The organism is Ruminococcus sp. zg-924, assembly GCF_024433635.1.
Lineage (GTDB): Bacteria > Bacillota > Clostridia > Oscillospirales > Acutalibacteraceae > UBA7067.
The window spans coordinates 1-57,671 of record NZ_WNJZ01000015.1; the positions used below are offsets into that span (position 1 = coordinate 1).

General features: G+C 44.4%; 49 protein-coding genes, 1 other RNA gene and 2 pseudogenes (1 of these 52 running past the window's edge). 36 read left to right on the top strand and 16 right to left on the bottom strand.

Going from position 1 to position 57,671, the window contains the following annotated elements; genetic code table 11:
• The first annotated feature begins 266 nt into the window (after positions 1-266).
• Both ilvD and GMA13_RS07990 read left to right on the top strand, forming a co-directional pair.
• Positions 267-1,925, top strand: coding sequence for a dihydroxy-acid dehydratase (gene ilvD, locus GMA13_RS07985; RefSeq protein ID WP_255883893.1), 1,659 nt, complete (start codon positions 267-269; stop codon positions 1,923-1,925).
• Between the two features lie 129 nt (positions 1,926-2,054).
• Positions 2,055-2,315 carry a pro-sigmaK processing inhibitor BofA family protein gene (locus tag GMA13_RS07990; RefSeq protein ID WP_255883890.1) on the top strand — a complete coding sequence of 87 codons (261 nt, stop codon included), beginning with the start codon at positions 2,055-2,057 and terminating at the stop codon, positions 2,313-2,315.
• Here GMA13_RS07990 and GMA13_RS07995 read toward each other — a convergent pair whose 3' ends face one another.
• The 7 genes from GMA13_RS07995 to GMA13_RS08025 all read right to left on the bottom strand — a co-directional run bounded on the left by GMA13_RS07995 (position 2,316) and on the right by GMA13_RS08025 (position 7,775).
• The gene (locus tag GMA13_RS07995) at positions 2,316-2,975 is read right to left on the bottom strand and encodes a sigma-70 family RNA polymerase sigma factor (protein WP_255883888.1); all 660 of its coding nucleotides are present in this window, start codon (positions 2,973-2,975) and stop codon (positions 2,316-2,318) included.
• Positions 2,968-3,399 (bottom strand): anti-sigma F factor, encoded by a 432-nt coding sequence (gene spoIIAB / locus GMA13_RS08000; RefSeq protein ID WP_255883885.1) that lies wholly within the window; start codon positions 3,397-3,399, stop codon positions 2,968-2,970. Before spoIIAB ends, GMA13_RS07995 begins: the two co-directional genes overlap by 8 nt.
• Positions 3,386-3,727, bottom strand: a complete 342-nt coding sequence (locus tag GMA13_RS08005; protein WP_255883884.1) for an anti-sigma factor antagonist — start codon at positions 3,725-3,727, stop codon at positions 3,386-3,388. Before GMA13_RS08005 ends, spoIIAB begins: the two co-directional genes overlap by 14 nt.
• Positions 3,728-3,847: 120 nt before the next feature.
• Complete coding sequence (locus tag GMA13_RS08010; RefSeq protein ID WP_255883883.1) at positions 3,848-5,128, bottom strand: folylpolyglutamate synthase/dihydrofolate synthase family protein; 1,281 nt, start codon at positions 5,126-5,128, stop codon at positions 3,848-3,850.
• A gap of 1 nt (position 5,129) precedes the next feature.
• Positions 5,130-5,969: a 16S rRNA (cytidine(1402)-2'-O)-methyltransferase gene (rsmI, locus tag GMA13_RS08015; RefSeq protein ID WP_255883895.1), complete on the bottom strand. Its 840-nt coding sequence runs from the start codon at positions 5,967-5,969 to the stop codon at positions 5,130-5,132.
• Positions 5,970-6,073: 104 nt separating this feature from the next.
• Positions 6,074-6,814, bottom strand: a complete 741-nt coding sequence (locus tag GMA13_RS08020) for a tRNA1(Val) (adenine(37)-N6)-methyltransferase (RefSeq protein WP_255883881.1) — start codon at positions 6,812-6,814, stop codon at positions 6,074-6,076.
• Between the two features lie 10 nt (positions 6,815-6,824).
• Positions 6,825-7,775, bottom strand: coding sequence for a metal ABC transporter substrate-binding protein (locus tag GMA13_RS08025; protein WP_255883880.1), 951 nt, complete (start codon positions 7,773-7,775; stop codon positions 6,825-6,827).
• Positions 7,776-8,079: 304 nt separating this feature from the next.
• On the opposite strand from GMA13_RS08025, the gene GMA13_RS08030 reads away from it, so the two are divergent.
• Entirely contained in the window at positions 8,080-9,834 is a 1,755-nt protein-coding gene (locus GMA13_RS08030; protein WP_255883878.1) for an ABC transporter ATP-binding protein, read from the top strand.
• Positions 9,827-11,731 (top strand): ABC transporter ATP-binding protein, encoded by a 1,905-nt coding sequence (locus GMA13_RS08035; RefSeq protein WP_255883875.1) that lies wholly within the window; start codon positions 9,827-9,829, stop codon positions 11,729-11,731. The genes GMA13_RS08030 and GMA13_RS08035 overlap by 8 nt, the downstream gene beginning before the upstream one ends.
• 80 nt (positions 11,732-11,811) lie before the next feature.
• Here the strand turns inward: GMA13_RS08035 and GMA13_RS08040 are convergent, their stop codons facing one another.
• Positions 11,812-12,387: an indolepyruvate oxidoreductase subunit beta gene (locus GMA13_RS08040; protein ID WP_255883872.1), complete on the bottom strand. Its 576-nt coding sequence runs from the start codon at positions 12,385-12,387 to the stop codon at positions 11,812-11,814.
• Positions 12,388-12,426: 39 nt separating this feature from the next.
• Positions 12,427-14,154 (bottom strand): indolepyruvate ferredoxin oxidoreductase subunit alpha, encoded by a 1,728-nt coding sequence (gene iorA / locus GMA13_RS08045; protein ID WP_255883870.1) that lies wholly within the window; start codon positions 14,152-14,154, stop codon positions 12,427-12,429.
• A gap of 224 nt (positions 14,155-14,378) precedes the next feature.
• Between iorA and uvrA the strand changes: the two genes are divergently transcribed.
• The 6 genes from uvrA (at position 14,379) to dnaX (ending at position 24,262) form a co-directional block, all read left to right on the top strand.
• Positions 14,379-17,204: an excinuclease ABC subunit UvrA gene (uvrA, locus tag GMA13_RS08050; protein ID WP_255883867.1), complete on the top strand. Its 2,826-nt coding sequence runs from the start codon at positions 14,379-14,381 to the stop codon at positions 17,202-17,204.
• A gap of 78 nt (positions 17,205-17,282) precedes the next feature.
• Positions 17,283-19,100, top strand: coding sequence for a translational GTPase TypA (gene typA, locus GMA13_RS08055; protein WP_255883865.1), 1,818 nt, complete (start codon positions 17,283-17,285; stop codon positions 19,098-19,100).
• Between the two features lie 8 nt (positions 19,101-19,108).
• On the top strand, positions 19,109-19,972 hold the full coding sequence (locus tag GMA13_RS08060; protein ID WP_255883863.1) for a 3'-5' exonuclease: 864 nt from the start codon (positions 19,109-19,111) through the stop codon (positions 19,970-19,972).
• 35 nt (positions 19,973-20,007) lie between these two features.
• On the top strand, positions 20,008-22,350 hold the full coding sequence (locus GMA13_RS08065; RefSeq protein ID WP_255883862.1) for a hypothetical protein: 2,343 nt from the start codon (positions 20,008-20,010) through the stop codon (positions 22,348-22,350).
• A 105-nt stretch (positions 22,351-22,455) separates the two neighbouring features.
• Positions 22,456-22,554: signal recognition particle sRNA small type (gene ffs, locus GMA13_RS08070), an RNA gene on the top strand.
• 55 nt (positions 22,555-22,609) lie between these two features.
• Entirely contained in the window at positions 22,610-24,262 is a 1,653-nt protein-coding gene (dnaX, locus tag GMA13_RS08075) for a DNA polymerase III subunit gamma/tau (RefSeq protein WP_255883861.1), read from the top strand.
• A gap of 57 nt (positions 24,263-24,319) precedes the next feature.
• On the opposite strand, the gene GMA13_RS08080 is transcribed toward dnaX, so the two are convergent.
• Positions 24,320-25,519 (bottom strand): DegT/DnrJ/EryC1/StrS aminotransferase family protein, encoded by a 1,200-nt coding sequence (locus GMA13_RS08080; RefSeq protein ID WP_255883858.1) that lies wholly within the window; start codon positions 25,517-25,519, stop codon positions 24,320-24,322.
• A gap of 134 nt (positions 25,520-25,653) precedes the next feature.
• Between GMA13_RS08080 and GMA13_RS08085 the strand changes: the two genes are divergently transcribed.
• Positions 25,654-26,556, top strand: a complete 903-nt coding sequence (locus tag GMA13_RS08085) for a TIGR01212 family radical SAM protein (RefSeq protein ID WP_255883857.1) — start codon at positions 25,654-25,656, stop codon at positions 26,554-26,556.
• On the opposite strand, the gene GMA13_RS08090 is transcribed toward GMA13_RS08085, so the two are convergent.
• The gene (locus GMA13_RS08090; RefSeq protein ID WP_255883855.1) at positions 26,553-27,827 is read right to left on the bottom strand and encodes an MATE family efflux transporter; all 1,275 of its coding nucleotides are present in this window, start codon (positions 27,825-27,827) and stop codon (positions 26,553-26,555) included. The genes GMA13_RS08085 and GMA13_RS08090 overlap by 4 nt on opposite strands.
• A gap of 145 nt (positions 27,828-27,972) precedes the next feature.
• On the opposite strand from GMA13_RS08090, the gene GMA13_RS08095 reads away from it, so the two are divergent.
• The 13 genes and pseudogenes from GMA13_RS08095 to GMA13_RS08155 all read left to right on the top strand — a co-directional run bounded on the left by GMA13_RS08095 (position 27,973) and on the right by GMA13_RS08155 (position 41,749).
• A complete protein-coding gene (locus GMA13_RS08095; RefSeq protein WP_255883853.1) occupies positions 27,973-28,278 on the top strand; it encodes a metal-sensing transcriptional repressor in 306 nt (101 codons plus the stop codon).
• A 10-nt stretch (positions 28,279-28,288) separates the two neighbouring features.
• Positions 28,289-30,799 (top strand): heavy metal translocating P-type ATPase, encoded by a 2,511-nt coding sequence (locus GMA13_RS08100; protein ID WP_255883851.1) that lies wholly within the window; start codon positions 28,289-28,291, stop codon positions 30,797-30,799.
• Positions 30,796-31,623, top strand: a complete 828-nt coding sequence (locus tag GMA13_RS08105; protein ID WP_255883850.1) for an ATP-binding protein — start codon at positions 30,796-30,798, stop codon at positions 31,621-31,623. Before GMA13_RS08100 ends, GMA13_RS08105 begins: the two co-directional genes overlap by 4 nt.
• Positions 31,624-31,639: 16 nt before the next feature.
• Positions 31,640-32,326 (top strand): annotated as a pseudogene (locus tag GMA13_RS08110) (iron-containing alcohol dehydrogenase); the annotation flags it as partial.
• A gap of 103 nt (positions 32,327-32,429) precedes the next feature.
• Positions 32,430-33,272 (top strand): sulfide/dihydroorotate dehydrogenase-like FAD/NAD-binding protein, encoded by an 843-nt coding sequence (locus GMA13_RS08115; RefSeq protein WP_255883849.1) that lies wholly within the window; start codon positions 32,430-32,432, stop codon positions 33,270-33,272.
• A 1-nt stretch (position 33,273) separates the two neighbouring features.
• On the top strand, positions 33,274-34,674 hold the full coding sequence (gene gltA, locus GMA13_RS08120; protein WP_255883847.1) for an NADPH-dependent glutamate synthase: 1,401 nt from the start codon (positions 33,274-33,276) through the stop codon (positions 34,672-34,674).
• Positions 34,675-34,742: 68 nt separating this feature from the next.
• The gene (locus GMA13_RS08125; protein WP_255883845.1) at positions 34,743-34,916 is read left to right on the top strand and encodes a hypothetical protein; all 174 of its coding nucleotides are present in this window, start codon (positions 34,743-34,745) and stop codon (positions 34,914-34,916) included.
• A gap of 227 nt (positions 34,917-35,143) precedes the next feature.
• Positions 35,144-36,469, top strand: a complete 1,326-nt coding sequence (locus GMA13_RS08130; RefSeq protein ID WP_255883842.1) for a Mur ligase family protein — start codon at positions 35,144-35,146, stop codon at positions 36,467-36,469.
• A 13-nt stretch (positions 36,470-36,482) separates the two neighbouring features.
• Complete coding sequence (locus tag GMA13_RS08135) at positions 36,483-37,220, top strand: glutamine amidotransferase (protein WP_255883839.1); 738 nt, start codon at positions 36,483-36,485, stop codon at positions 37,218-37,220.
• A gap of 10 nt (positions 37,221-37,230) precedes the next feature.
• Positions 37,231-39,438 carry an ATP-dependent RecD-like DNA helicase gene (locus GMA13_RS08140; protein WP_255883837.1) on the top strand — a complete coding sequence of 736 codons (2,208 nt, stop codon included), beginning with the start codon at positions 37,231-37,233 and terminating at the stop codon, positions 39,436-39,438.
• Complete coding sequence (locus GMA13_RS08145; protein WP_255883835.1) at positions 39,435-40,052, top strand: ComF family protein; 618 nt, start codon at positions 39,435-39,437, stop codon at positions 40,050-40,052. Before GMA13_RS08140 ends, GMA13_RS08145 begins: the two co-directional genes overlap by 4 nt.
• A 156-nt stretch (positions 40,053-40,208) precedes the next feature.
• The gene (locus GMA13_RS08150; protein ID WP_255883833.1) at positions 40,209-40,892 is read left to right on the top strand and encodes a response regulator transcription factor; all 684 of its coding nucleotides are present in this window, start codon (positions 40,209-40,211) and stop codon (positions 40,890-40,892) included.
• Positions 40,893-40,924: 32 nt separating this feature from the next.
• Positions 40,925-41,749 (top strand): hypothetical protein, encoded by an 825-nt coding sequence (locus GMA13_RS08155; protein WP_255883830.1) that lies wholly within the window; start codon positions 40,925-40,927, stop codon positions 41,747-41,749.
• 153 nt (positions 41,750-41,902) lie between these two features.
• Here GMA13_RS08155 and GMA13_RS08160 read toward each other — a convergent pair whose 3' ends face one another.
• The 3 genes from GMA13_RS08160 to gdhA form a co-directional block, all read right to left on the bottom strand.
• Positions 41,903-42,319: a PH domain-containing protein gene (locus GMA13_RS08160; protein WP_255883828.1), complete on the bottom strand. Its 417-nt coding sequence runs from the start codon at positions 42,317-42,319 to the stop codon at positions 41,903-41,905.
• Positions 42,320-42,462: 143 nt separating this feature from the next.
• Entirely contained in the window at positions 42,463-42,990 is a 528-nt protein-coding gene (locus tag GMA13_RS08165; protein ID WP_255883827.1) for a zinc-ribbon domain-containing protein, read from the bottom strand.
• Positions 42,991-43,010: 20 nt separating this feature from the next.
• Positions 43,011-44,342, bottom strand: coding sequence for an NADP-specific glutamate dehydrogenase (gdhA, locus tag GMA13_RS08170; RefSeq protein WP_255883826.1), 1,332 nt, complete (start codon positions 44,340-44,342; stop codon positions 43,011-43,013).
• 413 nt (positions 44,343-44,755) lie between these two features.
• On the opposite strand from gdhA, the gene purC reads away from it, so the two are divergent.
• From purC to guaA, 5 genes are all read left to right on the top strand, one after another.
• A complete protein-coding gene (gene purC, locus GMA13_RS08175; RefSeq protein ID WP_255883823.1) occupies positions 44,756-45,460 on the top strand; it encodes a phosphoribosylaminoimidazolesuccinocarboxamide synthase in 705 nt (234 codons plus the stop codon).
• 87 nt (positions 45,461-45,547) lie between these two features.
• Positions 45,548-47,020, top strand: coding sequence for an amidophosphoribosyltransferase (purF, locus tag GMA13_RS08180; protein ID WP_255883820.1), 1,473 nt, complete (start codon positions 45,548-45,550; stop codon positions 47,018-47,020).
• Positions 47,021-47,024: 4 nt separating this feature from the next.
• The gene (gene purB / locus GMA13_RS08185) at positions 47,025-48,455 is read left to right on the top strand and encodes an adenylosuccinate lyase (RefSeq protein ID WP_255883817.1); all 1,431 of its coding nucleotides are present in this window, start codon (positions 47,025-47,027) and stop codon (positions 48,453-48,455) included.
• Between the two features lie 17 nt (positions 48,456-48,472).
• A complete protein-coding gene (locus GMA13_RS08190) occupies positions 48,473-49,753 on the top strand; it encodes an adenylosuccinate synthase (protein ID WP_255883815.1) in 1,281 nt (426 codons plus the stop codon).
• Between the two features lie 18 nt (positions 49,754-49,771).
• Positions 49,772-51,331: a glutamine-hydrolyzing GMP synthase gene (gene guaA / locus GMA13_RS08195; RefSeq protein ID WP_255883813.1), complete on the top strand. Its 1,560-nt coding sequence runs from the start codon at positions 49,772-49,774 to the stop codon at positions 51,329-51,331.
• A 142-nt stretch (positions 51,332-51,473) separates the two neighbouring features.
• Here guaA and GMA13_RS08200 read toward each other — a convergent pair whose 3' ends face one another.
• Both GMA13_RS08200 and GMA13_RS08205 read right to left on the bottom strand, forming a co-directional pair.
• Entirely contained in the window at positions 51,474-52,562 is a 1,089-nt protein-coding gene (locus GMA13_RS08200; RefSeq protein WP_255883811.1) for a hypothetical protein, read from the bottom strand.
• A gap of 11 nt (positions 52,563-52,573) precedes the next feature.
• The gene (locus GMA13_RS08205; protein ID WP_255883808.1) at positions 52,574-53,068 is read right to left on the bottom strand and encodes a helix-turn-helix domain-containing protein; all 495 of its coding nucleotides are present in this window, start codon (positions 53,066-53,068) and stop codon (positions 52,574-52,576) included.
• Between the two features lie 321 nt (positions 53,069-53,389).
• On the opposite strand from GMA13_RS08205, the gene GMA13_RS08210 reads away from it, so the two are divergent.
• From GMA13_RS08210 to GMA13_RS08240, 7 genes and pseudogenes are all read left to right on the top strand, one after another.
• On the top strand, positions 53,390-53,590 hold the full coding sequence (locus tag GMA13_RS08210; RefSeq protein WP_255883806.1) for a helix-turn-helix domain-containing protein: 201 nt from the start codon (positions 53,390-53,392) through the stop codon (positions 53,588-53,590).
• A 5-nt stretch (positions 53,591-53,595) separates the two neighbouring features.
• The gene (locus GMA13_RS08215) at positions 53,596-54,687 is read left to right on the top strand and encodes a site-specific integrase (protein WP_255883804.1); all 1,092 of its coding nucleotides are present in this window, start codon (positions 53,596-53,598) and stop codon (positions 54,685-54,687) included.
• Positions 54,677-55,003, top strand: a complete 327-nt coding sequence (locus tag GMA13_RS08220) for a hypothetical protein (protein ID WP_255883802.1) — start codon at positions 54,677-54,679, stop codon at positions 55,001-55,003. Before GMA13_RS08215 ends, GMA13_RS08220 begins: the two co-directional genes overlap by 11 nt.
• A 12-nt stretch (positions 55,004-55,015) precedes the next feature.
• Entirely contained in the window at positions 55,016-56,131 is a 1,116-nt protein-coding gene (locus GMA13_RS08225; protein WP_255883801.1) for a helicase RepA family protein, read from the top strand.
• 27 nt (positions 56,132-56,158) lie between these two features.
• On the top strand, positions 56,159-56,323 hold the full coding sequence (locus GMA13_RS08230) for a hypothetical protein (RefSeq protein ID WP_255883799.1): 165 nt from the start codon (positions 56,159-56,161) through the stop codon (positions 56,321-56,323).
• Positions 56,324-56,396: 73 nt separating this feature from the next.
• Positions 56,397-57,577, top strand: a pseudogene (locus GMA13_RS08235) (plasmid recombination protein).
• A gap of 9 nt (positions 57,578-57,586) precedes the next feature.
• Positions 57,587-57,671, top strand: partial view of a TnpV protein gene (locus GMA13_RS08240; RefSeq protein ID WP_255883798.1) — the beginning only. It continues 296 nt past the right edge of the window; 85 of the gene's 381 nt are visible here — the first part of the coding sequence; its start codon is at positions 57,587-57,589; the stop codon falls past the right edge of the window.

Genomic DNA, 57,671 nt, shown 5'->3' on the forward strand with positions numbered 1-57,671 from the left:
AACCGCTGTGTTTTTGCTTGCCTTTTCCGTTACGCTACGCTCCACTCCAAAGGCAAGCAAAAACACTATACCATATCGTTAGTTTATTTTTTTACCAAATTGGGTCACATCTATTTACAACGCAGAAAATTAAGAGCAAATTGTCGAATGAAATCCTTGCCAGAGTCTTGTAAGTGTGATATAATTATAAGTCAAAAAGCAGGCTTTTAATTTCAACTGAAAGGTTCTGCCGATAAACAAAAATTATTTTCGGGAGTGAATATAAAATGAAAAGTGATATGATAACAAAATCAGTAAACGCTGCTCCGCAGAGAACGCTTCTGCATGCTTTGGGTCTTACAGACGCAGAGATTGGCAAGCCGCTTGTAGGTATCGTAAGCTCAAAAAACGATATTGTACCGGGTCATATGAATATTGACAAGGTTGTTGAGGCTGTTAAGCAGGGTGTTGCAATGGCAGGCGGTGTGCCGCTTGTATTTCCGGCTATTGCTGTTTGCGACGGTATTGCAATGGGTCACGAGGGTATGAAGTACTCTCTTGTAACCCGTGAGCTTATTGCAGACTCAACCGAGGCTATGGCTAAGGCTCATGCGCTTGATGCGCTTGTAATGGTTCCAAACTGCGACAAAAATGTTCCGGGCCTTTTGATGGCGGCGGCAAGGGTAAATGTTCCAACCGTATTTGTCAGCGGCGGTCCGATGCTTGCAGGTATTGTTGATGGCAAGAAGGTAAGCTACTCAACCGTTTCCGAGGCTGTAAGCCGCTTTAAGGTTGGCGAGATTGATGAGGAAAAGCTTTGTGAATACGAAAACAAGGCTTGCCCGACATGCGGCTCCTGCTCAGGTATGTTTACCGCTAACAGTATGAACTGCCTTACTGAGGTTCTCGGTATGGGACTTAAGGGCAATGGCACAATTCCTGCTGTTTATTCCGAAAGAATCCGCCTTGGCAAGCTTGCCGGTATGGCTGTAATGGATTTGTACAAAAAGAATATCCGTCCGAGAGATATTATGACACAGGAGGCGTTTGAGAACGCCCTGACAGTTGATATGGCTCTCGGATGCAGTACAAACAGTATGCTTCACCTTCCGGCTATCGCTCATGAATGTGGCATAGATTTGCACCTTGACATAGCAAACAACATTTCCGCAAAAACTCCTAACCTTTGCCATCTTGCTCCTGCGGGCGAGCATTTTATGGAGGAGCTTAACGAGGCAGGCGGCGTTTATGCCGTAATGCATGAGCTTACTAAGCTCAATCTTCTGCACACAGACCTTATGACCTGCACAGGTAAAACAGTAGGCGAGAACATTGCAAACTGCGAGATTAAGGATACCGAGATTATAAGAACAGTAGACAACCCGTACAGTAAAACAGGCGGTATCGCAGTGCTCAAGGGAAACCTTGCGCCGGACGGCTGTGTTGTAAAGCGCTCAGCCGTTGCACCTGAGATGATGCACCACAGCGGTAAGGCAAGAGTGTTTGACTGTGAGGAGGACGCTCTTAACGCTATTTATGACGGCAAGATAAACGCAGGCGAGGTTGTTATTATTCGCTATGAAGGCCCGAAGGGTGGACCCGGAATGAGAGAAATGCTCAACCCGACCTCTGCTATTATGGGCAGCGGTCTTGGCAACTGCGTTGCGCTAATTACAGACGGACGCTTCTCAGGCGCAACAAGAGGAGCCGCAATCGGTCACGTTTCTCCAGAGGCAGCTGTCGGCGGCAACATTGCCCTTATCGAAGAGGGTGATATTGTTGAAATAGATATCCCGGCAAACACAATAAATGTGCACGTGTCCGACGAGGAGCTTGAACAGAGAAGAAAGAACTGGAAACCGAGAGAGCCGAGAATAACAACAGGCTATCTTTCAAGGTATGCAAAGCTTGTTTCCTCCGGCTGCACAGGCGCAGTGCTTGATTAAGCCCTGAATTTAATATAATACCGAGCCGATGAGCTGTGAAAAGTCACAATTCATCGGCTCTGCTGTTTAAAAACATAAAAACAAAGCCTCCTGCATAGAATTAATAAGCATCAGCAGGAGGTTTTATATATGGAGCATTGGCTTGTGTGGATAATACTCGGCGGAGGATTTTTAGTTTTTTTGATAATACAAGCGTTTTCGGGGGAGAAGAAGCCGTTTCGTAAGGCGTTCTTGACAATGTGCAGCGGGCTTATTGCACTTGCCGTTGTCAACATAACAGGCGCATACACAGGCGTTACCCTGCCTGTGAGTATACTCAGTCTGTGCGGTGCGGCTGTCGGCGGAATACCGGGCGTTACGCTGCTGCTTGTTATGAATATGATTTTGTGATTACACCGTCAGCTTTTCACGCATAACCGCCATTATCTTTTTCTCTCGTCGACTTACCTGTACCTGAGTCATATTCAGCTCCTTTGCAGTCTGGCTTTGAGTTTTGTTCTTGAAATATCTGAGCTTTATTAGCTCACGGTCATTCTCAGGAAGCTCGCTTATTGCCTGCCGAAGCGAGAGTATCTCAGTAAGTGATGTATCATGTGATTCAACGGGCAGGTCGATTTCACGCCCGTTTTCGTCATTGTCGCATGATGAAAGCGATAGAACCTGAACGTTTGATGACACTGCCTGAGTTATAAGCTCCTCACTCTCACCGAGCAACTGCGCAAGTATAGTTACACTTGGACTTTCACCGTGCAGGGCGATATATTTCTGCTGTTCCTTTATAACCTTAATTGACAGCTCCTTTATTCTGCGGCTTACCTTAACCGCTCCGCCGCTTCTGAAAAGACCTTTAATTTCACCGAGTATAAGCGGCACAGCGTAGGTTGAGAACTTGTACCCCAGGCTTGGGTCGAATCGGTCATATGCCTTAATAAGTCCGATACAGCCTGCACTGTATAAGTCCTCGTATTCAATACCCCTGTTTTTAAAGCGTGCGGCGCAGCTGTGGACAAGCCCTGTGTTTTTGCTTATAAAGCGTTCACGCTCATTCATTGTCATCAAGCTGCTTTGTCATTGTTACGGTAGTTCCCTTGCCCGGAGTGGAGCTTACCCTTATCTTGTCAGTAAAGCTCTGCATAACTGCAAAGCCAAGGCCTGCCCGTTCTTCGCCTCCTGTGGTGAACAGCGGTTCCATAGCCTGCTTTATGTCGCTTATGCCACAGCCCTTGTCACGCACGCTGACAACAAATTTGTTGTCCTCAAGAACCTTGGCGGTTATGTATATCATACCCGTGCTTTCGGGGTATGCGTGAACAATACAGTTTGTTACAGCCTCGGAAACCGCTGTTTTTATGTCGGCAAGCTGTGATACTGTGGGGTCAAGCTGCATTAAAAATGCGCTGACAGCACCTCTTGCAAAGCTTTCATTTACGCTCTTGCTCAGAAAGGACAGCTTCATTTCGTTAAGCACTTTCATTTTTACTCTTCTCCTTTCCTTTGAATTCAAGCACACCGAGTGCGCCTATGCCGGACAGCTCGACTATTCGCCTTAAATGCGGCGGCACATTTGACACTCTTATGTATCCGCCGATAAGCTGCATTAAGCGATATCTGCCCATAATAAGTCCGATTGCGCTGCTATCCATAAAAACCACCTGCGAAAAATCAAGAATAAGCAGAGTTGGGTGAGTGCGCTCGGCTTCACCGTCAATTCTCTGGCGCATACTACGGGCGGTATGGTGGTCGATTTCGCCGTAAAGATATGCCGTTAGCTCCCCTTGGCGGAGGCTGAAAGAAACATTCATATTTTTCATCCCTTTGCAGATTTTTGAGTATAAATTTGTATATAAAAAAGATGACCTACCGTTATAATGATAAGTCATCTTTTTAAATTATTTTATCGAATTGCGTTGAGAAAATAAATTTTACAGCTTTTCCAGAATAATCTTTCTTATTTCAGACGCAAGATACAGCGAGCCGCAAACAAGAGCCGCACCGCCGCTTTGCTTAGCGTCATTTATTGCACGGCTTATTGCCTCCTGCTTATCAAGGCAGATTTCAACACAGTCAAAATAGCTGTCTGCTATTGCCTTGAGCTGCTGTGCGGGCATTTTACGTGGGTTTTCAATCTCAACTATATACACCTTGTCAAAAAGTCCCTTAAGATGTACCAGTGAACATTCAACCGCCTTGTCACGCAGCATACTCATTACGCAGGAAATGTGCTTGTCAGGAAGATATTCTTTAACCGCTGATGACAGTGCTGCAAGACCGGATGGATTGTGACCACCGTCAAGAATAGTCAATGGGTCGTTTTTGACAACCTCGAACCGTGCCGGAATAAACGCCTTTTTTATGCCGTATTTTACGGCTTCATCGTTTACATCAAAGCCTGCGTTTCTAAGCGGCGTTACAGCCTCAACAACAGTGCAGGCGTTTTTAATCTGATGTCTACCGGCGAGAGTGATTGCGTATTTTTCGCCTTTGTACTCGAACTTGCTGTTGCCGAGCTGTTCCGATAAAACGGTACAGCGGCTCATATCAACCCCGTACAGCTTGTTGTCAAGGCTCTGTGCCGTTTTTGTAATTACCTTGTTTACAATGTCCTCCTGAGGACAGAATACGGTTGAGCCGCCCTGCTTGATTATACCTGCTTTTTCTGCCGCTATCATATCAAGCGTATCTCCGAGAACGGCAGTGTGGTCAAGGCTTATTGAGGTTATTACCGATGTGACAGGGGTGGATATGACGTTTGTAGAGTCAAACCTTCCGCCGAGTCCCGTTTCAAGCACTACAATGTCACAGCTTTGGCGGTAGAAATATTCAAAGGCAATAGCCGTTATACATTCAAACTCGGTTATCGGCTCGCCGTTTGCATTCATTTGCTCAATTATCGGGAATATCTTTTCGACAATATCGGCAACATCATTTTTCGGTATTATCTCGCCGTCAATGCTTATTCTGTCGCAGAATTCGATTATATAAGGGGAGGTGAAAAGACCGGTTTTGTATCCGCTTTTGCGCAAAATTTCTGACAGCATTGTGCATATCGAGCCTTTTCCGTTTGTGCCTGCAACGTGAATAAAGCGGCACTTGCGTTCGGGATTGCCTATGTTATCAAGAAGCTTTTGTATTCGTGCAAGCCCCGGCATTGAGCCGAAGCGCAGAAGTGAGCTGATTTTTTCCATAGCTGTATTAAAGTCCATTTTATCCGTCCTTTCGGGAGAGTAAAGTCTTGTATATCTCGCCCTTTTTAAACCCTGTTTCTTTGGCGGCTCTTTTGCAAGCGTCAGACAGGGAACAGCCGTCATTATTGCATAAATCCGCTGCAAGGGCAACAGCCTGTTCAAGAGTAAGGTTTTCCTCCTGTTTTTTCTCAGCTCCCTTGATTACAAGCACAATCTCACCCCTTATGCCGCCGTCACCGTATTTTTCGACAGCAGCCTTAAGGGTGGTGTGTATAACCTCCTCGTGCAGTTTTGTAAGCTCACGCACAATTGATATTTCACGGTCGCCCAAAGCATTGTATAAATCGTTAAGTGTTGACGGCAGCTTGTGAGGAGCTTCATAAAACACCATAGTACGCCGCTCGTCCTTAATTTCCTCTAAATGCTCACGGCGGCTTTTCTTGTTCATACTCAAAAAACCTTCAAAGGTGAACCTTCCTGTTGGCAGCGAGGACAGTGCAAGTGCGCTGACGACTGCGCTGGGTCCGGGAACCGCAACGGTTTTTATGCCCTTTTCACGGCACTGACGCACAAGCTCCTCGCCAGGGTCTGATATAGCCGGCATACCTGCGTCTGTTACAAGCGCACAGCTTTGACCGCTTAGTATTTTTTGGCAGATAATTTCGCCTCTCTCTGCTTTATTATGCTCAAAATAGCTGATAAGCGGCTTTTTGATATTGAAGTGGTTGAGTAGCTTCAGCGTTACCCTTGTATCCTCAGCCGCAATAAAATCAACGCTTGATAGTGTTTCAACTGCTCTCGGCGACATATCGCCAAGATTGCCTATCGGCGTTCCTACAACATATAATACGCTCATTATTTCCTCCAAAAACTTGCCCCAAAAATAAACATTATATTTGCAAGGCAAATACTTCGCCTGATGTAAGGCAGACTTAACCGTAAAGCTGTTAACACAAAGCTTTACTATATGTGACCTGTCTTATAGTCGCCGTAAATTTCAATCATCTCACTTGATAACCCGCCGTTTTCATCCTCAATAAGCAGAGTGTCATTAACAACAAGACCGCCGCTTTTTCCGCCCTTTTTGCCCTCTATAAGAAACAGCTTGGGTGCTTTTGTTTTTCTCTGCTGGATAAGTCTTAGTCTTTTCGGTTCAATGCCCGACTCTCTCATAGCGCAGATAACGTCGCTGAGTCTTTCGGGACGCTGACAAAGGCAAAGCCTGCCGCCGAAACGCAGAAGCCTTGCGGCACTCCGACATACATCCTCAATTGTGCAGGTGTATTCGTGCCTTGCAAGCAGCTTTCCTTCGTTTGTATTTATTATGCCGCCGCCTTGCTGCTTGTAAGGGGGATTGCAGGCGATAAGGTCAAAGCTTCCGGGTGAGAGCGAGGTTAGGCTGCGCAGGTCGTCGTTTAGTACGTCAATCCTTCTTTCAAGTCCGTTATGAGCAGTACTGCGCCTTATCATATCCGCACCGTCAGATTGCAGCTCAACTGCCGTAATGTGCTTTGGCGGCTTTTCCCTGCACCAGATAAGCGCAATTGCTCCGCAGCCACTGCCAAACTCACAGACATTTTCCCATTCTTTAGGTTTGGAAAAATTGGCTAGCAGTACGGTGTCGGTGCCAAAACGGTGTATTTTTGATACTATAACCTCAATACCGTTTCCGAGAGGCTCGAAATGTTCATCATCATTCAGCATTGCGCTCACCTCAATTCAGTGCGATTTTAAGATTCTTGAGATTTTTATTCATAAGCGAAAGGTATGTTTCGCCGGCATTAGTTTCGTCCCTTGTTAAGTTGTGGCAGGAGTGAAACAGCAGAGCTTTTGCCCCTGTTTCCTTACAGATAGCGTCGGCAACAGCGTGGTTTGACATCTCAATATAAAATACTGCGGGAATTTTATCTTCCTTGGTTTCTGTTATCAACCTTGCCATTGTTGCGGCGCTTGGCTCGGTCTGCGAGCTGCAGCCCGGAAAAGCAGCGTGGTATGTCAGACCGTAGTGCTGTGCAAAGTATTTGAACGGAAAGCGGTCGCCGAAGATTATTTCCTGCCTTGCGCTGTTATCAACAACATCTTTAAAGCTTTTGTCAAGCTGTGAAAGCTTTGCAGTGTAGGATTTAAGGTTTTTTCGGTACTGTGCGGCGTTGCCGCTGTCAGCAGAGGAAATTGCAGACTCAATCGCATTACACAGCTCAATGCATATTGCAGGAGAGGTCCATATATGTTCGTCATAGCCGACCTCGTCGCCATCATGCTCATGACCGTGTTCTTGCTCATCATTATCGTAGGACTCGTCCTCCTCAAGCAGAGCGTCGGTGCAGTCGATCAATTTTACAGTTTTAAACTTAGTGCTGTCAAGGGAGTCCAGTATGCCGTCTATCCAGCTTTCTGACTCACCGCCGTTATAGATGAAAATATCGCAGTTTTGTATTTCAACCATATCCTTCGGGGTCGGCTCATAGGAATGAGTTTCAACGCCCGGCGGAAGCAGCAGGGTGACCTGTGCGTTGTCAAGAGCAATGTTGCGTGCAAAGTCATAAGCAGGGAAAAGAGAGGCAACTATTTTCAGCTTGTCCGATTGCTCGGTGTTTATCGCACAGCCAAAAAGAGATAGAGTTAAAATTACGGCTGCGGTTAATACAGAGATGAATTTTTTCATAGTTTTCCCTTTCATTGGCTTAGTTTGCTCGTAGAATGAGTAAAAGTGTATTCGCAATTTTACAACCTTGTTGCAGCATATTGCAATGCAATGTGGTTGCTTATGCTTTAAAATCTAATCATACCTTTAATAATAACACAAACTCAAACAAAATAACAGACCAAAAATTAATCATAATTTATTAACAATTAGTTCATAACGGACTTGTAGATTGGAGCGAGGATATATAATATAATTTAAAGTAACTATCCGGTTGTGAAGGAAGAATTTGGTATGTTAAAGTGAATGTGAAAGGGTGAATTAAATGATTAAAAAGCTTATGCACAGTATCAGAGAATACAAGCTTCCTACTATTCTCACCCCTGTGCTTGTCTCCTTAGAGGTGGCAATGGAGGTTATAATACCTCTGCTTATGTCAATGCTGATTGATTACGGTATTGAAAGAAATAATATGGACTATATTATCAATATGGGCTTACTGCTTGTTGCTTGTGCAATATTGTCACTGTTTTTCGGCGCAATGGCAGGTGCAACGGCGGCTAAAGCGTCAGCCGGATTTGCAAAAAATCTGCGCCACGATATGTTCTATACTCTACAGGATTTTTCGTTCCGCAATATCGACAACTTCTCAAACTCAAGCATTATAACACGTCTTACAACAGACGTTACAAATGTTCAGAACGCCTATCAGATGATTACACGTATGGCGGTGAGAAGCCCTATTATGCTTGCTTTCTCGCTTGTAATGTCGTTTAGTATCAATCCCGGTATGGCGCTTATTTTTGTAGGTGTAATTCCGATTTTGCTTGTCGGTATGATTATAATTGTAAAGATTGCAAGACCTGCCTTTGAGCGAGTGTTCAAGACCTATGATAAGATGAACAACGTTGTCGGCGAGAACTTAAGAGGAATAAGGGTTGTAAAGGCGTATGTGCGTGAAGACCTGGAAACACAGAAATTCCGTAAGGTGTCGGGCGATATATACAAGAACTTCACACTTGCACAAAAAGCGCTTATCACCTGTATGCCGCTTATGATGCTATGCATTTACGCATGTATGCTTCTTATATCTTGGTTCGGCGCAGGAAAAATTGTTGATTCGGGCAACGACCCGGCCGTTGGCTTCACAACGGGTCAGCTTATGAGCCTTGTATCATACGCCATGCAGATTCTTATGAGCCTTATGATGCTCGCTATGGTGTTTGTTATGATAATAATGTCAAGAGCCTCGGCAGAGAGAGTTGTTGAGCTGCTTGACGAAAAGAGCGACATTAAAGACTGCGATAATCCGATTTTTATTATTAAAGACGGCTCAATAAGGTTTGACAATGTGAGCTTTTCTTACGGCAAGGAAAGCAACGCAAAGCCTTGCCTGAGTGATATTAACCTTGATATTAAGTCGGGCGAAACAGTCGGTATCATTGGCGGTACCGGCTCGTCAAAATCAAGCCTTGTTCAGCTTATTCCGAGGCTTTATGACGTAAACGGCGGCGCCGTTTATGTAGGCGGAGTGAACGTAAAAAAATACGACATAGAGTCGCTGAGAAGCGAGGTAGCAATGGTGCTGCAAAAGAACGTACTGTTCTCAGGCACTGTAAGCGATAATATTCGTTGGGGCGACGAACACGCAACTCAGCAGGAGGTTGAGCGTGTTTGTAAGCTTGCGCAAGCTGACGAGTTTATCCGTCAAATGCCTGACGGATATGACACTATGATAGAGCAGGGTGGCTCTAATGTTTCGGGCGGTCAAAGACAAAGACTTTGTATTGCAAGGGCTTTGCTGAAAAAGCCGAAGATAATTATTCTTGATGATTCAACAAGTGCGGTAGACACAAGGACAGACGCACTTATCAGAGAGGCTTTCGCAAACGAAATTCCCGACACCACAAAGCTCATTATCGCTCAGAGAATTTCATCAGTCCAGCATGCTGATAAGATTGTTGTAATGGACAACGGAAAAATAATTGCTGTCGGCACTCATGAGGAGCTGATGAAAAACAACGAGATTTACCGTGAAATTTATATCTCACAGCAGAAGGGCGGTGACGAGGATGAATAAACAGCAAAGAGCCGCTAGGGCAGCGGCGGCAAGCCGAGGCAAAAAAGTAAGCGGCAAAACGATTAAAAGGCTTATGGAGTATGTCAGAAAATACAAGGCTTCGTTCGTTGTCGTTGTCGTATGTATTATACTTAGCGCTGTAACAGGCGTTATCGGCTCTATGTTTTTGCAGGTTGTTATTGATGACTATATAACGCCTCTGCTCAAGCAGGCTGTACCCGATTTTTCAGAGCTTTTCAGAGCAATTTTAATTATGGCGGGAATTTACCTTATCGGCGTAGTCGCAACCTTATTATACAACAGGATAATGATTATAATTTCCGAGGGTACTATAAAAAGATTGCGTGACGAGATGTTCGAGCATATGCAGTCCTTGCCTATTAAATACTTCGATACTCACGCATTTGGCGACACTATGAGCCGTTTTTCAAACGATACCGATACGCTGCGCCAGATGATTTCGCAGAGTATTCCTCAGGTTATGTCATCTCTTATAACAATAGTTGCCGTTTTGGCAGCTATGATTATGACAAGCTGGGCGCTTACACTGCTGACCCTTGCGTTTGTTGTATTAATGATTTTTGTTACGGGCAGAATCGGCGGCAAAAGCGGAAGCTACTTTGCAAAACAGCAAGAGGATCTCGGCATTGTAAACGGCTATATTGACGAAATGGTAAACGGTCAGAAGGTAGTCAAGGTTTTCTGCCACGAAGAAAAGTCAAAGCAGGAGTTTGACGCACTCAATGAAAAGCTTTGCAAAAGCGCAACAGCGGCTCATACATTTGCAAATATTCTTATGCCGATAATGGGCAACCTCGGTAACCTGCTGTATGTTGTTATCGCAATAGCAGGCGGTGCGTTTGCACTTTCCGGTTTTGGAGGATTGACTCTTGGCGGCATAGCAGCGTTTTTGCAGCTAAGCCGTAGCTTTACAAACCCGATAACTCAGGTTTCTCAGCAGATAAATATGGTTGTAATGGCTTTAGCAGGTGCAGACAGAATTTTTGAGCTGATGGATGAGCAGCCTGAAGAGGATCACGGCTATGTAACGCTTGTAAATGCACAATACAATAAGAGCGGCGAGCTTTGCGAGGCTGAGATGAATACAGGTATCTGGGCTTGGAAGCATCCGCATGAGGACGGCAGCGTTACCTATACAAGACTTCAGGGTAAGGTCGAGTTTTTTGACGTTGACTTTGGTTATGACGAGAAAAAGACGGTGCTTCACAATGTAACCCTTGAGGCAAAGCCGGGTCAGAAGCTTGCCTTTGTCGGCTCGACAGGCGCAGGCAAAACAACAATAACAAACCTTATCAACCGCTTTTATGACATTGCAGACGGTAAGATAAGATATGATGACATAAACATCAACAAGATTAAAAAGAGCGATTTAAGACGGTCACTCGGTATGGTTTTGCAGGATACAAACCTGTTCACGGGAACAATAAGAGAGAATATCCGTTACGGCAATCTGAATGCTACTGATGAAGAGGTGTATGCGGCGGCAAGGCTTGCAAACGCCGACACGTTTATCAATCAGCTTCCGCACGGTTATGATACGGTTATATCGGGTGACGGCGGAAGCCTGTCACAGGGTCAGTGCCAGCTTATTGCGATAGCAAGAGCGGCTGTTGCAGACCCGCCTGTTATGATTCTTGACGAGGCAACCTCCTCAATCGACACAAGAACCGAGTCTATTGTTCAAAGCGGTATGGATGCGCTTATGTCAGGCAGAACGGTGTTTGTTATAGCGCACAGGCTGAGCACTGTCAGAAATTCTGATGTTATAATGGTGCTTGAGCAAGGCAGAATTATAGAGCGTGGCAATCACGAACAGCTCATAGCGGAAAGGGGCAAGTATTACAGCCTTTACACAGGCGCATTTGAGCTGGATTGATATATTTTAATCTAAAGAACAAAAAGGCTATGAATTCATTTGCGGATTCATAGCCTTTTATCTTGTGTTATAGTTAATTTTTACTGATTATAGCCCAACTCAAATGCCTTAATATTAAGCTCCAAGAACTTCGACGGAACTGTCTGCTTTACGGTGTCAATCCAAACCTGCTTTTCAATGTCGGTTTGCTTTGCAAGCATTCCCATAAGCACTACGTTTACAGCCTTAACGCTGCCTGCTTGTTCGGCAAGGCTCAAAGCGTCGGCTGAGATAACCTCAACGCCGAGTGACTTAATCTGTCCGAGTACATCATCCGGATAAACAGCGTTACCCGTTACAACAGGCATCGGGTCAATCTGCTGTGTGTTTACAATGATTTTTCCGCTCTTTTTAAGATATGGCAAAAATCTTGCAGCTTCCAGAGCTTCAAACGAGAGAATAAGGTCAGCCTCGCCCAGCTCTATGATAGGGGAAGAAACGCTTTCTCCGTAGCGTACATATGTAACAACCGAGCCGCCTCTTTGGCTCATTCCGTGAACCTCTGAAACCTTAACGTCATAGTCACGGCTTAAAAGAGCATTGCCCAAAAGTCGGCTTGCAAGCAATGTTCCCTGACCGCCTACGCCGACGATTAAAACTGATTTTACATCGTTCATATATGATCAATCCTTTCGGTATTGTTCTGATTAATTTGTTTATTCAACGATAGCAGACTTCTTGCAAAGGCTCTCGCAAACTCCGCAGCCAACGCACTGCATCTGGTCAATCTGTGCCTTGCCGTCCTTAATGCTGATTGCCGGACAGCCGATTGACAGGCACATTTTGCAGCCAACGCACTTATCCGATTCAATACGAAGCGGCGGATTATGCTTAACGTATTTCAAAAGCGCACACGGTCTTCTTGAAATAACTACGGACGGGCCGTCCTTTTCAAGCTGCTCTTTGATAACTGCGATTGTTTCTTCAAGATTATACGGGTCGCACACAGCAACATTGTCAATGCCGACAGCGTGGCAAAGGCTTTCAAGATTTACGGCTGACGCAGGGTCTCCCTTAATTGTGTAACCTGTGGTCGGGTTCTGCTGATGACCCGTCATACCTGTAATTGAGTTGTCAAGCACTATTACAACCGAGTTTGTTGCGTTGTAGGCTATGTCGATAAGACCTGTAACGCCCGAATGCATAAAGGTTGAATCACCGATAACGGCAACCGACTTTTTCTCGCTCTGCGCACCTCTTGCAAGATTGAAGCCGTGCAGAGCAGAAACAGATGCGCCCATACATACGCAGGTGTCCATCATAGCAAGCGGAGCTGATGCACCGAGAGTGTAACAGCCGATGTCACCGCTTACATAAACCTTTAGCTTTTTAAGTGCATAGAATAAGCCTCTGTGAGGACAGCCACAGCACATAACAGGTGGGCGAACGGGAATATTTGTATCAAGGGATAAACAGTCGGGCTTTTTACCCAAGATAAGCTCTTTGACTGTGTTCTGTGAGAACTCGCCGCAAAGCGAGAACAGCTCCTTGCCAATAGGGTTAAGACCTATCTTGCGGCAGTGCGATTCAATGAAATCGTCAAGCTCCTCTATAACATAAAGCTTATCTACCTTAGCTGCAAAGTCCTTGATAAGCTTTTCAGGCAGCGGATAAATCATACCGAGCTTCAGGTATGACGCCTTGTTGCCCAAAGCCTCTTTAGCGTATTGGTAGCAGTCGCCTGCGGCTATAATGCCTATTGAGGTGTCATTCATTTCAATGCGGTTGAAATCTGCTTTCTCGGCAAAATCACGCAGCTTTTCTGTTCTTTGCTCAACAAAAACGTGTCTGCCCTTTGCAAATGCAGGCAGCATTACGTTTTTCTGCGGATTTTTCTTGTATTCCTTAAGCGGCAGCTCTGTTCTGTCCTCAATTTCAACAAGACTTCTTGAATGTGCTATTCTTGTTGTAAGGCGCAGAACAACCGGAGTGTCATATTCCTCGCTAAGCTCATACGCAAGCTTTGTAAAGCGTTTACATTCAGCGGAGTCAGCAGGCTCCAACATAGGAACCTTAGCCGCCTTTGCGTAGTTTCGTGAGTCCTGCTCATTCTGAGAGGAATGCATACCCGGGTCGTCGGCAACGGCAAGCATCATACCGCCGTTTACACCTATGTAGCTCATTGTGAAGAAGGGGTCGGCGGCTACGTTGAGTCCGACGTGTTTCATACCACAGAAGCTTCTCGCTCCTGCAAAGCAAGCACCTGCGGCAGTCTCAGCTGCTACCTTTTCATTCGGCGCCCATTCACAGCGGATTTCATCGTACTTCGCCGCATTCTCGGTTATTTCGGTGCTTGGCGTACCGGGATAGCTTGACGCAACCCGAACGCCTGCTTCATAAAGTCCTCTGGCAACAGCCTCGTTGCCAAGCATTAGCTTTTTCATTATATACCACCTTTGTCAATAAAACGATTATTCATCTTATATTGTATCAAAATAATGTAACAAGTGCAAGATAATTGTGGCAATTTGTGTTAATCTTTGTGCAAAACCGAGATAAGGTTGCAAAACAAAATTAACGGTTGAAAAAAATTTTAAATTAAGGTATATTTAAGAATAGGTAACAGAACAAACATTCGGATAACAGAATCTCTGAAAGGATGGGTTAAATGGCTGAAAAGAATATTATTGTAAGGGGTGCAAACGAGCATAACCTTAAAAATATAGATGTTGAAATTCCGAGGGATAAGCTGGTGGTGTTGACCGGCCTTTCCGGTTCGGGCAAATCCTCGCTTGCCTTTGACACAATCTATGCTGAGGGACAGAGAAGATATGTTGAAAGCCTCTCGTCCTATGCAAGAATGTTTTTGGGGCAGATGGAAAAGCCTGATGTTGAAAGCATTGAGGGCCTTTCGCCTGCCATATCAATAGACCAGAAAACAACCTCAAAGAATCCCCGCTCAACAGTCGGCACGGTTACTGAGATTTATGATTATCTTCGCCTTTTGTACGCAAGAATAGGTATTCCGCACTGTCCCGAATGTGGCAGAGAGATAAAACAGCAGACCATAGACCAGATTGTTGACAGGGTTATGACTTTGCCCGAAAGAACAAAGATTCAAATTCTTGCTCCGATTGCAAGGGGAAAAAAAGGCGAGTTCAAAAAAGAAATCGAGGCGGCAGGCAAAAGCGGCTACGCAAGAATGAGAATTGACGGGATAATATATGACCTTAGTGAAAAGATAGAGCTTGAAAAGAATAAAAAGCACAATATAGAAATTGTGGTTGACCGCCTTGTGATAAAAGAGGGCATCAACTCCCGTCTTGCCGATTCATTAGAAACCGCCGCCTCGCTTACAAAGGGGCTTGTCGTTGTTAGCGTTCAGGACGGCGAGGATATGCTGTTTTCTCAGAATTACGCCTGTCCGGAGCATGGAACGAGCATTGATGAGCTTAGCCCACGAATGTTTTCATTCAATAACCCTTTCGGTGCCTGCCCGAAATGCACAGGACTCGGCGTGTTTATGCGAGTTGACCCCGACCTTGTAATCCCTGACCGGAACAAGTCAATTGCTCAGGGCGGCATAAAGGGCAGCGGTTGGGCAATGGAGGGCAGCACGATTGCCGCAATGTACTTTGAAGCACTTGCAAAAAAACTGAAATTTTCGCTCGACACCCCGATAAAGGATTTGCCGGACGAGGTTGTGGACGTTATTCTGTACGGACTAAAGGGTGAAAAGCTAAAGGTTACAAGAAAAAATATGTACGGCACAGGCGATTATTACACTGAATTTGAGGGAGTTATAAACAACCTTGAAAGACGCTTCAGAGAAACTCAGAGCGGCTGGATTAAGGAAGAAATAGAATCATATATGAGTGCGGTTCCGTGTGAGGAATGTAAGGGCAGAAGACTGTCAAGAATAAGCCTTGCCGTTACTGTAGGTGGTATTAATATCAGTGAGTTCTGCGACAAGTCGATAAAAGAGGCACTTGATTTTATAAATAACCTTGAGCTTACCGACAGGGAGAGAATAATAGCCGATGAAATTCTCAAGGAAATCAGACAGCGCCTTGGCTTTTTAAACAGCGTAGGTCTTGACTACCTCACGCTTTCACGGTCGTCGGGAACGCTGTCGGGCGGTGAAAGCCAGAGAATCCGCCTTGCAACACAGATAGGCTCATCGCTTATGGGTGTGCTATATATCCTTGACGAGCCGAGCATAGGACTTCATCAGCGTGACAACGACAAGCTGCTTGCCACTTTGCGAAATCTGCGTGACATAGGCAACACTGTTATTGTGGTTGAACATGACGAGGACACAATGTACGCCGCCGATTATATTGTTGATATAGGTCCCGGTGCGGGTGTTCACGGCGGCGAGGTTGTGTGCTGCGGCGATGTTGAAACAATAAAGAAGTGCGAGCGCTCAATAACAGGACAGTATTTAAGCGGCAAGCGTAAAATCGAGCTGCCCGAAGTTCGCAGAAAGGGCAACGGATTAAAGCTGACAATAAGAGGGGCGGCACAGAACAACCTTAAGAATGTAAATGTTCAGATTCCGCTCGGTATGCTTGTTTGCGTAACAGGCGTGTCCGGTTCGGGTAAGTCATCACTTGTAAATGAGATATTATATAAGCACCTTGCCGAAAAGCTTAACGGCGCAAAGTCAAGAGCAGGAAAATTCAAGACGATTGATGGTATCGAAAATCTCGACAAGGTAATCGACATAAACCAAAGCCCCATCGGCAGGACTCCACGCTCAAACCCTGCGACCTATACGGGAGTATTTACTGATATAAGGGAGCTATTCGCCTCTGTTAAGGAGTCGAAAATGAGGGGGTTTACCTCAAGCAGATTTTCGTTTAATGTTAAGGGCGGCAGGTGTGAGGCTTGTCAGGGTGACGGCATTATAAAAATTGAGATGCACTTTTTGTCAGATATTTACGTTCCATGTGAGGTGTGCGGTGGTAAACGCTACAACAGAGAAACTCTTGAGGTTAAGTATAAGGATAAGTCAATTTATGATGTGCTTGAAATGACGGTTGAGGAGGGACTTGCATTCTTTGCCGATATTCCGAAAATACAGCGCAAGCTGAAAACCCTTTATGATGTTGGTTTGGGATATGTAAAAATCGGTCAGCCTGCAACAACTCTGTCAGGCGGTGAAGCACAGCGTGTTAAGCTTGCAACCGAGCTTTCAAAGCGTTCGACAGGCAAGACAATTTATATTCTCGACGAGCCGACAACAGGACTGCACATAGCCGATGTTCACAAGCTTATCGAAGTGTTGCAAAAGCTCGTTGACGGCGGTAACACCGTTGTTGTAATAGAGCATAATCTCGACCTTATCAAGACAGCCGATTATATTATTGACTTAGGCCCGGAGGGTGGTGATGGCGGCGGCACTATTGTAGCCAAGGGAACGCCTGAACAGGTTGCAAAATGTGAAAACTCATACACAGGGCAGTATCTAAAGAAGTTATTGTCAAAATAGAAAAAGTTTTTGTCAAAATAAAGATAGTGTGATATAATATAAAATTGTGAAAAAACTGAAGAAGTCAGAGGGATAGTTATGGGTGAAAGAAAAGATTTAAGGAATGTTGCAATCATTGCTCACGTTGACCACGGCAAGACAACTCTTGTTGACCAGCTTTTGCGTCAAAGCGGCGTGTTCCGAGAAAACGAGGCTGTTGCCGAGCGTGTTATGGATTCAAACGACCTTGAAAGGGAGAGAGGAATCACAATCCTTTCAAAGAACACAGCCGTAATGTATAACGGCACAAAGATAAATATTGTTGATACGCCGGGTCACGCTGACTTTGGTGGTGAGGTTGAGCGTATTCTTATGATGGTTGACGGCGTTTTATTGCTTGTTGACGCATTTGAAGGCTGTATGCCGCAGACTCGTTTCGTGCTTAAAAAGGCTTTGAACCTTGGCAAAAAGCCGATTGTTGTGCTTAATAAAATCGACCGTCCGGGTGCAAGACCGGAGGAGGTTGTTGACGAGGTTCTTGATTTGTTCATCGAGCTTGGCGCAGATGACGAACAGCTTGAATTCCCTGTTATTTACGCCTCAGCCCGTGACGGCTTTGCTTCAACCGACCCGTATGAGCCGGGCACGGATATGAAGCCGCTGTTTGAGGCTATCATAAACGAGGTTCCTGTTCCGCAAGGCGACCTCGACGGAGAGATGCAGATTCTTTTCTCAAATATAGATTATGACGATTATGTAGGCAGGATCGGTATCGGCAGGGTAGAGAGAGGCTCTGTAAAAACGGGTCAGAGCGCTGTTTTGTGCTGCCGTGACGGTTCAACAAAGAACGTGAAATTAACAAAGCTCTACCAGTTTGAGGGACTTAAAAGAGTTGAATGTGAGAGCGCAAGCCTTGGCGATTTGGTGTGCGTTTCCGGCATTACCGACCTCAATATAGGTGAAACCGTATGTTCACCGGACAAGGTAGAGCCGCTTCCGTTTGTAAAGATTGACGAGCCTACCGTTTCAATGATGTTTATGGTAAACAACAGCCCCTTTGCAGGCAGGGAGGGTAAGTATGTTACCTCAAGAAATATACGTGACCGTCTTTTTAAAGAGGTTGAAACAAATGTTGCGCTGAGGGTTGAGGAAACAGACTCTGCCGACACGTTCAGAGTATCGGGCAGAGGTGAGCTGCACCTTTCAATCCTTATAGAAACAATGCGCCGTGAAAACTATGAATTCCAGGTTTCAAGACCGAATGTTATTATGAAGAAAATTGACGGTGTGTTAAACGAGCCTATCGAATTCTTGATTATAGAGGTGCCTGAGAATTATGTAGGTGCTGTTATGGAAAAGCTCGGTTCACGTAAAGCAGAGCTTGTAAATATGGGTACAAGAGAATCAGGCATTACTCACATTGAATTTAAAATACCTGCAAGAGGTCTTATGGGCTACCGCAGTGAATTTATGACAGATACTAACGGCAACGGCATAATGAACCACGTTTTTGACGGCTACGAGCCGTTCAAGGGCGAAATTATCAGCCGTCATCAAGGCTCGCTCATAGCCTTTGAAACAGGCGAAACAACTCAGTACGGCCTTTATGCCGCACAGGAGAGAGGCAGACTCTTTATAGGAGCAGGCGTGCCTGTTTACGAGGGTATGATTTGCGGTGCAAGCCCGAAGGCTGAAGATTTGGTAGTAAATGTTTGCAAGAAAAAGCATATGACAAACACCCGTGCATCAGGCTCCGACGATGCGCTCAAGCTTACACCGCACACTGTGTTGAGCTTGGAGCAGTGCCTTGAATTCATCGCTGATGATGAGCTTGTTGAGGTAACGCCGAGCAGCATAAGAATGAGAAAAACTATTCTCAATAAAGAGCAACGTATGAAAAAACAGTTTAAGGGCTGATTAGGCGTATGGATTACGTTATTCTTGACCTTGAGTGGAACGGTACATTCAGCCGCCGCAGAAAAAAGTATGTAAACGAAATTATAGATATTGGTGCAGTTAAGCTTGACGAGAGCCTAACCGTTGTTGATAGCTATTCAATGCTCATTACGCCGCAAATTGGCAAAAAGCTGAATAAATATGTGCAGGAGCTTACGCACATAAGCATTGACGAGCTTGAATCGGCACAGCACACTTTTACCCATGCACTCAGCAAATTCAGCGAGTTCGCCGAAAACAGCGTTATTCTTACATGGGGTACTACCGATATATTAACGCTTATGAGCAATTGCGAATACTTTCTGCACAGCGAAAGACCTGAATTTTTGCAGTATTATATGGACTTGCAGGACTACTGCCAGAAGAGGCTTTCGCTGACAAATCCCGGCAAGCAGGCGGGACTTACCACTGTTGCTCAGCTGCTTGAAATAGAATTTAACGAAGAAGAAATGCACCGTGCACTTGCTGACAGCGAGCTTTCGGCAAAATGCTTTGTGCACCTTTTTGATAAGAATGTGGCAGACAGCCTGACGTATAAATGCGACGACAGCTTTTACCGCAGAATCGCATTTAAAAATCACTACATAACCGATATTAATAATCCGCTTATTGATAGAAGCGAGCTTTACGCTCTCTGTCCCGAATGTGGAGAGAAAATGCAGATAAGGTCGCAGTGGCAGGGCAAAAACAGAGGCTTCAGAGCAAAGGCAATATGTCCGAAATGCAAGGTGCCAAGCCTTGCAACCGTTCGCTTTAAGAAAAAATTTGACGGCTTGGAGATAAAGCATTTTGTAATCCCGATTGAGGAAAAGCCGAAAGAAGACAGCAAATAAAAATTTTATAAAATAAAAATGAGTGAGAACGAAAAATGGAAATTATTTTATCCGCAGTAATAACAGTAATGCTCTACGCCGCAGGAGTGTCGGCAATTCTTTTTGCACAGCCGCTTAGACAGCGGCTTTTCGCCTTTGCAGACACAGGAAAGCTGATAAGGCGAGCAGCAATTGTTTGCGGAGCAAACCTTGCAGTGGTTTTGCTCTGCGGTGCATTTGTGAAATTTTTAACCACAGCAGCCGTAACTGTGCCGATTTTCGTGTATGTTGTTTTTGCTGTTGCGTGTTTCTTTGGATTTGTACTCGGTGCTTTTGCTCAGAAATGCACATCAAAGCTGCTTAAGGCTTGCGCCTTGCTGTGCATTATTCCGTTCTTACTTGAAATATTTGTGTTTAACGCTAAGAGCGTTGACCTTGATAAAAGCAGATATACGCCTTCACCGTCACAGTATCAGATATTAAGCACAGACACCGTACAGCAAAGCAACGGAAGCTTTGAGTTCAGCGGCGACGGCAGCATTTTAATTAATGTTAACAGTGAGAATATTGGTGCGGCTCATCTGAACTTTTCAGGCTCAGACAATATGTTCAACTGTTCGTTGCTGATGGCAGATGAGAACAGCTCTAAGGTTAGAATAGCGGTCGGAGAGAAGAAAACCTCTGCTAAATATCAGCATACCGACTTTGTACTCAAGCCTTACGGCACTTTGTATTCCCTTACTATATCTTTAAGTGATATAAAAAATCCTGTCACGCTCACATCAGTTGAGCTTTCATCTGCCGTTCCGTTTGAGTTCTCGGCTTTGCGCTTTTTTGTGCTTATGGCTGTTGGAATAGTAGTTTATCTTATTTATCATTTCAAGCTCTATAAGACGGTATATGACCGCCGCAAAAGACTGCATAAGGTGGCTGTTGCATTTGCGCTGCTGTTGTGTCTTTTGTCAACACTGCTGTTCATTGCCCCGCATGAACAGCCGATAGCCTATACTCCGTCAAGCGTAGCTGGCAGCGACCATTATGTGCAGATGTTCGATGCGGTGATGAAAGGTCAGGCGAACCTTGATTTACCGGTTGATAATAAGCTTTTAACGCTTGAAAATCCTTATGACAGCTCAGTGCGAGCAGAAAGCGGCGTTAGTGCTTACTGGGACAGAGCTTTCTATAACGGGCAGTATTTTTCTTACTTCGGTATTGTGCCGGTTCTTACATTCTATATGCCATTTTATTTTGCAACAAGCAAGCTGCCGACAATGAATATGACAGCGTTCTTCTTTGCGGCTTTGGCAATAATTTTCCTGTTTGGTACGGTGCTGACCGTTGTTAAGCGCTTTGTCAAAAAGCCGAATATGCTCTTGCTTATTGCAGGACTTATTACAGCGGTGTTCAGCGGAGGAATATTCTATGCTCTCTACTTCTCAAACGTGTATTTTAACGCTGTTTTATCTGCGCTCAGCTTTTTGCTGCTGAGCTTGTGGACTGCTTTTGCGTCGTATGAAAATAAATCTGTGAAAAAACAGCTTGTTCTGCTATTTATCAGCGGCTTAAGCTTTATTCTCTGCGTCGGCTGCCGTCCTACAATGGCTTTATGTGCGTTAATTCTTGCACCGGTGTTTATACATATCCTTTTGCGCCGTGATTACAGTTTAAAGCGTAAAATAGTTTGCGCAGGTGTTTTCCTTGCGCCTGTTATAATCGGCGCAGCTGCGCTGATGTGGTATAACTATATCAGATTCGGCTCGCTGTTTGAGTTCGGCGCAACCTATCAGCTTACAGTAAACGATATTCACGCTAACAAAGTAAGTATTTTAGAACTGCCATCGGCAATTATCAATTATTTCTTGCGTCCAATGGATTTCATATCGCAGTTTCCGCACATTGAAATGTCTAATATTCCGATTGCTAATCAAGGACATTATGTGTACAACAAGATGGCTCTTGGCATTATCAGTTTCCCGTCTATTGTATTGGGACTTGTCCTTTTGCCGCTTGTAATGAAAAATCACATCAAAGGAGCCAAAAGGCTCAAAAGCCATAACAGGGTTAAGTTTTCAACATATTTGATTATAGCGGTTTTGAGTGTGGTTATAATATGGCTTGACTACTGTATGGCAGGCGTTACCTTCAGATATTTGCTCGATATTTTGCCAAGCCTTTCGATTTTGGCAATTCTTGTATTTCTGGAGTGCAACAGCAATTTTGCAACAACACCATCGCTCCAAAATAAGAGCACGCTTTTGTGTTGCATTTCAATGGCTGCGAGCATTGTGCTGGTGGCGCTTCAGCTTCTTTCCTTCGGTGAGATTGAAGTCGGCAGTTTGTTCAAGCGCTTTCCGAATATTTTGTTTGAGGCACAGCGCCTTGTTGAGTTTTGGTGTTAATGCAAAAAGCTCTTGACTTAGCCACATAAATTATGTATAATAATTCCGTTGACGAATTTGCGTCATTAAAGCAAGTCAGAATTCATTTTCGTTGTAATATGCGAGCGGCAGGCCCTGTGCGATTGGATGCCGTGAACCATGTCAGGCGGGGAACCGAGCAGCATTAAGCGGATGTTCCGATGCGATACAGTAAGTCTGTCGTTCACATATTATAATGATAAGTGGGTTTTGGCTTGTTTTTTTATTTTGGAGGTGCCCTATGTATCAGGTTTTATATCGTAAATGGCGGCCACAGTATTTTAAGGATGTTGTCGGGCAGGAGCATATAACAACTGCCCTTAAAAACGAGCTTGTGTCACAAAGAATCAACCACGCTTATCTTTTCACGGGTTGTAGAGGCACCGGAAAGACCACCTGTGCCAAAATTCTGGCGAAGGCAGTGAATTGTCTTAATTCTCAAAACGGCGACCCTTGCGGACAATGCGAAAATTGCCGTGATTTTGCCGAGGGAAAGCTCTATGACGTTGTGGAAATTGACGCTGCAAGCAACACCGGCGTTGACAATATAAGAACCATAATAGAGGAGGCAATGCAGCTTCCGTCAAACCCAAATGTAAAATACAGGGTATATATAATAGACGAGGTTCATATGCTCTCCGGCGGTGCGTTTAATGCGTTGCTTAAAACACTTGAAGAGCCGCCTGCACACGTGCTTTTTATACTTGCCACAACCGAGGTCCACAAGCTGCCTGCAACTATTCTGTCACGCTGTCAGCGGTTCGATTTTCACAGAATATCGCCTGAGAATATGTCACAGCGCCTTTGCTATATTGCACAGCAGGAGGGAGCAAGCCTCAGCGTTGACGCAGCACTTTTGATTGCGAGCGTAGCAGACGGTGCATTTCGTGACGCTCTGTCTATTCTCGACAGGTGCATCGGCACTTCCCTTGAAATTACTGAGCAGGTAGTCAGAGAGGTGTCCGGACTTGCAAACAGGGATTATCTTTTCTCACTTGGCAATTCGCTCAAGGAACGTGAATGTGCCGAGGCGCTTATAACAATAGACAAGCTTTACAAGGACTCAAAGGATATGGCTCAGCTTTGCCGTGAGCTTATCTCATATTTCAGAAATTTAATGCTCATTAAAACGCTCAAGGAGCCGAGAGAGCTGCTTGTTATGTCAAACGAGGAATATTCGCAGTCACAACAGCAGGCAAGATATATTTCTTTAGGGGAAATTATTTATGCAATGGACGTCCTGCAAATTGCCTGCGACAGAATGTCAAGGGGCAACAACAGCAGAACAGAGCTTGAAATGGCACTGATTAAAATTTGCTCCCCCGAAATGTCGCAGGATTTGCAGTCAATTTTAGACCGTCTTTCATCACTTGAACGCAAGCTTAGAAACGGCGTAACCGTAACAGCCGAAAGCAAGCCTACCACAACTGAACAGCCGATTGAAAATTATACAGTTCCTGAGAGTGTGCCTTCTGATACGCAACAGCAGTCAAAGCCGATTGTAACCAATCCTACACAGGAGAGGGCGAGGGTACACAGCAGCGCAAGCTTAGAGGAAATTATGAAAAGCTGTGTTCCAATGCTGCAGTGGCAAGAGGTGCTTGATGTTGTGAAAAAGGAGTCGAGATCGGTTGCAACCGCCTTTGCCAAGACAAACGCATATACAAGCGGCGATTATCTGCTGATTGAATCGGACAGCGAGCTGCCGTTTTCTATGCTTAAAAGCCAGCATCAGCGTGAGGCTATGCGCAGCGCAATTAAAGAGGTTACGGGCAGGGTGTATAAGCTTGGACCTTATAAGCCGACAGGCGACAAGGCAAAGGAAAAGACAGACCCACTCAAGAGCCTTGCTGAAAAGCTTGAAAGCGGCGGCGTTGAGGTGACAACAGAATAAACAAAAACCGTCCTGAATGAAGTACATTCTCAGGACGGTAATTTTTAATCTATTTTGCTAAATCAGGCTCTTAACCGAATTTGCCACAAGCATAACGTCTTCGTCCGTCAGCAATGTGTGAAGCGGAAGAGTTATCTCGTTTTCATACTGATGGTAAGCGTTCGGGAAGTCTTTTATGTCAAAGCCGAGGTTCTTATAGGCACTTAACAGCGGCAGAGGCTTATAATGCACATTTGTTGTTATGTGTTGTTCGGCAAGCTTTGTGATAAGTGCGTTTCTCTTTTCGGTATTATATCCGGGGATTCTCAGCAGATACAAATGACCGCTTGAACGGAAGTCTTTGCCTGAGTGTATCATCGGCTTAAGGCCCATCGGCAGAAAAACATCGTTATACATTTTGATAATTTCGTGACGGCGGTTAAGCATTTTATCGTAGCGTTCAAGCTGTTTTACTCCGATAGCCGCCAAAACATCGGGCATATTGCACTTGTAAGCAGGATAGATAATGTCATACTCCCAAGCGCCGAGCTGCATTTTTGAGAAAGCGTCTTTTGTTTGTCCGTGCAGTGAATAAACCCTGAACATACGCTCCAGCTCGTCATTGTCGATGCCGTCAATATTTTGCCAGGTTACAGAGCCGCCCTCAGCTGTGGTAAGATTTTTTACAGCGTGGAATGAAAATGCGGTGAAGTCGGCAAGTCTGCCGCTCGGTATGTTATACCTTGTTGCGCCAAGTCCGTGTGCAGAGTCTGATAAAATAACTACTCTGCCGAATGCCTTTTGTAGTGGGTTAGCATCATTCGGCTTGTAAATTGACCGTTTGCTCTCAATTATTTCCATAATACGCCTTTGGTCGCATACCTTACCGCCGATATTTACGGGGATAATAGCCTTTGTTCGCTCGTTAATAAGCCCCTCAAGGCTGTCGCAGTCAATTAAAAATGAATCAGGCGCAGTGTCGGCAAGCACAAGCTTTGCGCCAACGTGCTTAACAACAGATGCTGATGCAGTGTAGGTGTAAGCAGTGGTGATAACCTCGTCACCCTCGCCAATGCCAAGCATACGCAGAGTAAGCTCCATTGCCGCTGTCCAGGAGTTAAAGCAAACAGTGTGGTCTGTGCCGACATATTCGCTTACCTTTTTTTCAAGTGTTTTAGCTTCCATTCCTGTGGTTATCCAGCCGGATTTTAAAACCCTGACAACCTCGTTTATTTCCTCGTCTGTTATATCGGGAGGAGAAAAGGGAATAGCTTTCATTTTATTTTCCTCTTTCACTCATATAGATTTGCTTTATTTTTAGTTTAGCATTACAATAAGCGTACAAAACATTTACAGTAATTTTACCATTACCGCATATAAAAGTCAATTATCGCAGATTTAAGGAGTAAAAAATGCATTATTATTCTCTTAACGAATATTTACGCAGCCGCTTTGGCGAGCCTGTTTATAAATTGAGCCTCAATGGCGGTATGACCTGCCCAAACCGTGACGGCACTCTCGGTACAAGGGGTTGTATTTTTTGCAGCAGCGGCGGCTCAGGTGAATTTGCCGCAAGCGCAGATTTAGATATAAATTCTCAAATTGACAGTGCTAAAAGCCTTGTAATAGGCAAGACAAAGGCTGAAAAATTTATTGCATATTTTCAGCCGTTTACGAACACTTACGCCGAGGTAAGTTATCTTGAAAAGCTTTTTATGCAGGCAATTCAGCGTGACGATATTTGTGCGCTATCAATCGCAACAAGACCTGACTGCCTTGAAAATGATAAAATACAGCTGCTTAGCCGGCTTAATAAAATCAAGCCTGTCTTTGTTGAGCTTGGCTTGCAGACTATCCACAGCCGCACTGCTCACTATATCCGCCGAGGATATGAGCTTTGCGTTTTTGATAAAGCTGTGAGCAACTTAAAAGCAATCGGTGTAAATGTTGTAGTTCACCTTATTTTGGGCTTACCCGGAGAGAGCAGGGAGGATATGCTTAAAAGCGTTTCCTATGTCGCACACAGCGGAGCAGACGGAATAAAGCTACAGCTTCTGCACCTGCTTAAGGGTACAGACCTTGCCTCTGACTATGAGAAAAAACCTTTTCACATTTTGTCGCTTGACGAGTATGCAGAGCTTATCTGTGAATGTATTGAGCTTTTGCCGAAAGATATGGTTGTTCACAGAATAACAGGCGACGGTGACAAAAAGCTGCTTATCGAGCCGAAATGGAGCGGCAACAAAAGACTTGTACTGAACACAATAAATAAAGCTTTGCGAGAGCGAAATGTTGAGCAGGGAAGTCGCTTTTAGATATTGCTTTTCTTTAACAACACAACTGCCAGCAGGCATACTATAAACTCTGAAACTGCGACAGACAGCCAAACTCCGTTTAAGCCAAAAAGATACGCCATCAAAAATGCCGTCGGAATTATAAGCGCTACTCCTCGTAGTATTGAGATAATAAACCCGTTTCTCGGTCTGTCGATTGATGAAAAATAGGAGGCACACATTACGTTTATGCCTGAGAAGAATATCGAGATAAAATACAGCCTCATACCGACTGAGGCAATGTCTAAAAGCTGCTTATTGTTTGCGTTGTCAAATATTTTTGCAATAGGCTCGCTGAAAGCAAAGGTAACTAAATATACAGCGGCAGAAAATACAACCGCAGTTATTATGCCGTATTTTAAAATTTTCTTGGCGTCGCTGAGCCTTCCCTCGCCGTAGCTGCGGCTTATTATCGGCTGAGAACCTTGCGCAATTCCGGTGAAAATAGAATTTACAACGATCGCAATATTCGCAATAACGCCGTATGCGGCTACTCCGATATTGCCCTCTATATTCAAAATTATCATATTGAAAATCAATATCACAATGCCGCTTGACAGCTCGGTAATAAGTGCCGATATGCCGAGGGTAACAATGTCCTTGACGGCTTTGAAGGTGAGAAAGCATTTCTTGAATTTAACTGAGTTATTCTTTTTAAAGAAGTGAATTGAGAGTACGCACAGGCTGATAAGCGGTGAAAAGCCTGTTGCTATTGCCGCACCGACAATGCCCAAGCCAAGCGGAAAAACAAAAATATAGTCGAACACTATGTTTGCAAATGTGCCGCACAGCATTGCAATCATAGAGAGCTTTGGGTCGCTGTCGTTCCTTACAAAGCAGTTGATAATATTGTTCATAATAAACATAGGCGCAAACAGCAGGATAATTTGAAGGTATGCTCTTGTTGGCTCAAAAACTTCACCCTCAGCGCCTATAACCGAGCTGATTTGTCCTGACAGGGTAAGACCGCAGATGAAATAAACGGCGGATACGATTGCCCCGAAAAAAATCGAGCGAGTGAAAATAGTATCCGATTTTGAAATTGAAAATCTTGTCGCACCACCCATACCAATCATAAGCCCTGTGCCTATTACCAAGCTGAATATCGGAATAGCAAGGTTCAGCGCAGTAAGTCCGTTTGCACCGGTACCCTGTGCAACAAAGAACGTATCGGCAAGGACATACAGCGAAAGTCCCATCATACTTAAAATATTGAGCGAGATATATTTTGTAAAGCTTCGTTTAATGCTCATATTACCCTCCGAGAATATCACATAACATATACAGCTATTATACCAAATTAAGACAAAAAATCAAACTCAGATTTTTCTTGACAAATACCCTATGGGGGTATATCATAAGTGTATGAAATACGAATGAAAAGAGAGAATACTCTATATGAAGGAAAAATGCAGCTGTGAATGTCACAAAACGAAGGAACGCTCTGAGGAAGAGTATAAAAAGCTTATAAACCGTTTAAACCGAATTGAGGGGCAGATAAGAGGAATAAAGGGTATGGTAGAGAAAAATGCCTACTGCACAGATATTCTTATTCAGGTGTCGGCAGTAAGCGCCGCTCTAAATGCCTTTAACCGTGAGCTATTATCAAACCACATCAAAACCTGCGTGGCAACCGATATTCGCAGCGGCAAGGACGAAACTATTGACGAGCTTGTTATGACTCTTCAAAAGCTGATGAAATAGGGGTGAGATTATGCAACAGTTCAATGTGACGGGTATGAGCTGTGCTTCGTGCAGCGCAAGAGTTGAAAAGGCGGTATTAAAGGTTACGGGTGTTACATCCTGCTCGGTAAATCTGTTGACAAATTCAATGGGGGTTGACGGCACAGCGTCTGCTCAGGATATTATCAAGGCAGTAACTGATGCAGGCTACGGTGCAAGTGTGAAAGGCTCTGACGGCAAGGCTGAGCAGGGCAAAGCCGATAATACAGCCGAAAAAAGCGAAACAAAAGCAATAAAGCAGCGGCTGGCAGCCTCAGTTGTGTTCTTGCTTGTGCTTATGTATATCTCAATGGGACATATGATGTGGAATTGGCCTCTGCCGTCATTTCTTGCTGAAAATCATATAGCAATGGGGCTTATACAACTTTTGTTGACTGCGGCGGTTATGGTTATAAACCAAAGATTTTTCATAAGCGGCTTTAAGGGCATTGTAAGGGGTGCTCCGAATATGGACTCGCTTGTGGCTCTCGGAGCAGGAGCGTCATTTGTTTACAGCACGTATGCTCTTTTTGCTATGACAGACGCACAGCTTAAGGGCAATATGGACGCTGTGATGATGTATATGCACGAGTTCTATTTTGAATCGGCGGCGATGATATTAACGCTTATCACCGTTGGAAAAATGCTTGAATCATATTCAAAGGGCAGAACAACAGATGCCCTTAAGGGACTTATGAAGCTTGCGCCAAAGACAGCCGTTGTTGTTCGTGATAATTCCGAGCAGACCGTTTCAATTGAACAGGTCAGACCCGGAGATATTTTTGTTGTTCGTCCGGGCGAGAGCATACCCGTTGACGGAGTTGTGCTTGAGGGCAGTACAGCTGTAAATGAGTCGGCGCTTACCGGCGAGAGCATACCGGTTGACAAGCACCCGGGAGATTCTGTTTCGGCGGCTACGCTTAATCAGTCCGGCTTTATCAGGTGCGAGGCTTTAAAGGTTGGTGAGGACACAACTCTGTCGCAGATAATTAAAATGGTGAGCGACGCATCGGCAACCAAAGCGCCGATAGCAAAGATAGCTGACAAGGTGTCTGGCGTGTTCGTGCCGATAGTAATTGCCATAGCCGTTATAGCAACAATAATTTGGCTTATTAGCGGACAGAGCGTCGGCTTTGCACTTGCAAGGGGAATTTCAGTTCTTGTAATAAGCTGCCCGTGTGCGCTTGGACTTGCAACGCCTGTTGCGATAATGGTTGGCAGCGGAGTCGGCGCAAAGCAGGGTATACTCTTCAAAACGGCTCAGTCGCTCGAACAGGCGGGCAAGGTTAAAATAGTCGCTCTCGACAAAACAGGTACAATTACAAGCGGACAGCCGAGGGTAACCGATATTATCCCAACTAACGGAGTGTCGGAAAATGAGCTCTTGTCAGCCGCCTGCTCACTCGAAAGAAAAAGCGAGCATCCTCTTGCAAGGGCGATTATTGCAAGGGCTGAGGAAATACAGCTTGAATACAGCGAGGTTCAGGAATTTAAAGCCTTGACAGGCAGTGGCCTTACAGGTATGCTTAATGGGCAGAAAATTGTTGGCGGCAACCTCAAGCTGATAAACGAAAATGCGGCGGTGTCTGATGAAATATCGAGTGCGGCAGACAGCTTGGCGCAAAGCGGAAAAACACCACTGTTCTTTTCAAGAGGAGGCAAGCTGCTTGGCATTATCGCAGTTGCCGACGTCATCAAGGAGGATAGTCCGGCGGCTGTAAATACGATGCACAGCATGGGCTTGCGTGTTGTAATGCTTACAGGCGACAATGAACGAACGGCTAAGGCAATAGGCGAACAGGCAGGGGTTGACGAGGTTATAGCCGGAGTTATGCCGGACGGTAAGGGCAGAGTTATCAATCAGCTTAAGGAGCAGGGCGCAGTTGCAATGGTAGGCGACGGCATTAACGACGCTCCGGCTTTGACAAGCGCTGATGTCGGCATTGCAATAGGCGCAGGAACAGATATTGCAATTGACGCCGCTGATGTTGTGTTGATGAAAAGCCGCTTAAGCGATGTTCCTGCGGCGATTAGGCTGAGCAGGGCAACACTTAAAAATATCCACGAAAACCTGTTCTGGGCGTTCATATATAACGTAATCGGCATACCCCTTGCCGCAGGTGCGCTCATTCCGATATTCGGCTGGCAGCTTACGCCAATGTTCGGCGCAGCGGCTATGAGTCTGTCGAGTGTGTGCGTTGTTACAAATGCTTTAAGGCTGAACCTTGTTGATATATATAAATCAAGGAGAAGCAAAAAAATAAAAAACAAAACTGTTGTGACAAAGGAGATTAAGACTATGGAAAAAACATTGAAAATTGAGGGTATGATGTGCCCGCACTGCGAGGCTTCCGTTAAGGCTGCTCTTGAACAGCTTCCTCAGGTTGAGAAAGCACAGGTAAGCCATGTAAGCGGAACAGCTGTTGTTACGCTGTCTGCCGATGTTTCGGACGATACGCTCAAGAAGATTGTTGAGGGTAAGGGTTACAAGGTGTTACCGTGAGTCGGGAGCTTGAAACACACGAGCGTGTAGAGCGCAGTATAATAAAAAAATACCGCAGGGATATATGGAATCCGTTTATCCTTGCGGTAAAAAAATATGAGCTTATTAAGTCCGGCGATAAAATTGCCGTTTGTATATCGGGCGGTAAGGATTCAATGCTGCTTGCAAAGCTTATGCAGCAGCTTCACAAATACAGCGAGGTGCCGTTTGATGTTGAGTATCTTGTTATGGACCCCGGCTACAACGAGGTAAACAGGGCGAAAATTGAGAACAATGCCGCACTTTTGCACATACCGATAAAGGTATTTGAAACAAATATCTTTAATGTTGCAAACAAGACGGAGAAATCGCCGTGCTACCTATGCGCCCGTATGCGCCGAGGGTATCTATATAAGATGGCGCAGGAGCATGGTTGTAATAAAATTGCGCTTGGCCACCATTTTAACGATGTTATTGAAACCACGCTAATCGGAATGTTCTACGGCTCACAGCTTCAGTCAATGCCGCCGAAGCTGCACAGCACAAACTTTGAGGGCATGGAGCTTATCCGCCCAATGTACTGTATTCATGAGGATGCGATTATTGCGTGGAGAAGGTACAACAGCCTTGAATTCATCCGCTGCGCCTGTCGCTTTACCGAAAATGCTGCGAATGATACAGGCGCTTCAAAACGTCAGGAGATAAAGGAGCTAATTAAAACGCTCAAACGCACTAACCCGAACATAGAAAAAAGTATATTCAACAGCATACATTCCGTATGTCTTGACACAATGGTCGGCTATAAGTCGGACGGTGCCCAGCATACATTCCTTGAAAAATACTAAAAAGCTTTCTTCAAAGGACGTTGCAATAGTTGACCCTGAGCTTGCTGAAACAATGCCTGTAAAGCTTACAGCCAACACAGGTATGGACGCATTAACCCACGCTATTGAGGCTTATGTTTCAACAGTAGCCTGCGACTATACAGATCCGCTTGCCCTGCACGCTATAAAGATGATTCACAACGACCTTAAGAAGTCATATGACGGCGATAAGGACGCAAGAACTTCAATGCACAACGCACAGTGCCTTGCAGGCATGGCATTCTCAAACGCTCTGCTTGGTATTGTTCATTCAATGGCTCACAAGACAGGCGCAGCCTTCAGCGGCGGTCACATTGTTCACGGCGCTGCAAACGCTATGTACCTGCCGAAGGTAATTAAGTACAACTCAAAGGACGAGAGAGCAGCCGCAAGATACGCTGAAATTGCTAAGTTTATCAGCCTTCCGGGCAGCACAACAGAGGAGCTTGTTGACGCTTTGATTGCAGAAATTAAAGAAATGAACAAATCTCTCAATATTTCCTCTTGCATAAAGGATTATGAGGGTGGTATAATTGATGAGAAAGAGTTCAACGATAAGCTTTCCGAGGTTGCAGCAAATGCAATTGGCGATGCCTGCACAGGCTCCAACCCGAGAATCCCAACCCAGGAGGAAATGGAGAAGCTGTTGCTCGCTTGCTATTATGATAAGGAAATTGATTTCTGATTAATATAGCAAATCTAAAATCTGAAAAGTCGCCGTAAGCTTTGCGGCGACTTTTTTAAGGTGAACGCTGAACTCAATTAAGAAAGGAAAGGGGCAGAGGTTAATGTTTAAGATTTTAAAGAAAGAAGAGCTTAACCCAACTGTTACAAGAATGGTTGTTGACGCACCGCTTATTGCCAAAAAGGCAGAGCCGGGGCAGTTCATCATCTTTCGTGCCAAGGAGGATTCAGAGAGAATTCCTCTAACAATTGCCGATTATGACAGACATGCAGGCACAGTTACTATCATATTCCAGATTGTTGGATATGGCACAATGGAGCTTAACACACTTAATGAGGGCGAATGTATTCACGATTTAGTTGGACCGCTTGGCAGACCAAGTGAAACAGACGGACTTAAGAAGGTTGCTGTTGTTGGCGGCGGCGTTGGCTGCGCTATCGCATACCCAATTGCAAAGAAGCTCCACGAAAACGGCTGTGAGGTTCACAGCATTGTCGGCTTTAGAAATAAGGACCTTGTAATTTTGGAGGACGATTTTAACGCTGTAAGCGACAAGGTTTGTATGATGACAGACGATGGCAGCTATTGCACCAAGGGCCTTGTTACAACTGCTCTTGAGCAGCTCATCAAGGAGGGCAACCAATATGACGAGGTTATCGCTATCGGTCCGCTCATTATGATGAAGTTTGTGTGCAAGCTCACAAAGGAATATGATATTAAGACAATTGTATCTATGAACCCAATTATGATTGACGGTACAGGTATGTGCGGAGGTTGCCGCATAACTGTTGGCGGTGAAACAAAGTTTGCTTGTGTTGACGGCCCTGACTTTGACGGTCACCAGATTGATTTTGACGAAGCTATGCACCGTGGAACTATGTATAAGGAATTTGAGCAGCACGCCCGTGAAGAGGGCTGCAACCTTTTGAAGAAGGAGGTGCTCTGATATGGCAGTAAAGAGAAATATGGACCCAAAGAAATGTCCTATGCCGTCACAGGAGCCTAACGTAAGAAATAAGAATTTTGACGAGGTAGCACTCGGCTATACATACGAGATGGCTGTAAACGAGGCTAAAAGATGCCTTTCCTGCCCGAAAAAGCCGTGCCAGAGCGGCTGCCCTGTTGGAATTGACATTCCTTCATTCATCAGCAAGGTAGCTGAGGAGGATATGGAGGGAGCGTTCAAGGTTCTCTCCGCTTCAAGTGCACTTCCTGCCGTATGCGGCAGAGTTTGTCCTCAGGAAACACAGTGCGAGGGCAAATGCGTAAGAGGAATAAAGGGCGAGAGCGTTGGCATAGGCAGGCTTGAGCGCTTTGTAGCTGACTGGCACCGTGAGCACTCGGACGAAAAGCCGGAGATGCCAAAGAGCAACGGACACAAGGTTGCTATTATCGGCGCAGGTCCGAGCGGCCTTACAGCAGCGGGCGACCTTGCTAAGCTTGGCTACAAGGTTACTGTATATGAAGCTCTTCACCTTGCCGGCGGCGTGCTTGTTTACGGTATTCCTGAATTCCGTCTGCCGAAGGCTATTGTTCAGAAGGAAATTGACAATCTCAAGGCTATCGGCGTTGACATTGAAACAAATATGGTTATCGGCAAGGTGCTCACAATAGACGAGCTGTTTGAAATGGGCAATGACGCTGTATATATCGCAAGCGGCGCAGGACTTCCGAGATTTATGGGAATCCCCGGCGAGAGCCTGAAGGGAGTTTACTCGGCTAACGAGTATCTCACAAGAGTTAACCTTATGAAGGCTTACAAACCTGACAGCAAAACTCCGATTAAACATTCAAAGAATGTCGCAGTTGTTGGCGGCGGAAACGTAGCAATGGACGCTGCAAGAAGCGCAAAGCGACTTGGCGCAGAGAACGTATATATCGTATACCGCAGAGGTATGGAGGAGCTTCCGGCAAGAGCTGAGGAGGTTGAGCACGCACAGGAGGAGGGCATTATATTCAAGACTCTCACAAATCCTGTTGAGGTTCTCGGTGACGAGGACGGTATGGTTCGTGGAATGAAGTGCGTTGAGATGGAGCTTGGCGAGCCTGACGACAGCGGCAGACGTCGTCCGATTGTAAAAGAGGGCAGCGAATTTGAGCTTGAAATCGACACAATGATTATGAGTATCGGTACAAGCCCGAACCCGCTTATTCGCCAGACAACTCCCGGTCTTGACACTAACAGACACGGCTGTATCATCACAAACGGCGATGACGGTCTTACAACACGTGAGGGCGTTTATGCCGGCGGCGACGCTGTAACGGGTGCTGCAACTGTTATTCTTGCAATGGGTGCAGGCAAGCAGGCTGCGAAGGCTATGGATGAATATATTAAGTCTAAGGAATAATAATAATATTATTATTATTATCAGCGGCAGAGAGAAATCTTTGCCGCTGTATTTTTAGGAGGAAAGTTATGCAGAAATTAAACCCCGGTTGTCCCTGTAAAAGGATAAAGTGTGAAAGACACGGAAATTGCGAGGAATGTAAAAAGCAGCATGCTTTAAAGAAAAAATATTTACCTGCCTGCGAACGCATCAAGCAAAAGGAACAGAGAAATGCTGAGAAAAGGGCAGAGCAAAAAAGATAAACTGCGAAATTCGTTGTATAAAAACAGATTTAATATAATAATTTTAACCGATAAAAAGAATATGTTATGATATGAAAACAGTAGTGCGCATTTGAAAATAAATTGCGGGTCACATAATGTCTGCTCTTTTGTTTAAAAATGATTGTAAATTACGTCTGTATTTGCTATAATTAAATATTATAACGTAAAAAGAAAATGTGAACAGAAGATGTAATGGGGAGATAGAAATGAAACTGTTTTTTGTCATTTTAATTTGTAAGCTGCTTAAATTTGCCGGCAGCATTATCGGCAAGGGAAGCTCGCTTCCGGGGCAGATAGCGCTTAAGCTTTACCCGAATATTTTAAGCAAAATAAAGCTGCCGAAATATATTATCGCCGTAACAGGCAGCAACGGCAAAACCTCAACTGTTGAGATGATAGCTACAATTCTCAAGAAAAACGGCAGAACCGTTGCTTATAACAAGGAAGGCTCAAATCAGATTGAGGGGGTTACCACCCTTGTGCTTTCAAACTGTACACTCGGTGGAAAGATGAACAGCGATATTCTGCTTATCGAGTCAGACGAGCGTTATGCACGCTATACCTTTAAATATTTTCACCCGACGCATTATATTATAACAAACCTTTACCGTGACCAGCTCACAAGAAACGGCCATCCGCAGTGGGTTTATGAGGCGCTGTCACACAGTATTCACGATGATACCCAGCTTATTTTAAATGCTGATGATCCGCTTATCTCCCGATTTGCGAACGGTCGTGACAATACCTTGTGGTTCGGCGTGGACAAGCTTAAAACATCGCTTTCTTATAATGACGGTGTTTACAATGACGGCGTCTACTGCCCTGTGTGCGGCGGCAGAATGACATACGGTTATTACCATTACAACCACATAGGCTCATATAGCTGTAACGCTTGCGGTTTCAAAAGGGCTGACACAAACTTTACCGTTACAAATGCCGATATGGACAAGGGTGAAATCACAGTTAACGGTAAATACACAATTCCGCTTGCCTTTACGGGAATGTATAATGTCTACAATATTCTTGCTGCGTTTGCCGCCTGTGCAATTGCAGGTATTGACGGAGCAGCTATTGCCGGAAGCATAGGAAACTATATGCTAAAAAACGGCAGAATAATGCGCTTCAGGCTTGGTTCGCACGATGGCACACTGCTTACCTCAAAGCACGAAAATTCGGTTTCCTATGACCAGTCGCTTAAATATATAGCGTCACGTGACGAGCAGTGCAGTGTTATCGTTATTGTAGACGCCATTAGCCGTAAGTACTTCACGGGCGAAACATCTTGGCTGTGGGATATAAACTTTGACCACTTAAACAGCAAAAACGTGGAGAATATTTATCTTACCGGAACATATGTAAATGACCTTGCGCTTCGTTTTTCCTTTACCGGCATAGACCAAAGTATAATAAAGCCGATAGCCGACATTCAGCAGTGTATAGACTATATCAAGGAAAGCGGCAGCGAAAAGCTATACTGCGTGACCTGCTTCTCTGACAAAGAAAAGCTGCTTTCACGTGTGGAAGTTCTGTGAGGAGGGAAATATAATGGCTATAAAAATTCTTCATTTATATAACAACCTTATGAACCTTTACGGCGAGTATGCCAATGTTTCAATCCTTGCAAGGCATATTTCACAGCAGGGACTTGAAGCCGAGATAACAAGAACTGACAGCTGCTCATATATCAATTTTTCTGACTTTGAATTTATATATATCGGCAGCGGTACCGAAGCGGCGCAGAAAGCTGCGCTTGCAGATTTGCTCAAAAAAAAGGATGAGTTCTGTGCGGCGGCAAATTCCGGTACGGTTATGCTCTTAACGGGTAATGCTTTTGAAATGCTCGGCAAAGCTGTGACAGACGCATATGGCAAACGTTTTGAAGCCATAGGTCTTTGTGATTTTGAAACAACCGAGAGCTATGAAAAACGCCTTACAGGGGATGCAATCTGCTCCTGTTCATTTATGACTGAACCGTTTGTCGGCTTCATAAACAAATGCAGTACAACAACTAAGACTGAAAATCCGCTTTTCACAATGCAGATGGGATATGCGAACAATGCTTCTGAGCCTTACGAGGGCTGCCGTTTTAATAATGTGTTCGGAACACATCTTATCGGACCTGTATTCGTGAAAAATCCACATTTCACAGCTTACATTATAAAGCTTTTGGCAAAGGATATTGACGGCTTTAAATACAAAAAAATTGTAAATCTGTATGAGCAGGGGGCATATGAGATAACCCTGCGTGAGCTTAGAAACAGGCTGAAAGCAACAGCCGATTGAGAGGAATAAAATGGACAATACCGAGCTTGAACGGCTTGAGGGCGACGTAGAAAGCATTGTTTACCGCAATGACGAAAACGGCTATACAGTCCTTGAGCTTGACTGCGACGGCGAGCTTGTAACGGCCGTGGGGAATATGCCGCTTGTTGCTGTGGGAGAATCGCTGTCGCTTCTTGGCGTTTTTACAAACCACAGCTCCTACGGCATGCAGTTTTCCGTCAGGGCTTTTGAGCGCTCAATGCCTGTGGGAGCTGCTTCAATTTTAAAATATCTTTCCTCACGTGCAATTAAAGGCGTCGGTCCCTCAACAGCAAAAAAGCTTGTCGAGCAGTTTGGCGACAGCACGCTTGACGTTATTGAAAACGAGCCGCAGCGTCTTACAGCGATAAAGGGAATTACGCTTGAAAAAGCTCAGCGTATGAGCGAGGAGCTTCAGGGGCATTTCGGAATACGTCAGCTTATGGTAAAGCTTCAAACCTACGGTGTGCCGCCGCAGAGCATTGTAAGCCTGTGGCGTGAATACGGTAAAAACGCATTGACGGCTATTGAGGAAAACCCATATATTCTCTGTTCTGAGCAGTTTTCAATCCCGTTTGAGTCCGCAGATAAAATAGCGCAAAAGCAGGAAAAGGCGGCTGATAATATATTCAGAATAGAGGCAGGGCTTTTTCATATTCTTGAGCATAACAAGCTCAATGGTCACACCTGTCTGCCAAAGGACAGACTCTTGCAGGCTTGTTCAACATTCCTTGAGCTGCCACTTGATAAGTGTACCTCATGCCTTGAAAATATGCTTTTGTCAAACACGCTTTTTTCGCACAGCATAAACGGGCGTGAGTTTATTTTCACTCCGCAGATGTATGAGTGCGAGCTGTACGTTGCGGCAAGGCTAAATGCTATGCTTCGATGTCCCCCCAGCGTGATAAGCGGAGTTGAAATGGCGCTTGACAAAATTGAAATCAGCGAAAAAATAGAATATGCCGCACTTCAGCGGCAGGCTGTTACCGAAGCGGCAAGCAAGGGACTTTTAGTACTTACAGGTGGTCCCGGTACAGGCAAAACAACTACGTTAAACGCAATTATTAAAATCCTTAAAATGAATGGCGAAAGGGTATTTCTTGCCGCACCAACGGGCAGAGCCGCACAGCGAATGAGCGAGGTGACAGGTGAAGAGGCTAAGACAATTCACCGCCTTCTTGAGGTCAGCTGGGATAACCGTGACCGCCCTGTTTTCAAGCGTAATGAATCAAATCCACTTCGGTGTGACGCTTTAATTATAGATGAGGTATCAATGGTTGACAGCGCACTGTTTTTCAGCGTTATGCAGGCTGTGCCTATGGGCTGCCGCATTATTCTTGTTGGTGACAGCGACCAGCTGCCGTCAGTCGGAGCAGGAAATGTGCTGAGTGATTTAATCGAATCCTACGCCGTGCCTGTCGTTCAGCTTAATGAAATCTTCCGCCAGTCGATGAAAAGCCTCATCGTTACCAACGCCCACAGAATAGTCAAAGGCGAAATGCCGATACTTAACGAAACGAAAAAGGACTTCTTTTTTATGCAGCGCATTAATAAGGAGCTTATTGCAAAAACAATAATCGACCTTTGCAAAACACGTCTGCCGCACTCCTACGGCTTTTCTCCGCTTGACGATATACAGGTGCTCTGTCCGGGTAAAAAGGGTGTGCTTGGAACATTTGATTTAAACGAAAGGCTTCAAGCCGCTTTGAATCCTGCTGATGAGCTTAAGCCTGAGCTTGTGTTCAACAACAAGGTATTTCGCCAGGGCGACAAGGTTATGCAAATAAAAAATAATTATGATATACCTTGGACTCGTGATGACGGCGAAATGGGCGAGGGTATTTTTAACGGCGACGTTGGCATACTCACACGAGTTAATAAAAGCTCAAAGTCGGTGGAGGTTCGCTTTGATGATAAAACAGCAAAGTATCACGGCGATGACTTGCTCCATTTAGAGCTTGCCTATGCTGCAACAGTTCATAAAAGTCAAGGAAATGAGTTTAACGCTGTTGTTATTCCAATGCACAAGGGAGCTCCGCAGCTTTATTACCGCAATCTGCTTTACACAGCCGTAACAAGGGCAAAGAGCTTGCTCATTCTTGTTGGAGATCCGAGTGTTGTTGAATATATGGTCAAAAACAACAGAAGGACTCTGCGATATTCCGGTTTGAAATGCTTTTTGCTTGAGGGCTTGCAATGATTACACCAGGCGATATAATTTTTACACGCAAATGTCCGTTTTGCGCAGAGGTAATAAAACTAAATAAGTCCGAGTGTGCGTCATGTCGTGACGGACTGCCGAGCAGTAGCTTAAGAAAAATCGGTACATACAAGTGCGCCTATGCCTTTCCGTATTCGGGAGAGTACAGAAAGGCTGTGCTTGAGTATAAATTTAATGGTAAGCACTATTACTGCGCTTCATTCGCTGAATATATGAAAAGCGCAGTTGACGCACAGCTTGCAGATTGCAGCTTCGACGTTGTTACATATGTACCTATATACGGCGAAAAGCGGTATCGCTTTAATCACAGCAGAACGCTTGCCAAGCACCTTTCAAGGCTGCTTTCACTGCCTTGTGAGCAGCTGCTCGTTAAGACAAAGCATACACAGAAGCAACATTTGCTCAGCTTAGATGACAGGCGGCATAATGTTAGCGGAGTGTTTTCGTCTGTTGATGTCAGCGGTAAAAATATACTGCTTGTTGACGATATAATCACAAGCGGCTACACCTTAGCCGAATGTATTCGTACTCTTAAATACGGCGGAGCAAACAGCGTATTCTGCGTTACTCTTTGCGCTGTAATTTTTGATTGATATATTATGATTGTTTTCAAGATTTTGTCTGTAAAAATTATGCGCCTGTTTTACATATCTTTTACAATAATACCACTAATGAGTCACACTATTGTAACGGTACGATATCTATAATTGCTATATACAGTTTATAATTTGTAGCCAAGGTGATGATTTATGGAAAGCGGTAATGTGGAAATACGAAAGTATTTTGAATATAATGCGTCGTGCTATGGCTCAGGCGAGACTTGCAAGTGTGCATTGGCGAACCCGTCTGAAAACGGCGGCTACGGCTTTTATGCTGCTCCTGTAGGTGGGTTTCATGAGGTGAGCAGCGTTTCCACTGACAAAGACGATGAAAATGTTTATATAGGAGTATGCGTTATTGGACAAGGGGAGGACGGACGAAGGTTTTTCCGAAATGTGTCCACCGGATTTCTGGGAATATTTAACGGTTGCCGCTTTTCGTTTGGAGATATTCTTTACTGCTGTGCTGTTGAAAGCTGCGTTAGTACGATGACGCCGACTGAGTGCAGGCTTCGTGTTGATTACCGAAACGGAGATGAAAAGGTATATACTGTTCTTTTTGTGCCGTTTATTAGTGATAGCGGTTCACAAAATGTACTTCTCAACGTTCTGCCGACGTATAATTCTGATTATGTTAAAGAGCCTGAGGTGCTAAAGGGTATTACAGACAGAGAGCAGCAGATAGTTGATTTAGCCGCCAGTGGCTGCACAAACCGATATATAGCTCACAAGCTGATGATAACAGAGGGTACAGTAAAGAAAACACTTCACAACGCATATAAAAAGCTTGGGATTAATTCACGTATGGAGCTTATTCGCCTGATTCACGGCTGATATACCACCAACTTCTGTCCGGGTGATTTATTATGGTAAATACAATTTTGATTAGTAAAAATGAGCTGTGCCTTGATCTTATGTCACAGCTTTGCTCGGAACATCTTGAGATTAATGTTCTGGGCAAATATGCTTCATATATGCAGGCACTTAAGCTTGCGCAAGGCAGAACAGTTGATTTTGCCTTGATTGACTATCCCGATGGTGATGAAGATGCTATTGAGTTTGGCACTTCACTGCGCAGATTAAATTCATCAGTTGTGCTTATTTACTTTATCACTCAGCCACAGCAGAGTTTTGAGGCGGTTAAAATAAGAGCTGATTTCTGTCTTATTAAACCGTTTTCAAAATATGAATTCAGAGGTGCCGTCAGACGTGCGTATGTGCTGAACAAATCAAGCGGCTGTCCGGTGGTTATGCATATGTTTGGTAAGTTCGGCGTGTTTTGCGACGGACGAGCAGTTAAGTTTAAAAGCAATAAAGCTAAGGAGCTTTTTGCCCTTTGTGCAGACCACTGTGGGGCAGAGGTTACTATTGGGGAAGCCTCGGATAAGCTGTGGGGCGAAAGACCGTATGACGATAAGGTAAAGGCGCTTTACAGAAAGGCTGTTATGAACATAAGGCGAACTCTTGAGGAGTATGATATTCAAAACGTATTTTTAGTCAAGCGTGGCTCGTGTGGGATAAATCCTAATAATATAAGCTGTGATTACTACAAGTTCAGAAGGTCGCCAATTGCGAACATAGAGCTTTACAACGGTGAATACTTAAGTGACTATTCTTGGGCAGAGGAAAGGGCGGCTATGCTTCATTTTCAGAAAACCAGACTTATCAAAGAGCTTGATCAAGGTGTGTAAATCCTTTATTTTTTGAATTTTTTCTTGTAAAATCAGAAATATAGTAGTATAATCTTATAGGGTTTTAGTTTGACGGATGCATTGAATATATTAAAGGCAGTGATGCACAAAGGATAGGTGCGAATCACTGCCTTTAATTGTTTGTATCATATTTTATATGTCGCTGTTGAGTGTGTCATTAATATCGCTGAAATCATCACAGTCGCACGGACCGTCTGAAATAACCTCGCCCTTTCTTATTCTGAGTCTTGATTTTTCCTTTTCAACCTGCTCTGAAAGAAGTTCCTTGAACTTGTGCGAGTTCTTTATGTTCTTAAGCTCAAGTGTCGGCGTAGTTTGGTCCTGTGCGTGAACAATAACTGTGCCAAGTCCGAAAAGCTTTTGAAAAAGCGTTTTTCTCAGCGTTAAATCAAGCACTCTGTACAAAAGAATTTCATCCTCTACGCTTGATAAAAGGCCGCTGTTGATAAGAAGCTTCCTTTCGTTAAGCGTGTATGTTGTAAATGTAAACGGAAGTCCAAAGAAAACCCATCTTTTTCTCTCTTTTATAATTACATTTTGCTCACTCATAACATACCTCCTAAATTTGTACTCATAGAATGTTTATTAATATTATATCAGAGCAAATTAAAGTATGCAACAATATCAAAAGAAAAATGCCTCATTTTGTGGTTAAGTTCACAAAACGAGGCGTTTCTTTGTTGAATTCGATATTACTTAAAAAACGGAAGACTGCGTATGATAACAGGCTCTTTTGCCTTACCGCCGCAAATCTGAACAAAGCAGATTATCTTGATTACCAAGAAAACTATCGACATAACTGCACATGCAATTGGAACAATAATTGTCCAGATAAGTACAATTCCGACTATTGTCAGTAAAGCGTCAATTACAGTAAATTTAAGTGCCTGTCTTACGTGGAATTTTACATAAGGCGACTCATTTGCGCCGAGCATTGCAATTATAATACCGACAATTCCCAAAAGATATGGTAACATCGCAATAACTTTATTTTCGGAAATATCTTTTACATCGTAGTCAGCGGTGTGGTCATACGGGTCATATGCAGGAGCATATCCGGCGTAACCGTTCTGATTTTGATACTGATTCTGATAAGGTGCGTTAGCCTGCTGGTTTACCTGCTGCTGCGCAAACGGTGAAGCTGCGCCAAGCTGTGTGCCGCAGTTTGTGCAGAAGGTAGAGCCGTCTGCAAGCTGATTGCCGCATTTCGGACAAGTCATCTAAAATCCTCCTTGTGTTATCAGATTACACCCTGTGCGAGCATTGCGTTTGCAACCTTCTCAAAGCCTGCAATATTAGCGCCTGCAACATAGTTGCCCTCAACGCCGTAACGCTTTGCAGCATCGGAAATATTGTTGAAGATATTAACCATAATGCCCTGAAGCTTCTGGTCAACCTCTTCAAATGTCCATGAAAGACGCATTGAGTTCTGGCTCATCTCAAGAGCAGATGTAGCAACGCCGCCTGCGTTTGCAGCCTTACCTGGAGCAAACAGAACGCCGTTAGCCTGGAATACCTCAACTGCATCCGGTGTAGAAGGCATATTAGCACCCTCAGCAACAGCGTATACACCGTTCTTAACGAGTGTTTCAGCAGCAGCCTTGTCAAGCTCGTTCTGTGTTGCACACGGAAGAGCAACGTCACACTTAACTGACCAGTCAAACTTGCCCTCGTGATACTCTGCGTTCGGACGATAGTTCTTGTATGTGCTGAGTCTGTCTCTCTTAACTTCCTTGATTTCCTTAACAGCGTCAAGGTCGATGCCCTCTGCATCGTAAATCCAGCCTGTTGAATCTGAAAGAGTAACAACCTTAGCGCCAAGCTGTGTTGCCTTCTCAGTTGCGTAAATAGCAACGTTACCTGCGCCAGAAATGCTTACTACTGCGCCGTTAATGTCACGACCGTTTTGCTTGAGCATCTCTTCTGTGAGGTAAAGAAGACCGTAGCCGGTTGCCTCTGTTCTTGCAAGAGAACCGCCGTATGTAAGACCCTTACCTGTCAAAACGCCCTCATAGCAGTTCTTAAGTCTCTTGTACTGACCAAACATAAAGCCAATTTCACGTGCGCCTGTGCCGATGTCGCCGGCAGGTACGTCAGTGTCAGCACCAATGTGACGCTGAAGCTCTGTCATAAAGCTCTGGCAGAAAGCCATAACCTCACGGTCGCTCTTGCCCTTCGGGTCAAAGTCAGAGCCGCCCTTACCGCCGCCGATTGGAAGACCTGTAAGAGAGTTCTTGAAAATCTGCTCAAAACCGAGGAATTTGATAACGCCGAGGTTTACTGACGGGTGAAGTCTTAAGCCGCCCTTGTAAGGTCCGATAGCGCTGTTGAACTGAACACGGAAGCCACGGTTAACCTGAACCTTGCCGTTGTCATCAACCCAAGGAACACGGAACATAATAACACGCTCAGGCTCTGTGATTCTCTCAAGAATACCTGCCTGCTCGTACTGCGGATTCTGTTCAAATACCGGTGCGAGTGACTCCAAAACCTCTGTTGCAGCCTGAATAAATTCCGGCTCGTTTGAATTTTTTGCCTTTAGCTTCTCTAACTGTTCACTTACGTATGACATTGGAAGCCCTCCTTTTTTAATTTTTTATTTTTTTACATATAAAAAACATCAGCACGCTGAAAAATACAGGCACTGATGCACTAATAACTTAACCACAGCGCCTTTGCTGCACAGTAAATTATATGATTTGTGTATTATAATAACACTATTTTTCTTTTTTTGCAAGTTTTTGCAAGAAAAATTTGAAAAAATTTCAAAATTATGTTGGCTTTGCGTGTGTTTACGCTCTTTTTACTGTTGCAAATGCAGTAAATGTTATTTGAAACACCAAAAATTGTCATTTTTTATGCTAAATATAATTCCTGTTTGACAAAGTTTAAAATGTTATTGCTAAAATCTGTAATTTAGAGTATAATGTAAATTGAATTTTTATTTTCAAAATTTTGATTACATACTGAAAGGGGTTTTCTCTGATGGAAAAAGGCAAACAGATTTATGAGGGCAAGGCAAAAAAGGTTTTTGAAACAACAGATCCTGATTTGTGCATTGTATCCTATAAGGATGACGCAACAGCATTTAACGGCGAAAAGAAGGGCACAATTGTTGGCAAGGGTGTAGTTAACAACAAGATGTCTAACTTTATGTTCAAGCTCTTAGAGGAAAAGGGAATCAAAACCGACTTTGTAGAGGAGCTTAACGACCGTGACACCGTATTAAAAAGAGTTGAGATTGTACCGCTTGAGGTTATCGTAAGAAACAAGGCTGCCGGCAGTCTTTCAAAGCGTCTTGGACTTCCTGAGGGAACACCGATGAAGACGACTGTTCTTGAGTTTTGCTATAAAAATGACGACCTTGGCGACCCAATTGTAAACGAGTACCACATTCTTGCTGCTGAGCTTGCAACTAAAGAGGAAATCGACACTATTTCTTCAATGGCTCTTAAGATAAATGAGGTTATGATTGAGTTCTTCAAGAGCGTAAATATTGACCTTATCGACTTTAAGCTTGAGTTTGGCCGCTTCAAGGGCGAAATTCTCCTTGCAGACGAAATCTCACCCGATACCTGCCGTTTCTGGGATGTAAACACTCAGGAGAAGCTCGACAAGGACCGTTTCCGTCGTGATATGGGCGGTGTTGAAGAGGCATATGCCGAGGTTATGAGAAGAATAGGTCTTTAAGTCTTTGTTAAATTATTCACCACACTGAATATAAAAATAAGGAATAATAAGCTAACGACTGTTTGAAATATTTTTGGGGTGAGTTTATTGGATTTTTCTTTTGACGGATACGGCACAGAGGGACTTCATGAGGAGTGTGGCGTTTTTGGTATTTACAGCGACGGTACTCTTAACCCTGCGTATTCCTGCTACAACGGGCTTTTGGCTCTTCAACACAGAGGACAGGAAAGCTGCGGAATTGCCGTGAATGACTGCGGCGTTATAAGCAGCCATAAGGACATGGGTCTTGTAAGCGAGGTTTTCAACAATAAAATTCTTGACAGCCTTGAGGGACAGATAGCTGTCTCTCATGTGCGTTATTCAACCGCCGGCGGCAGTGTGAGAGAAAACTCACAGCCGCTTGTTATGCGCTATGTCAAGGGCGTTATAGCAATAGCGCACAACGGAAATCTTACAAACGCCGTTGAAATCCGCCGTGAGCTTGAGCACAGGGGCGCTATTTTTCAAACTACAATCGACTCCGAGGTTATTGCATATGTAATAGCAAGGGAGAGAATTAAGAGCCACTCGGTAGAGGAGGCTGTGCGGCGTGCAATGTATCAGATAAACGGCGCATATTCTCTGCTTGTAATGAGTCCGAGAAAGCTTATAGCCGCCAGAGACCCACACGGCTTCAGACCGCTTTGTATGGGCAGGGTGAACAATACAATAGTATTTGCAAGCGAAACAGCTGCACTTGATGCTGCGGGAGCAGAGTTTGTTCGTGACGTTGAGCCAGGCGAAATTATTGTTGTTGACGAAGACGGAGTTCGCTCTATAAAAGATCACTGCGGCGGCAAAAAGTCGCTGTGTGTTTTTGAGTATATATACTTTGCAAGAACAGACTCAGTTATTGACGGTATAGGCGTATATGAAGCGAGAAAGCAGGCGGGCAGAATACTCGCCCGTGAATATCCGGTTGAAGCCGACCTTGTAATCGGCGTGCCTGAGTCCGGCATTGACGCCGCAATAGGATACAGTGAGGAAAGCGGTATTCCGTATGAAAAGGGAATTGTTAAAAACGGATATATCGGCAGAACCTTTATTAAGCCTACTCAGCAGGAGCGTATTAAGAGTGTTCGTATTAAGCTGAATCCTCTTTGCAATACAGTCAAGGGCAAACGTGTTGTTATGCTTGATGACAGTATCGTGCGTGGCACAACCTGCGACAGAATTGTTAAAATGCTCAAGGACGCAGGCGCAAAAGAGGTTCATTTGAGGATAAGCTCGCCACCGTTTATGTGGCCGTGTTATTACGGCACTGACATTCCGTCAAAGGAGGAGCTTATCGCCTGCAACTATACTATTGAGGAGATAGGCAAAATCAGCGGAGCAGACTCAATTGGCTTTTTGCCTGCAAAGGCACTGCATGAGATGCTCTATAATAAAGATTGCGGCTTCTGTGACGCTTGCTTTACGGGCAATTATCCTGCTGAAACAACAGAGAAAATGCTCGCCGGCAAGGAACGAGGCGGAATGAATTACGATAATAACAATCAATGCATTGGCAAGAAAGGATAAGAAAATGAAGGACGTTTATGAATCCCCACTTTCATCAAGATATGCAGATAAGGAGATGAAGTACATCTTCTCTCCTGATAAGAAATTCAGAACATGGCGCAGGCTCTGGATAGCTCTTGCCGAGGCAGAAATGGAGCTTGGTCTGCCTGTTACACAGGAGCAGATAGACGAGCTTAAGGAGCACGCCGACGACATCAACTATGATGTAGCCGTTGAGCGTGAAAAGCTTGTGCGCCACGATGTTATGTCGCACGTTTACGCATACGGCGTTCAGTGCCCTAAGGCTAAGGGAATTATCCACCTGGGTGCAACAAGCTGTTATGTTGGCGACAATACAGATATTATAATAATGACAGAGGCGCTTGAATACCTGAGAAATAAGCTTGTAACAGTAATCAAGGAGTTAAGTGCCTTTGCAATGAAATATAAGAATCTTCCGACCCTTGCGTTTACACACTTCCAGCCGGCTCAGCCGACAACTGTTGGCAAAAGAGCAACACTCTGGATTCAGGATTTGCTTATGGATTTGGAGGACGTTGAATATCAGCTCAGCAAGTCTAAGCTATTAGGCTCAAAGGGTACAACAGGCACACAGGCAAGTTTCTTAGAGCTGTTTGACGGCGACCACGAAAAATGCCGTGAGCTTGACCGCAAAATTGCCGAGAAAATGGGTTATAAGGCTTGCTTTGCCGTTTCAGGTCAGACCTATTCAAGAAAGCTTGACCACCAGATGCTCTCAGTATTAAGCGGAATTGCACAGAGCGCCGCTAAGTTCTCTAATGATATAAGACTTTTACAGCATCTTAAAGAGATAGAGGAGCCGTTTGAAAAGAATCAGATAGGCTCGTCGGCAATGGCGTATAAGCGCAATCCTATGAGAAGTGAGAGAATAGCAAGCCTTGCAAGATACGTTATAGCAACCGAGCTTAATCCTGCTATGACAGCGTCAACACAGTGGTTTGAGAGAACTCTGGACGATTCTGCCAATAAGAGAATCAGCGTTGCTGAGGCATTCCTTGCAACAGATGGAATTTTGAACCTTTACGCAAATGTTGCAGATGGTCTTGTTGTTTACGAAAAGGTAATCGAGCAAAGACTTCGCAAGGAGCTGCCGTTTATGGCTACTGAGAACATAATGATGGATGCTGTTAAGGCAGGCGGAAACCGTCAGGAATTGCATGAGAAGATAAGAGTTCACTCAATGGCTGCCTCAAAGGTTATTAAGGAAGAGGGCGGCGAGAACGATTTGCTTGAAAGAATAGCAGGCGACCCTGCATTTGGCGTAACGCTTGAGCAGCTTCACGCAATAATCAGTCCCGAAAAGTATGTCGGACGTGCTCCGCAGCAAACCGAGGATTTTATAAACAACGAGGTTAAAAACGCTTTGAAGCCGTATGAGAATATGGATAACTACAAGGCTGAAATAAATGTTTGATTGGAGAATGTAATATTATGATTAAAGCAATAGTAGGCGCCAACTGGGGCGATGAGGGCAAGGGCAAAATTACTGACGTGCTTGCAGAAGATTCAGATATAGTTATCCGCTTTCAGGGCGGCAGCAATGCAGGACATACCATTGTGAACAGCTACGGCAAGTTTGCGCTTCATCAGCTTCCGTCAGGTGTTTTTCACAGCAATATTGTAAATATAATCGGAAACGGCGTTGCACTGAGCGTTGAAAATCTTGTCAAAGAAATTTCAGAGCTTGAGTCAAGAGGTGTGCCAACCCCGAAGGTGCTTGTATCCGACAGAGCGCAGATTGTAATGCCGTATCACGTTGCGTTTGACTGTTACGAGGAGGAGCGACTCGGCAAGAACTCATTCGGTTCAACAAAATCGGGTATTGCACCGTTTTATTCAGATAAATACTCAAAGATAGGCTTCCAGGTAAACGAGCTTTTTGATGACGTTGATTCTCTTAAAGAGAAAATTAAGCACGTTCTTGAGATAAAAAATGCTACACTTAAAAATCTCTACAATAAGCCGCCAATTACCGAGGAAGAGATTTTTAATAAGCTTATGGAATATAAGGAAATGCTCGCTCCGTATGTTGCCGACACTTTCGACTTCCTCTATCACGCAGTAAAAGAGGAAAAGAATATTCTTCTTGAGGGTCAGCTCGGAGCACTCAAGGACACTGACTTTGGTATTTACCCGATGGTAACATCTTCAAACACAATCGCAGGCTACGGCGCAGTAGGCGCAGGAATACCTCCTTATGAAATAAAGGAGATTGTAACGGTAGTAAAGGCTTATTCTTCAGCAGTAGGCGCAGGCGAGTTCGTAAGCGAAATCCACGATAAGGAAGTTGCTGACGAGCTAAGACGCAGAGGCGGCGATGGCGGCGAATATGGTGCAACAACAGGCAGACCGAGAAGAATGGGCTGGTTAGACCTTGTTGCAACACGCTACGGTTGTCGTGTTCAGGGTACAACAAAGATAGCATTTACAGTTCTTGATGTGCTTGGCTACCTTGATGAAATTCCGGTATGCGTTGGTTATGAGCTTGACGGTGAGGAGATTGATTACTTCCCATCAACAACAAAGCTTAAGAGATGTAAGCCGATTCTGAAAAATCTGCCGGGTTGGAAGTGCGACATTTCTGACATTAAAAATTATGACGATTTGCCGGAAAACTGCAAAAAGTACATAGAGTTTGCAGAGGCACAAATTGGAATTCCAATCGGTATCGTATCAAACGGCGCATCAAGAGATAACATAATCTACAGATAAAATTTGCGGGGTGTGATTATGGAGCGAAAAAACGAAGCAGTTTTAGTAATGGACTTTGGCGGGCAGTATAATCAGCTTATAGCCAGAAGAGTGCGTGAATGTAATGTGTATTGCGAGGTACATCCGTACACAATGAGTATTGAAGAAATCCGCAAGCTCAATCCGAAGGGCATTATTTTCACAGGTGGCCCGAACAGTGTATATAAAGATGAATCTCCGAAATGCTCTGAAGAGGTTTTTAAGCTGGGAATTCCTATTTTGGGAATATGCTACGGCTGCCAGCTTATGGCACATATGCTGGGCGGTGAGGTTGCTGCTGCTCAGGATGATACAGCACGTGAATACGGCAAGACAATCACATATTATAATACCGATTGCAAGCTGTTTCAGGAGCTTCCGGAGCAGGGTGTATCGTGGATGAGCCACGGTGACTATATGGCGAAGCTGCCGGATGGTTTTAAGCTTATGGCACACTCGGACGCTTGTCCGAATGTTGCTATTGCTGATGAAAAGCGTGGCTTTTACGGCGTGCAGTTCCACCCGGAGGTTAATCATACTGAGAATGGAACAGATATGATTCATAATTTCCTCTATAAGGTCTGCAATGTTGCCGGAGATTGGACAATGGGCGATTTTTGCAAACGCACAGTAGCGTCGCTCCGAGAAACTATCGGAGAGAACGGACGTGTGCTTTTAGCGCTTTCAGGCGGAGTTGATTCATCTGTTCTTGCAGCGTTGCTTGCCGAGGCAATTGGCGAGAGATTGACCTGTGTGTTTGTAGATCATGGTCTTATGCGTAAGAACGAGGGTGACGAGGTTGAGGAGGCATTCCGAAAGTGGAATGTTCATTTTGTTCGTGTCAATGCTGAGGAGCGTTTTCTTTCTAAGCTTGCAGGTGTTACCGACCCTCAGAAAAAGCGTCAGATTATCGGTGCAGAGTTCGGATATGTATTTAGGGACGAGGCGGAGCGTTTTGGAATTACCAAGCAGGATTATCTTGCACAGGGTACGATTTACCCCGATGTTATTGAATCGGGCAAGGGTGATGCAGACGTTATAAAGAGCCACCACAATAAATTACTGCCGCCTGAGGTTGTAGCAAGATTTAAGGGTGTGCTTGAGCCGCTTGATTTGCTGTTCAAGGACGAGGTTCGCAAGCTTGGCAGAGAGCTTGGCTTGCCTGAATATCTTGTTATGCGCCAGCCATTCCCGGGACCGGGACTTGCAATCCGTATAATCGGCGATGTAACAAAAGAAAAAGCCGATATTCTGCGTGAGGCTGATTTCATATACAGAGAAGAAATAGCAAATGCAGGCTGGGATAAAAACCTCAGTCAGTATTTCGCAGTGCTTACGGACACTCGTTCAGTAGGCGTTATGGGTGACAGCAGAACATACGACTATCTGCTTGCACTTCGTGCGGTAAATACAAGTGATTTTATGACAGCCGATTGGTCGAGAGTTCCGTATGAATTGCTCGACAGAATTAGTGTACGAATTGTAAACGAGGTTCCTCACATAAACCGCATTTGCTATGACATAACAAGTAAGCCACCCGCAACTATTGAGTGGGAATAATGGCGAGAACGCTGAAAACCCGCATAAACGCTGGGTTTTCGAGGCTTGAAAAAGCCTCGTGACAACGTTTTGACAACAATTTCAGATTATTCAAAAATAAAGAGCTAACAGATTTTTGTTACAAAGTCTGTTAGCTCTTTTTTTATTCTTTTGTCATGCAGGTTGACATTGTTTCTGATACTTTATCAAGCAATTCTCTATTGAATTTTAGAGAATCAATTGCTGTTTCGTTATCAACAGTATGTTTATCAATGTATTTTTGAACAATTATCGCTGCAAAGCATTGAGACTCAACTGCTCGCTTACGAGCCAAATCATAGTGTATATTTCCGTAACTGTGAGCAGACGGGTTTCGAAGTTCGAAGAAAAGTTTGTAGTAAAAATCTAAATACGACATATTTGCTTTTTCAAATATATCGTCGGGGTCAATACCAATTGTGTCTTTCCAGTGCTGCTTATGTGCAAATACTTTTCCGGGCTTTTTTTGATTTGGTGGTTCACCAATTATAGCTTCAACAGCTCGGCATGATTGAACAACTGCTGTTTCAAGGCTTGGCAACATTTGTGCTTGTTGCCATATTGAGGGTTCTTCAGCTAAATGGTCATGCCAAGGATGCTTACTCATTTCGCAGATTAGACAACAAGAGTGAGTGCAAAAGGCAGAAAACACAAGAGAAAGTGCAGTATATGCTTGATCATCTCGTATGAGTAACTCAATTACCGATGCCAATGAAGCAATTTCCGTTGGTTTTAAATGGATTCCTGTCGACATAAATTTTTGCTTAATGCTCGATAAGTTATAAAAAGTAGTGTTGTCAATGGTGGATTTACAAGGATCAAAATAATACATCCATTTATAATCAGGTAGATCGTCCATCGTTGCACACTCGAAACATTTTGCAAAAGACAGGGAGAGCCATATTAGATTGGCTGCCGTTTTCCAATATGGTAATTCTTTAACTGAAAGTTGGGTTTCAGATACCAAAGCAGAATTAACGTTTTTTTGATATGTCCATATGTAAAGGGTTTCAAATCCTATCTGACAAAAATAGTTGTAATCTCCTTCTTTAGGTCCAAAACTGTTCTCTAAAGAATATCCACGGATGAAAGCGTGATTACACACAGTATTAGGTACATCATCAGGATATTTTTCTTTTAACTTTTCCTGGCGCTCAACTTCGGCATCATAGAACGCTTTTAAAGCTGTATACAATGCATCTTTATCTTCCATTTTGTTTTGAATTACCCCTCTTGATCTCGCAGTGCATCAAGGGCATCCCTTGTGCGCTGTACTTCTACTTCGGGATATGTATAACGCCAATGGTCATATTCCTCTTTGCTGATTTCGCCGTTGCGATATTTCTCCGCTTCTTTCTGCCAAGCGGTAAAACGCTCAAGCAGAGAAATGTAAGATGTTCCTCTGTTCTTATCAAGACGGATGCAAATCTCGTCATCGAGTTTGTCGATTTTCAAGCCGTAAATGTCCTCTAATGCAAACAGCGTGTGCATAAAGCCGAGGTCAGTATCAATATCGGGAACATTCAAAGCCATAGTAGAAACACCTAATACATTCGCAAGTGCTTCTGTTAAATCAGCTTTGGGGCATCTTGAGCCGGACTCATATTGTGCCATACGAATGTCAGCGGTTTTCTCAGGAAAACCGACCTGAACACCGAGAAACTTTTGTGTCATTCCTTTTAGATTTCGAAAAAATCTTATTCTTTCACCGATTGCCATAGCAATTACACTCCTTAATCTGTGTTGTACAATGAGTATAGCATATACAGTTAGGATATGTCAAGATAACAAAAGCAAAAAAAGTTAGTATTTTTTCAAAAAACTATTGACTTAACGGAAATCCGTTAGTATAATAGAGTTAAGCAAATTCCGTTAGTGTATTTGCTGACAATTGAATGACCGTCCGAGTGGGATACTCCGCCAAGACCTTCCGAAAGGAAGCGAGCGAGAAAACGCCGCTAAAAAGCAGGGGCAGGAACGGCACTTGGGTAGAACGGCGATATCAAACAAGGCACAAAAAATACGAAAGGAGGAACTGCAATGTTTGAAGATTATTATATGACGGCAGATGATGTTGCAAAGGCACTCAAGATTTCCAAATCATTCGCTTATAAGGTGATACGGAAAATGAACGCCGAACTGCAAGAACAAGGATTTTTCACAATGGCGGGTAAAGTCAACAAACAATTCTTTTTAGACAAAACCTGCTACGATGCAGCCAAAGTTAAGGAAAGGAAGTGATGTAAATGGCTGTTTACAAAGACGAAAAAACTAACACATGGATGGTTTACTACCGAGTGACCGATTGGAAAGGAGACCGAAAGCAAAGCACAAAGAGAGGTTTCCAAACGAAACGTGATGCGCTTGCTTGGGAACGAGAGTTCCTAAACAAGACTCAGGCTGACCTCAGTATGACCTTTGCGAGCTTTATTGAAACCTATACGGCGGATATGAAGAATCGCATTAAGGAAAACACTTGGCACACGAAGGAGCATATTATACGCACAAAAATCTTGCCGTACTTCGGCAAGCGCAAGATCGGCGAAATTCAGCCGAGAGATATTATTGCTTGGCAGAATGAAATGATCAAGGGTTGTGACAAGAACGGCAAGAAATACTCTCCCGTGTACCTTAAAACGCTCCACAATCAGCTCAGCGCCATTTTCAATCACGCCGTTAAGTTCTATGGCTTGAAAGAAAATCCCGCCGCTAAGGTCGGCAATATGGGTAAGGCAAGAAACCGTGAAATGCTATTTTGGACACAAGAAGAATATCAGAAATTTGCCTTTGCGGTAATGGACAAACCCGTATCCTATTACGCATTTGAAATGCTGTATTGGTGCGGTATCCGTGAGGGTGAGCTGTTAGCCTTGACCGCCGGCGATTTTGATTTTGAGCGTGGTACAGTCACTATCAATAAGTCCTATCAGCGTATTGACGGCAGAGATGTTATTACTGAGCCAAAAACACCGAAAAGCAACCGAGTGATTAAAATGCCGGATTTTCTTGTAGAGGAAATTAAGGAATACCTCTCAAAAATCTACGGTCTGCAAAAGAATGATCGTGTGTTTACTATTTCAAAGAACTATCTGCACCGTGAAATGACAAGGGGCGCAGACGAAGCAGGCGTTAAGCGTATCCGTATTCACGATCTGCGACACAGCCACATTTCCCTCTTAATTGAAATGGGATATTCGGCTGTGGCGATTGCAGACCGAGTAGGACACGAAAGTATCAATATCACTTATAACTACGCTCATCTGTTCCCGTCCACACAAACGGATATGGCAGATAAGCTTAACAATTTCCGAAAGGAGCCAACACAAAATGTCAGTTAAAAATTTAGATAAACACGACCGATTCAGATGTATCACCGTAGGATTTAGGGTATCACCCGAAGAACACGAAACGATAAACCGTATCGTGGCGCTGTCGGGACTCACGAAACAAGAATACTGCTATCGAAAATGTATGAACAGAGATGTCGTTGTTCAGGGTAATCCGAGAGTGTATAAAGCACTTAAAAACGAACTGGCCGCCGTGCTTCAAGAGTTACAGAGAATTGAAGCCGGCGGCGGTGTGAATGATGAATTACTTAATATTATTGAACTGATTGCCGACATTCTCGGCGGATTAAAGGAGGAAACAGAATGATAGATAAAAAAAATGACCGCTCCGAATGTATCTGTTGGCGCAGATACGGAGCAGCCTTCTCTAAAATCTACTGCAAATATTATAACCACCGAAGATGAAAATTTCAAGAGTTTTGAGAAAATTCAGCGTGAAATGATACGAATGATGGACCCGTCCTATCTCAAAACCGTATCAATGACCGAACTGTACGACACCGTTTACAAAAGCAAACCGCCGCTGATTGACGGCTTGCTCTATCCGGGAACGTATATCTTCGCAGGCGCACCCAAGCTCGGCAAAAGTTTTCTAATGGCGCAGTTGGCATATCACGTCAGCACGGGAACTCCGCTATGGAACTATACCGTCCGAAAAGGAACAGTGCTGTACCTTGCTCTTGAAGATGATTACCGCCGCCTTCAAGAACGCTTATATCGAATGTTCGGAACGGAGAGCGCAGACAATCTGCACTTCTCTGTTTCGGCAGGTCAGATCGGCAAGGGACTTGATGAACAGTTGCAGGGGTTTGTTACCGAACACCCCGACACCAAGCTCATAATCATAGACACGCTTCAAAAAGTGCGTGAGGTCGGCGGTGATAATTACAGTTACGCCAACGATTATGAAATTATCAACCGTATCAAAAAGTTTACCGACCGCTACGGCATTTGTGTTTTAATCGTACACCACACCCGAAAGCAAAATGCCGATGATAAGTTTGATATGATCTCGGGCACAACGGCTCTGCTCGGCGCAGCAGATGGCGGCTTCATCCTGCAAAAGGAAAAGCGTACAAGCAACAATGCCACTCTTGAGGTATCTGGCAGAGATCAACCCGACCAAAAGCTACACCTTGTCCGCAATACCGAAACTCTATTATGGGAATTGGAGCGAGTGGAAACCGAGCTTTGGAAAGAGCCGCCCGAACCTTTACTCGAAAAAGTAGCGGCGTTTATCACCGCAGACAATGCCGAGTGGTGTGGCTCACCGACGGATCTTGTCGAGGTGCTTGGTATTGATATGAAAGCCAACACTCTGTCGATGAAACTGAATATCAATGCAGGGCGTTTGTTCAATGAGTACGGTATCTGCTATGAGAACAAACGCTGTCACGATGGCCGCAAGGTGCGTCTACACCTTGAGCAAGCGTGACGATGCGTGTCGGTCGTGACGGTGTTATTGGCGGTAGCAAAAACATCGTCACCATCGTCACAGACCGACACGCTAAGTTTATCGGAGTGTGCAGAGAGCGCCTTTTCAAAGGCGGCTCTTTGCCCCTCGGAGAGCGCAATAGCAGCTTTTGATGGCAGTAGGCCGTCAAAAGTGCTTTTGCGTTACTCTTGACAAGGGTAACAGAACCCCGGCTACGCCGGATAAGGAAAGGATGTGAGATTTAATGAAAAGAACGATAAGTGCAATGGTCGGTAAAGGCTCTGTCAATCATAACAGCCGCAAGTTTAAAGCGGAAAATGTTGACGGCAGCCGAACACATCTCAATATCGACTACTGCAATGAAAATATCAAGAAAGTCTATCTCGAATTGTTTGACGAAGCTCTCGAAAGATATAATTCAAAGCAGACAAGAGCCGACCGTAAGATAGAAAACTATTACGAAAAAATCAGAATTCCAAGCAAGAAAAGCCGTTTCACGAACTGATTTTACAGATAGGCGATAAAGAAAATATGAGCGCAGAAAGCGAAAACGGAGAGCTTGCAAGAGAAATTTTAGATGAATACTATCGTGGGTTTCAGGAACGTAATCCTCAGTTAAAAGTGTTCTCGGCTCATCTGCATATGGATGAAGCAACACCCCATTTGCACATTGACTTTGTTCCGTTTACCACGGGTAGCAAGCGTGGACTTGATACAAGAGTGTCACTCAAACAGGCGCTTGCCGCACAAGGATTTAAAGGCGGAACCCGTGGAGATACCGAATGGAATCAATGGGTAAGCGCAGAAAAATCTGCACTTGCGTTTGTTATGGAACGCCACGGAATTGAATGGGAACACAAAGGTACTCACGAAAAACACTTGTCTGTTTTGGATTACAAAAAGCAGGAGCGAGAAAAGGAAATAGCTGTATTGGACAACCAACTTGCCGAGAAAAAAGACGAGTTTCAAACGGTGCAAAGCCGTATTCAAAACTATGATAACGGTACACAGGTTATCGAAGAATTGGAAAAACGCATTGAAACAGACAGCGAATTTCAACTACCCGATCCTCCTGCATTGATGTCGGCAAAATCTTATAAGCAGAAATTCGTTGACCCATTGATAAAGAAGTTGAAAGAGGTAATCAAAGAGGTGTTTTACCGTTATTATCACGCTCTTGACAGCTATCACCGACTTAATAATATCAACGCAAACCTTTATCGTGAGAACGAGCGTTTGAGTAAAATCAACGACCGTTTGACAGATGAAAACATTACGCTTAGTGCAGAAAATAAGGATTTTAGATTGCTCCGCAAGGTGTTCGGAAGTCAGCAAATTGATGCTCTGATTTCACAGGCAAAGGAGCAGGAACAGCAACGCAAGCATATAAAACAACCGTCTAATCAGCGCACAAAGCGCATTAGAAATAATGATTTTGAAAGGTAGGAAAACAAAATGGCAAAGACAATTTTTGAACAAATGGGCGGCACTTACACACAAGTTGGGGATTATCTTCTCCCTGTCTTGAAACTGTCCGAAG

Bases quoted from the DNA above. Each gene is read 5' to 3' on its own strand.
- GMA13_RS08135 (WP_255883839.1), top strand. From the start codon at position 36,483: ATGGCTATAAAAATTCTTCATTTATATAACAACCTTATGAACCTTTAC.
- GMA13_RS08200 (WP_255883811.1), bottom strand. From the start codon at position 52,562: ATGGAAGATAAAGATGCATTGTATACAGCTTTAAAAGCGTTCTATGAT.
- GMA13_RS08035 (WP_255883875.1), top strand. From the start codon at position 9,827: ATGAATAAACAGCAAAGAGCCGCTAGGGCAGCGGCGGCAAGCCGAGGC.
- GMA13_RS08085 (WP_255883857.1), top strand. From the start codon at position 25,654: ATGCATTATTATTCTCTTAACGAATATTTACGCAGCCGCTTTGGCGAG.
- GMA13_RS08010 (WP_255883883.1), bottom strand. From the start codon at position 5,128: ATGGACTTTAATACAGCTATGGAAAAAATCAGCTCACTTCTGCGCTTC.
- GMA13_RS08140 (WP_255883837.1), top strand. From the start codon at position 37,231: ATGGACAATACCGAGCTTGAACGGCTTGAGGGCGACGTAGAAAGCATT.
- GMA13_RS08190 (WP_255883815.1), top strand. From the start codon at position 48,473: ATGATTAAAGCAATAGTAGGCGCCAACTGGGGCGATGAGGGCAAGGGC.
- GMA13_RS08205 (WP_255883808.1), bottom strand. From the start codon at position 53,068: ATGGCAATCGGTGAAAGAATAAGATTTTTTCGAAATCTAAAAGGAATG.
- GMA13_RS08155 (WP_255883830.1), top strand. From the start codon at position 40,925: ATGGTAAATACAATTTTGATTAGTAAAAATGAGCTGTGCCTTGATCTT.
- typA (WP_255883865.1), top strand. From the start codon at position 17,283: ATGGGTGAAAGAAAAGATTTAAGGAATGTTGCAATCATTGCTCACGTT.
- GMA13_RS08065 (WP_255883862.1), top strand. From the start codon at position 20,008: ATGGAAATTATTTTATCCGCAGTAATAACAGTAATGCTCTACGCCGCA.
- GMA13_RS08210 (WP_255883806.1), top strand. From the start codon at position 53,390: ATGTTTGAAGATTATTATATGACGGCAGATGATGTTGCAAAGGCACTC.
- GMA13_RS08025 (WP_255883880.1), bottom strand. From the start codon at position 7,775: ATGAAAAAATTCATCTCTGTATTAACCGCAGCCGTAATTTTAACTCTA.
- GMA13_RS08040 (WP_255883872.1), bottom strand. From the start codon at position 12,387: ATGAACGATGTAAAATCAGTTTTAATCGTCGGCGTAGGCGGTCAGGGA.
- GMA13_RS07990 (WP_255883890.1), top strand. From the start codon at position 2,055: ATGGAGCATTGGCTTGTGTGGATAATACTCGGCGGAGGATTTTTAGTT.
- GMA13_RS08060 (WP_255883863.1), top strand. From the start codon at position 19,109: ATGGATTACGTTATTCTTGACCTTGAGTGGAACGGTACATTCAGCCGC.
- gdhA (WP_255883826.1), bottom strand. From the start codon at position 44,342: ATGTCATACGTAAGTGAACAGTTAGAGAAGCTAAAGGCAAAAAATTCA.
- GMA13_RS08130 (WP_255883842.1), top strand. From the start codon at position 35,144: ATGAAACTGTTTTTTGTCATTTTAATTTGTAAGCTGCTTAAATTTGCC.
- gltA (WP_255883847.1), top strand. From the start codon at position 33,274: ATGGCAGTAAAGAGAAATATGGACCCAAAGAAATGTCCTATGCCGTCA.
- dnaX (WP_255883861.1), top strand. From the start codon at position 22,610: ATGTATCAGGTTTTATATCGTAAATGGCGGCCACAGTATTTTAAGGAT.
- GMA13_RS08150 (WP_255883833.1), top strand. From the start codon at position 40,209: ATGGAAAGCGGTAATGTGGAAATACGAAAGTATTTTGAATATAATGCG.
- GMA13_RS07995 (WP_255883888.1), bottom strand. From the start codon at position 2,975: ATGAATGAGCGTGAACGCTTTATAAGCAAAAACACAGGGCTTGTCCAC.
- uvrA (WP_255883867.1), top strand. From the start codon at position 14,379: ATGGCTGAAAAGAATATTATTGTAAGGGGTGCAAACGAGCATAACCTT.
- GMA13_RS08215 (WP_255883804.1), top strand. From the start codon at position 53,596: ATGGCTGTTTACAAAGACGAAAAAACTAACACATGGATGGTTTACTAC.
- GMA13_RS08030 (WP_255883878.1), top strand. From the start codon at position 8,080: ATGATTAAAAAGCTTATGCACAGTATCAGAGAATACAAGCTTCCTACT.
- GMA13_RS08165 (WP_255883827.1), bottom strand. From the start codon at position 42,990: ATGACTTGTCCGAAATGCGGCAATCAGCTTGCAGACGGCTCTACCTTC.
- GMA13_RS08125 (WP_255883845.1), top strand. From the start codon at position 34,743: ATGCAGAAATTAAACCCCGGTTGTCCCTGTAAAAGGATAAAGTGTGAA.
- purB (WP_255883817.1), top strand. From the start codon at position 47,025: ATGAAGGACGTTTATGAATCCCCACTTTCATCAAGATATGCAGATAAG.
- GMA13_RS08145 (WP_255883835.1), top strand. From the start codon at position 39,435: ATGATTACACCAGGCGATATAATTTTTACACGCAAATGTCCGTTTTGC.
- GMA13_RS08005 (WP_255883884.1), bottom strand. From the start codon at position 3,727: ATGAATGTTTCTTTCAGCCTCCGCCAAGGGGAGCTAACGGCATATCTT.
- GMA13_RS08160 (WP_255883828.1), bottom strand. From the start codon at position 42,319: ATGAGTGAGCAAAATGTAATTATAAAAGAGAGAAAAAGATGGGTTTTC.
- ilvD (WP_255883893.1), top strand. From the start codon at position 267: ATGAAAAGTGATATGATAACAAAATCAGTAAACGCTGCTCCGCAGAGA.
- GMA13_RS08090 (WP_255883855.1), bottom strand. From the start codon at position 27,827: ATGAGCATTAAACGAAGCTTTACAAAATATATCTCGCTCAATATTTTA.
- purC (WP_255883823.1), top strand. From the start codon at position 44,756: ATGGAAAAAGGCAAACAGATTTATGAGGGCAAGGCAAAAAAGGTTTTT.
- iorA (WP_255883870.1), bottom strand. From the start codon at position 14,154: ATGAAAAAGCTAATGCTTGGCAACGAGGCTGTTGCCAGAGGACTTTAT.
- GMA13_RS08115 (WP_255883849.1), top strand. From the start codon at position 32,430: ATGTTTAAGATTTTAAAGAAAGAAGAGCTTAACCCAACTGTTACAAGA.
- guaA (WP_255883813.1), top strand. From the start codon at position 49,772: ATGGAGCGAAAAAACGAAGCAGTTTTAGTAATGGACTTTGGCGGGCAG.
- GMA13_RS08100 (WP_255883851.1), top strand. From the start codon at position 28,289: ATGCAACAGTTCAATGTGACGGGTATGAGCTGTGCTTCGTGCAGCGCA.
- GMA13_RS08225 (WP_255883801.1), top strand. From the start codon at position 55,016: ATGACCGCTCCGAATGTATCTGTTGGCGCAGATACGGAGCAGCCTTCT.
- GMA13_RS08220 (WP_255883802.1), top strand. From the start codon at position 54,677: ATGTCAGTTAAAAATTTAGATAAACACGACCGATTCAGATGTATCACC.
- GMA13_RS08095 (WP_255883853.1), top strand. From the start codon at position 27,973: ATGAAGGAAAAATGCAGCTGTGAATGTCACAAAACGAAGGAACGCTCT.
- GMA13_RS08080 (WP_255883858.1), bottom strand. From the start codon at position 25,519: ATGAAAGCTATTCCCTTTTCTCCTCCCGATATAACAGACGAGGAAATA.
- GMA13_RS08020 (WP_255883881.1), bottom strand. From the start codon at position 6,814: ATGCTGAATGATGATGAACATTTCGAGCCTCTCGGAAACGGTATTGAG.
- spoIIAB (WP_255883885.1), bottom strand. From the start codon at position 3,399: ATGAAAGTGCTTAACGAAATGAAGCTGTCCTTTCTGAGCAAGAGCGTA.